Raw genomic sequence first — 56,455 nt, 5'->3', positions numbered from 1 at the left:
TTCCAAGATGCACGAGATGGTCGAGATCGCGATGCAGGAGGACTGGGACGTCTGCGTCGCCCATATGGAGTGTATCGCCTCCATTATCGGCGAGGTGATCGCGCAAGGAGCCGCGTCGGGGGAGTTCGAGATCACGGACCTGCAGCTCGCCTCGCTCTGCGCCTGCACGGCGATGATGCGGTTCTTCCACCCACAGATGATCGCCCAATGTGCCACCAAGCCGGGCCCGACCATCGACCAGATGATCGATTTCGTGATCGCCGGCCTATCGCCGCGCGGCCGCGCCAATTGAGCGCCAGGGCTGACATTTTCGTCAGTTGACTTCCTTGTCATTCCGGGGCGATGCGTAAGCATCGAACCCCAATGCGCAATCGCGCATTGTGGAATCTCGAGATTCCGGGTCTGGTCCTTACGGACCATCCCGGAATGACGAGGACGCAATCGTGACCGCCAAAGACCTGCATTTCTACGAGCCGAAGAACGGCCACGGCCTGAAGCACGACCCGTTCAACGCCATCGTCGCGCCGCGGCCGATCGGCTGGATCTCCTCGCGCGACAAGGGCGGCAACGTCAACCTCGCGCCCTACAGCTTCTTCAACGCGTTCTGCTATGTGCCGCCGATCATCGGCTTCTCCTCCACCAACTGGAAGGATAGCGTCGCCAACATCCAGGACACCGGCGAGTTCGTCTGGAATCTGGCGACGATGGATCTCGCCAGACACATGAACGCGACGGCGGCGCATGTCGCGCGCGATGTCGACGAGTTCAGGCTCGCGGGCCTCACGCAGGTCGCCGGCAAGCTCGTCAACGTGCCGCGGGTCGCCGAAAGCCCGGTGTCGTTCGAATGCAAGGTGAGCCAGATCGTCCAGCTCCAGGGCGCCGACGGCAAGAAGGCCGAGGCCTGGCTGACGCTCGGCGAGGTCGTCGCCGTCCACATCGACAAGGCCTTCATCAAGGACGGCGTCTACCAGACCGGCCTCGCGCACCCGATCGTCCGCGCCGGCCGCCGCGGCGACTACTTCGAGATCAAGCCGGAAAACATGTTCGAGATGATCCGGCCGGATTGAGTGCTGCTCTATCCTCCCTCTCGCCGTTCTTCACGGGGGCGAGACGAGCGAAGCTCGCTCTTAGAGGGTAGGGTGAGGGGCTGCTTCCACCAGCTGTGATGGTCGTGAGACCTGTACCCCCTCACCCGAAATTCAAGCTGCGCTTGAATTTCGACCTCTCCCCGCAAGCGGGGCGAGGTACGGGACGTTGCTCCGCTGCGGATTCGTGCGCTCCGCAACGACGGCCCGCACCACAACAATGTGAAATTTTCGCGCGCGGGGATGAAAAACCGTCACTCGCAACCTCTCCGAGAGCAGTCTAACCTCCACTCGCCAGGCCGGATCAACGGCCGGCCAACAGAGTGGGAGGATGCGATGACACGCCACGAGCGGAGCGATCCGAACGAAGAACAACGCGATCCGAATGTTTCACGGCGCACGCTGGTTCAGGGACTGGCGGTTTCCGCCGCTGCCGTAGCCAGCATCGGCAGCGCGCTGGCCCAGAACGCGCCCGCGCCGGTCGGGCCGCCGACGACGATCACCAGCCCGCCGCGCGACTTCAGTCCGCGCGGTGCGCCGACCACCTATTTCTGGGACCCCGACATCATCGCGGTCGATCCGTCCTTCAACGACCTTGCCCAGCCCAACACCTCGATCAAGCGCCTCTATACCGGCCTGTTGTGGGCGGAAGGCCCGGCCTGGAGCTCGCAGGGCCGCTATCTGCTGTGGAGCGACATCCCGAACAACCGGCAGATGCGCTGGTCGGAAGATGACGGCCATGTCAGCGTCTTCCGCATGCCGTCGAACTACTCGAACGGCAATTCGTTCGACTTCCAGGGCCGCCAGCTGTCCTGCGAGCATCTCACCCGCCGCGTGACGCGCTACGAGAATGACGGCACCGCGACCATGCTCGCCGACAACTATCAGGGCAAGCGGCTGAACTCGCCGAACGACGTCGTCGCGCATCCGGACGGCAGCTACTGGTTCACCGATCCGCCCTATGGCGGCCAGCTCTATGAGGGCGAGCCTGATGCCGCGGGCGGCCCGAGCAATCCGGCCGGCAAGCTCAATCCCCGGATCGGCCAGCCGGCGGGCTTCGTGCCGGCCAAGCGCGAGCTGCCGACCAATTGCTACCGCATCGACCCGTCCGGCCGCGTCGATCTCGTAGTGAGCGAGGACCAGGTGCCGGACCCGAACGGCCTCTGCTTCTCGCCGGACTACAAGAAGCTCTACGTGGTCTCGACCGGCAAGGGACCGGGCGATAGCGGACCCGGCGGCAAGGGTGACGTTTTCGTGTTCGATGTCGGCGCCGACAACAAGCTTTCCAACGGCAAGCGGTTCAGCGATTTCACGATCGACGGCGTGAAGTGCGGACCGGACGGTATCCGCTGCGACGTCAACGGCAATGTCTGGTGCTCGAGCAATGCCGGCCGCGCGGTCGGGTACAGCGGCGTGACGGTGTGGTCGCCGGAAGGCAAGCTGCTCGGCCGTATCCGGCTGCCCGAGGTCTGCGGCAACATCACCTTCGGTGGTCCCAAGCGCAACCGTCTGTTCATGGCCGCAAGCCAGTCGCTCTACGCGGTCTATACCGCAACCCAGGGAGCGGGGGCCGCCTAGCTCGTCTTGCATGGGGATGGCGTCTGCGCCATCCCCCGCTACCTGATTGTCGCACCTCAGCTTTCGGAACTGAACCCGCGGCGTGCCGTTAACAAAATGGCGCCTGGGCCGCGTCAATTTCGCTTTATCTGCGAAGCGAAGTGTTCACCGGTGAACGGCACTTTCCGATAAGATCACCCATCCGCGCCGCCGTTTCATGAGGGATCCGCCATGAGCTTCCGCCGCGACTATATGACAAAACCGATCTTCTCCTGGGCGCGTGGCGTGCTGCCGACGATGTCGGACACCGAGCGCGAGGCGCTGGAAGCCGGCGACGTCTGGTGGGACGCCGATCTATTCACCGGCAACCCCGACTGGTCGAAATTGCTGGCGTTCGCGCCGGCCAGATTGACCGAGGAAGAGCAAGCCTTCCTGCACGGTCCGGTCGACGAGCTCTGCAGGATGCTCGACGAGTGGAAGATCAACTGGGAATGGCGCGATCTGCCGCCCGAGGTCTGGGCTTTCATCAAGGCCAAAAAATTCTTCGGCATGATCATCCCGAAGGAATTTGGCGGCCTCGGCTTCTCGCCCTACGCGCATTCCGAGGTGGTGCGCAAGATCTCGTCGCGCTCGCTGACCGCGGCCGTCACCGTGATGGTGCCGAACTCGCTCGGGCCCGGAGAGCTCTTGATGCGCTTCGGCACCAAGGAGCAGCAGGACAAATGGCTGCCGCGCCTCGCCTCCGGACAGGACATTCCCTGCTTCGGCCTGACCAGCCCGGAGGCAGGCTCCGACGCCGCCTCGATGATCGACACCGGCATCATCTGCAAGGGCAATTTCGAAGGCCGTGAGGTGCTCGGCTTGAGGCTCAACTGGCACAAGCGCTACATCACGCTCGGCCCGGTCGCGACGCTGCTCGGCCTTGCCTTCAAGGCCTATGATCCCGATCACCTCGTCGGCAGCGAGGAAGAGCTCGGCATCACCGTCGCGCTGATCCCGACCCATCTGCCGGGCGTGTCGATCGGCCACCGCCACCTGCCGGCGATGCAGGTGTTCCAGAACGGCCCGAACTGGGGCAAGGACGTCTTCATCCCGCTCGACTACATCATCGGCGGCGAGGCACGGCTCGGTCAGGGCTGGAAGATGCTGATGACGGCTCTTGCCGCCGGCCGCGGCATCTCGCTGCCGTCGCTGTCGGCGGCCGGCGCTGCCTATGCCGCGCGTACCACCGGCGCCTATGCCCGCGTCCGCGAGCAGTTCGGCATCTCGATCTCGAAATTCGAAGGCATCGAGGAGCCGCTCGCGCGTATCGCCGGCACGGCCTATCTGCTCGACGCCGCACGGCGGCTGACCTGCGCCGCACTGAACGAGGGGCATCATCCCGCCGTCATCTCCGGGATCATGAAGTTGCACGCCACCGAGCGGATGCGGATCGCGATCGATGACGCCATGGACATCCATGGCGGCAAAGCCGTGATCGACGGGCCGCAGAATTATCTCGGCGGGCTCTACCGCTCGGTGCCGGTCGGCATCACGGTCGAGGGCGCCAACATCCTGACCCGCAATCTGATCGTGTTCGGGCAGGGCGCGATCCGCGCGCATCCCTATCTGTTGCTGGAGATGAACGCGCTCGGCGAGACCGACCGCGACAAGGGTCTGACCGCGTTCGACACCGCGTTCTGGAAACATATCGGCCACAGCTTCGCGACCATGTTCCGCGCCTGGGGCCGCAGCTGGAGTTTTGGGATGTTCGCACCGGCGCCGGATGCCGGCGATGCGACCGAGTTCTATCGCCAGCTGTCGCGCTACTCGTCGGCGTTCGCGCTGTGCGCCGACATGGCGCTGCTCACCCTCGGCGGCGCGCTGAAGCGCAAGGAGATGCTCTCGGCACGCTTCGGCGACATCCTGTCCGAGCTGTATTTGCTCTCCGCTGCCTTGAAACGCTGGCAGGACGAGGGCCGGCAGAAGGCGGATCTTCCCGCGCTCGAATGGTGCATGGCATCCGGCTTCAAGACCATCGAGAACCGCTTTGCGGAAATCTTCGCCAATCTGCCGAACCGCCCGATGGCTTGGCTGCTGAAATTCCTGATCCAGCCGTTCGGCGCCCGCGTCACGGGCCCGACGGACCGCGTCGTGCAGCAATGCGCGCAGCTCGTGCTGTCGCCGTCGGCGGCGCGCGACCGCCTGACGCCGGACCTCGCCTTTGTCGAGGATGACGGCGGCATCGCAAGGCTGGAGAAAGCCTTCCGCCTCGTCACCGAGGCCGAGGATGCCGCTAAGCAGCTGCGCGCGGCGCGTCTGCATGACTGGAAGGAGGCGGTCAAGAAGGGCGTTATCACCGAGGCCGACGGCGAGAAGCTTGCCGCTGCCCACGAGGCCGTCGCCAAAGTCATCGAGGTCGATGATTTTGCGCCGGAGGCGCTGTCCCCGATTTACAAGAAATCCGCCGACGTGCATCAGTTCTTCCAGGAGCTTGGTGAGCAGAGGGCGGCGAGCTGATGGCGCGACCAGTCTTTATCGTCGACGGCAGCCGGACGCCGTTCCTGAAGGCGCGCTCCGGTCCCGGCCCGTTCACCCCGGTCGATCTTGCCGTACAATGCGGTCGGCCGCTGCTGGCACGGCAGCCTTTCGCGCCCACCGCCTTCGACCAGGTCATCCTCGGCTGCGTCAACGTGATCGCCGACGAGATGAACCCGGCACGGGTTGCGGCGCTCAGGCTCGGTATGGGCGAACAGATGGTCGCCTTCACGGTGCAGATCAATTGCGGCTCCGGCATGCAGTCGATCGACACCGGCTATCGCTACATCCGCGAGGGCATCTCCGACCTGATCCTCGCCGGCGGTGCCGAAGCCTTGAGCCACGCGCCGCTGGTCTGGCCCAATTCGGGCGTGCGCTGGTTTGCCGGCTTCGCCGGCGCCAAGGGGCTCGGCGCCAAGATCGCCGCGGCGCTGAAGGTGAAGCCGAGCTACTTCAAGCCGATCATCGGCCTCGAGCGCGGGCTGACCGACCCGATCACCGAGCTCAACATGGGGCAGACCGCCGAGAAGGTCGGTCATCTCTTCGGCATCACCCGCGCCCAGTCCGATGCATATGCTGCCGAGAGCCATCAGCGGCTGGCCAACGCGCAGAAGCAGGGCTTTCTCAAGGGCGAGGTCGAGACCGCGTTCTCCCGCGACGGCAAGTTCTTCGACCATGACGACGGTGTCCGCCCGGACTCGACCCCCGAGACCCTGGCGAAGCTGAAGCCGGTGTTCGAGCGTCCGTGGGGCCAGGTCACCGCCGGCAATTCCTCGCAGATCACCGACGGCGCCTCCTGGGTGATCCTGGCGTCCGAGAAGGCGGTGGCCAAGCACGGGCTGACGCCGAAGGCCGTCATCCTCGACAGCCAATGGTCGGCGCTCGATCCCTCGATCATGGGCCTCGGCCCGGTGCTCTCGGCGAGCGCGCTGCTCAAGCGCAATAGCCTGACCTTGCAGGATGTCGAGACCTGGGAGCTGAACGAGGCCTTCGCCACCCAGGTGCTGGGCTGCCTCGCGGCATGGAACGACGAAAAATTCTGCCGCGAGATCCTTGGCCTCGATGGCGCGGCCGGCGAGATCGACCGCGCGAAGTTGAACGTCGACGGCGGCGCGATCAGCCTCGGCCATCCGGTCGGCACCAGCGGCAACCGCATCGTGCTGCATCTGGTCAATGCGATGAAGCGGCTCGGCACCAGGCGCGGCGTCGCCACCGAATGCATCGGTGGCGGGCAGGGCGGCGCGATGTTGATAGAGACGGTGTGATCATGGATTCACGGATCATGGACGTTCTCTCCGGCCGCGTGCTCGAACTCGGGCCGAAGCCTGCCGCCGACAGTCCCTACAAGAATTTCAAGCTGACGCGCGATGACGACGGTATCGCCTGGCTGCTGTTCGACCGCGCCGGCGCCAGCGCCAACACGCTGTCCGCCGATCTACTCGAGGAGCTCGATGCCATCGTCGCGGCGCTGGAGAACCAGCGGCCGACGGGTCTCGTGGTGCGCTCGGCCAAGCCAAGCGGCTTCATCGCCGGCGCTGACGTCAATGAGTTTCGCGGCGCCAGCGATTCCAGCGCGGTCGAGACCGCGATCGGCCGCGCCCATGCGGTGATCGACCGGCTCGAGGCGCTGCGCGTGCCCTCGGTCGCCGTCATCCACGGCTTCTGCCTCGGCGGCGGCCTCGAGGTCGCGCTGGCCTGCCAGATGCGGATCGCGATCGACGATGCCAGGTTCGGTTTCCCAGAGGTGATGCTCGGCCTGCATCCAGGTCTTGGCGGCACCGTGCGCTTCACCGAGCTGGTCAACCCGATGCAGGCGATGACCTTGATGCTGACCGGCAAGACCATCGACGCGCGCCGCGCCAAGGCGCTCGGCCTGGTCGACGCCGTCACCCAGGAGCGCCATGTCCGCAACGCGGCGAAGGATGCGGTGTTCGGCCGGCTGAAGCGCGCCAGGCCGGGCGCGCTCAACTCGATTCTCAATCTTGGTCCGGTCAGGGGCTTCCTCGCCTCGCGGATGCGCAGCGAGGCCGAGAAGGCCGCGCCGCGCAAGCATTACCCGGCGCCCTATGCGCTGATCGATCTGTGGGAGAAGCACGCCGGCAACCGCTCGGCGATGCTGAATGCGGAGAAGGCCTCGTTCGCCAATCTGATGGTGACGCCGACCGCGCAGAACCTGATCCGTGTGTTCTTCCTGCGAGAGCAGATGAAGAAGCTCGCCGGCAGCGGCAACAAGGTTGCGCACGTCCATGTCATCGGCGCCGGCGCGATGGGCGGCGATATCGCGGCCTGGTGCGCCAACCAGGACATGCTCGTGACCTTGGCCGACATGAAGGCCGAGCCGATCGCGGGCGCCATGAAACGAGCGTCAGAGTTGTTCGGCAAGATCATGCGCAAGCGGATCGACCAGCGCGACGCGCTCGACCGGCTGATCCCCGACATGGACGGCGAGGGCGTCCGCAATGCCGATCTGATCATCGAGGCGGTGCCGGAAAAGCTCGAGCTGAAGCAGAAGGTCTATGCCTCTCTCGAGCCGAAGATGAAGCCCGGCGCGATCCTCGCCACCAATACGTCGAGCATCCCGCTGCAGGATCTGCGCACCACGCTGGCACGGCCGGAGCGGCTGCTCGGCCTGCACTTCTTCAATCCGGTGTCGCGGCTGCAACTCGTCGAGGTCGTCAGCCATGACGGCACCGATGCGGCGATGCTCAAGGAGGCGCTCGCGTTCGTCGGCGCCATCGACCGCCTGCCGCTGCCGGTGAAGAGCTCGCCGGGCTTCCTCGTCAACCGCGCGCTGACGCCCTACATGCTGGAAGCGATGATGATGCTGGACGAGAAGACCGACCAGCGCCTGATCGACGCGGCCGCCGTCGAGTTCGGTATGCCGATGGGGCCGATCGAACTCGCCGACCAGGTCGGCCTCGATATCTGCCTCGATGTCGGCGACATGCTGCGCTCGAAGTTCGGCGACACGCTGCCGCCGACGCCTGCGTGGTTGCGCGAAAAAGTCGCCAAGGGCGAGCTCGGCCGCAAGACCGGCAAGGGCTTCTACACCTGGAAGGACGGCAAGGCGGAAAAGGCGCCGCTGCCGGAGACCGGTCCCCGGGTCACCGATGAGATGATCGACCGCCTGGTGCTGCCGATCTCGAATGTCTGCGTCGCCGCCTTGCGCGAGGGCATCGTCGACAATCCCGATATGGTCGACGGCGCGATGATCTTCGGCACCGGCTATGCCCCGTTCCGCGGCGGCCCGCTCAACTATGCGCGCAGCCGCGGCGTCGACGATGTGGTGTCGGCCATGCAGGCCTTGATGCGCAAGTTCGGCGGACGATTTGCGCCGGATCCCGGCTGGGAGGCATTCAAGTGAGCGATTCGCAAGGGACCGGCTCGCAAGTGACCGCCGCCCACGCTCACGCGCCGCTGAGCAACGACGCCGAGCCGAAGGGCGATCTCTGCATCCGCACGCTGGCGATGCCGGCCGACACCAATGCCAATGGCGACATCTTCGGCGGCTGGCTGCTCAGCCAGATGGATCTCGGTGGCGGCGTGTTCGCCTCCAAGGTGGCGAAGTCGCGCACCGTGACGGTCGCGATCGACGCGATGAACTTCCGCAAGGCGGTCAATGTCGGCGATCTCGTCTCCGTCCACGCCAATCTGGTGCGCATCGGCCGCACCTCGATCACGGTGCATCTCGAGGCCTGGGTGCTGCGCCGCCGCGAGCAGCAGTCGATCCTCGTGACCGACGGCAATTTCACCTATGTCTCGATCGACGAGCAGGGCCATCCGCAACCGATTCAGCGCGACGGCGCGACGATCGAAACCTGACATTTTTCGCGCGCCAGTGCCGCTGATTCGGTGGGAAAGGAAACGCGTCGAAACTGGGTCCGGAGCGTGGTTTGATTGCAAAAACCCGGAGTTTTTGGCGCTTCGCCGCGCAAAATAATCGAGGAACAAACAGCCAGCGACTCCGTTGTCGGGCCGAAGTCAAACCGAGGCTGACAATGTCCGACAGTTACGTGATCGAAGTGAGTTCGCAGACGGCGGGTATCGTGGTGCGCGATACGCGTGGTTATCAGTTCTTTGCTGCATCGCACCTTTTTGACCGCCTTGAAGGCCAGATCTTCCGCAATGCGCGCGAGGCCGAGCGCGCGGCGCGCCGGCTGCTCGCCGGTCAATCCATGCAGATGGCATCGTAGAACGCCTTCGCGTCATTGCGCATGGCCCGGGCGAAGCGTCCACCTTCGCCCAGGCCTTCCCTGACCCGGCACTGCACGTTGACCTCCGTGCCGAACGGTCGCACCATGGGCGACTCGCCGTTTCAAGGGGGCCGCCGTGGCCGGACTCTCCCATCGCCAGACTGAAATCCTCAACATCGCGCGCGCGTTCGGCCGGGTCATGGTCGAAGACCTCGCCAAGCGGTTCGAGGTGTCGGCGCAGACCATCCGCAAGGACCTCAACGATCTCTGCGACCAGCGCTCGCTGACCCGCATCCATGGCGGCGCGATCATCGCCTCGGGCGTCGAGAACCTCGCCTACGAGGCGCGCCGCTTCGTCGCCGCCGAGGAGAAGAAGGCGATCGGCGCTGCCGCGGCGGCACGGATTCCGAACGGCTGCTCGCTGTTCATCAATATCGGCACCACCACAGAAGAGGTCGCGAGCGCGCTGACCTCGCATGAGGACCTGCTGGTCATCACCAACAACCTCAACGTCGCGATGCTGCTGTACCGCCATCCGCGCATCGAGGTGGTGGTGGCCGGCGGCACGGTGCGCCGCGCCGACGGCGCCGTGGTCGGCTCCACCGCGACCCAGCTGATCGGCCAGTTCAAGGTCGACTACGCCATCATCGGCGCATCCGCCATCGACGAGGAGGGCGCGCTGCTCGACTTCGACTATCGCGAGGTGCAGGTCGCGCAGGCGATCATCGCCAATGCGCGCAACGTGATGCTGGTCTCGGACTCGACCAAGCTCCGCCGCAGCGCGCCGGTGCGGATCGCCCATATGAGCCAGATCCAGACCTTCGTGACCGATTCACCGCTTCCTGCGGGCCTCGCCAATATCTGCCATAGCCGCGGTATCGAGGTGGTCGTCGCGATGGACAAGCCGCAAGTCGATCTCGACGACAACGCCGCCGACGCGGCACCCGCGGCGCTGCGCAGCGCGTAGTTTGCGATCTCGCTGCTGAGGCATCATCCTCGCACAGCTTTTTCCCCGTCATCCTGAGGAGCGCGCTCTTGCGCGCGTCTCGAAGGGTGAACGGCCACATTTGGGCCGCGCCCCCTTCGAGGCTTGCCCAGCGGCGCAATTGCGCCGCAAGGCTCGCACCTCAGGGTGACGGTCTAGTACCGGATGCGTCGAACGTAACCTGCCCCCAGCCGCAATCACCCGCCCAAAGAATCCCCAGCCCGAGTTCCCCATTTTCACTTTGCTTTCGTTTTTGGTTGTGATTTACTCCAATACGAAAGTAAAACCGTCAAAGCGAAGGCGGTTGCCGGGGGAAGCGTTCTTTGGACCAGATTTACGACCTCGCCATCATTGGAGGCGGCGTTAATGGCTGCGGCATCGCACGCGATGCGGCGGGCCGGGGTAACTCTGTTTTCCTCTGTGAAATGAATGACTTGGCTAGCGGGACGTCGTCCTGGTCGACCAAGCTCGTGCATGGCGGTCTGCGCTATCTCGAATATTACGAGTTTCGTTTGGTGCGCGAGGCGCTGATCGAACGCGAAATCCTCTGGCAGATCGCGCCCCACATCATTCGGCCGCTACGTTTCGTTTTGCCGCACCACGCCGGCCTGCGTCCGGCCTGGCTGCTGCGGCTCGGCCTCTTCCTCTACGACCATATCGGCGGCCGGCATTTGCTGCCGGCGACGCGCTCGGTCGATCTGACGCGCGACGCGGTCGGCAAGCCGCTGATCCCGGGCCGCTACACCAAGGGCTTCGAATATTCCGACTGCTTCGTCGACGATGCCCGGCTGGTTGCGCTGACCGCGCGCGATGCCGCCGATCGCGGCGCCGAGATCCGCACCCGCACCCGCGCGGTCGAGATCAGGCAAGTCGACGGCGTCTGGCACGTCACGGTCGAGGACAGCGTCACGGGTACCCGCGACACGATCCAGTCACGCGTGCTGGTCAATGCCGGCGGTCCCTGGGTCGAACAGGTTCTCGCCTCGGGCGCCGGCGTCAACGCGCGCGCCAAGGTGCGCCTGGTGCAGGGCTCGCACATCGTGGTGCCGAAGCTCTACGACCACGACCGCGCCTACATCTTCCAGAACGCCGACGGCCGCATCATCTTCGTCATTCCCTATCAGGGCGACTTCTCGCTGATCGGTACCACCGATCGCGACTATGACGGCGATCCGGCCAAGGTGAAGGCGACGCAGGAGGAGATCGAATATCTCTGCGCGTCCGCCAGCGCGTATCTCGCCAAGCCGGTGAAGCCCGAGGACGTGGTCTGGAATTACTCCGGCGTGCGTCCGCTCTATGACGACGGCGCCAGCGAAGCCAAGGCCGCGACTCGCGACTATGTGTTCGAGCTCGATACGCCCGGCGGTGCGCCGCTACTGTCGATCTATGGCGGCAAGATCACGACCTATCGCCGCCTCTCCGAAGAGGCGCTGGAGCGGCTGTCGCCTTATCTCCGCGGCACAAAGGCGCAGGAGGGCTGGACCGGCAAGGCGCCGCTGCCCGGCGGCGACATGGATGTATCCGCGGTCGCGGCGCTGAGCGCCGAATTGATCCGCACCTATCCGTTTCTCGCGCAATCGCACGCCAATCGTCTCGCGCATGCCTATGGCACGCGCGCCAGCAAAGTCTTGGGCAATGCAACATCGACGGCCGATCTCGGCCGCTCCTTCGGCGCCACCTTGACGGAAAGCGAAGTCAGGTACCTGATGGCGAACGAATGGGCTCGGACTGCGGACGATGTCGTCTGGCGACGATCCAAGCTGGGCTTGCGGATGACGGCGGGTGAAATCGCCGCGCTCGACGAGTGGATGCTCGCCAACCGCGTGTCCGGTGAACGTCCCCTCCGCGAAGCGGGAGGACGGGCATGAGTGTCACATTGCAGAATGTCACGCGAACCGTGGATGGCATTCCGACCATCCGCGACGTGTCGCTGACGCTGGAGCGTGGCACGCTCAGCGTGCTGCTCGGGCCGACGCTGTCGGGCAAGACCTCGATCATGCGGCTGCTCGCCGGCCTCGACAAGCCGACCACCGGCCGCGTGTTGGTCGACGGCAAGGACGTCACCGGCGCCGACGTGCGGCAGCGTTCGGTCGCGATGGTCTATCAGCAGTTCATCAACTATCCCTCGCTGACGGTCTACGAGAACATCGCCTCGCCGCTGCGCGTGCAGGGCAAGCCGCGCGCCGAGATCGAGCGGCGGGTGGCGGAAGCGGCCGGCCTGTTGCGGCTCGAGCCGTTCCTGAAGCGCACGCCGCTGCAACTCTCCGGCGGCCAGCAGCAGCGCACCGCGATCGCGCGGGCGCTGGTCAAGGGCGCCGACCTCGTGCTGCTCGACGAGCCGCTCGCCAATCTCGACTACAAGCTGCGCGAGGAGCTGCGCGCCGAGCTGCCGCGCATCTTCGAGGCCTCCGGCGCGATCTTCGTCTATGCCACCACCGAACCGTCGGAAGCGCTGCTGCTCGGCGGCGACACGGTGTGCATGTGGCAAGGCCAGGCGCTGCAAACCGGCGCGACGCCGAAGGTCTACCGCCATCCCGACACGCTGCGCGTTGCCCAGGTGTTTTCCGATCCGCCGCTCAACATCATCGGCATCGAGAAGAAGGGCGCGCAAGTGATCTATGCCGGCGGCGAGCAGGCGCCCGCGGTCGGCCTCTATGCCAATCTGCCCGATGGCCGCTACCGGACCGGCTTCCGCGCGCACCAGCTCGAGGTCGGGAACGTCGCGGCCGGCCGCCACAAATTTTCCGCCGCGGTGACGGTGACCGAAATCACCGGGTCGGAGAGCTTTGTGCACGTCCATGTCCACGGCTCGAACTGGGTCGCGGTTCTCCACGGCGTGCACGAATATGAACCCGGGCAGGTGCTCGATGCCGCGCTCGATCCCGACAACATCTTCGTGTTCGACGCCGCCGACCGCCTCGTCGCATCGCCCGCGACCTCGTTTTCGGGCAACGTGCATCGCAGTGCTCGCGCTGCAAACGCGTCAGCCGGCAACGGCACGTGAGGGAGATGCTTCATGGCCCGCATTGACCTCGTCGATCTCGCGCACTCCTACGGCGGCAACGACGCGCCGCAGGAATCCTTTGCGCTGAAGCCGGTTACCATGACCTGGCGGCAGGGCGGCGCCTATGCGCTGCTCGGGCCGTCCGGCTGCGGCAAGACCACGCTGCTCAACCTGATCTCCGGCATCGTGACGCCGTCGCGCGGAAAGATCCTGTTCGACGGCCGTGACATCACGCCGCTGTCGACGCAGAAGCGCAACATCGCGCAGGTGTTCCAGTTCCCGGTGATCTACGACACCATGACGGTCGGCCAGAACCTGGCCTTCCCGCTGAAGAATCGCGGCGTCGCGAAGGCCGAGGTCGACGCGCGCGTCAGGCAGATCGCCGATCTGCTCGACCTCACGCCCTATCTCAAACGCAAGGCGACACGGCTCACCGCCGACGCCAAGCAGAAGATCTCGCTCGGCCGCGGTCTGGTGCGCTCCGACGTCGCGGCCGTCCTGTTCGACGAACCGCTAACGGTGATCGATCCCGAGCTGAAGTGGCAGCTGCGCTCCAAGCTGAAGGCGCTGCATCGCGAGCTCGACCTCACGATGATCTACGTCACCCACGACCAGACCGAGGCGCTGACCTTCGCCGACACCGTCGTCGTGATGCATGACGGCCGCGTGGTGCAGAGCGGCACGCCGGCCGAATTGTTCGACAAGCCGGCGCATACGTTCGTCGGCTACTTCATCGGCTCGCCCGGCATGAACATCGTGCCCGCCGAAGTCAGTGGTCACGAGGCGCGGGTCGACGGCCATGTCATCGGCCTGCATCGAAACTATGGTGTGCTGCCTGCGGGCAAGAAGATCGAGATCGGCGTGCGGCCGGAATTCGTCGATGTCGCGGCGCCGGCGTCAGGGCTGCTGTCGGCCAGCATCGAGCGGATCGACGATCTCGGCCGCATCCAGTTCGCCCGCGTGCGGGTCGGCGATACCAAATTCGCCGCGCGTGTGCCGCCGGGCTTCTCGGTCTCCGGCAACACCGCCGGGCTGATCTTCAATCCCGCGCACGTCCACGTCTATGCCGACAGCCATTTGGTGGAGGGGGTCGCCTGATGGACAAGACGATCAACCAAAAAGCCTGGTTCCTGGTGCTGCCGGTGTTCCTGGTGGTGGCGTTCTCGGCGGTGCTGCCGCTGATGACCGTCGTGAACTATTCGATGCAGGACACCTTCGGCAACAACCAGTTCTTCTGGAACGGGGTCGGCTGGTTCAAGGAGCTGCTCGATCCATCGACCGATCTCGGCGGGCGCTTCCTGGCCTCGCTCGGCCGCAACCTGTTCTTCTCTGCGGTGATCCTCGCGATCGAGGTGCCGCTCGGCATCATCGTCGCGCTGTCGATGCCGCGCGAAGGCTGGAGCGTCGCGGCCTGCCTCGTCATCCTCGCCTTGCCGCTGCTGATTCCGTGGAACGTGGTCGGCACCATCTGGCAGATCTTCGGCCGGCCCGATATCGGCCTGCTCGGCTATGTGCTGAACCACCTCGGCCTCAACTACAATTACGTGTCCAATGAGGTCGACGCCTGGGTCACGGTCATCGTGATGGACGTCTGGCACTGGACCAGCCTCGTCGCGCTGCTCTGCTACGCCGGGCTGAAGTCGATCCCCGACGCCTATTACCAGGCGGCGCAGATCGACGGCGCCTCGCGCTGGGCGGTGTTCAAGGCGATCCAGCTGCCGAAGATGAACCGCGTGCTGCTGATCGCGGTGCTGCTGCGCTTCATGGACAGTTTCATGATCTACACCGAGCCGTTCGTGGTCACCGGCGGTGGCCCCGGCAATTCGACGACCTTCGTCTCGATCGAGCTCGTCAAGATTGCGCTCGGCCAGTTCGACCTCGGCAAGGCCGCGGCGCTGTCGCTGGTCTACAATCTGATCATCCTGATCGTGTGCTGGGTATTCTACACCGTGATGGTCAATGCCGGCTCCGAGCGTCCGGCCAAGGAAGGAGCGGCGTGATGCATTCGATCCCCGGCCGCCGCCTGATCATGGCGCTGTTTTTGATCTTCCTGCTGTTGCCGATCTACTGGCTCGTCAACATGAGCTTCAAGACCAACGCCGAGATCGTCTCGACGATGACGCTGTGGCCGCACACGCCGACGCTGCAGCACTACAAGCGCATCTTCACCGACGAGAGCTGGTATTCGGGCTACATCAATTCGCTCGAATACGTGGTGCTCAACACAATCATCTCGATCGCGGTGGCGTTGCCGGCGGCCTATGCGTTCTCGCGCTACCGCTTCCTCGGCGACAAGCATCTGTTCTTCTGGCTGCTGTCAAACCGCATGGCGCCGGCGGCGGTCTACGCGCTGCCGTTCTTTAACCTGTATTCGGCGATCGGCCTGTTCGATACGCCGTGGGCGGTCGCGCTCGCGCACTGCATCTTCAACGTGCCGCTGGCGGTGTGGATCCTCGAAGGCTTCGTCTCCGGCGTGCCGCGCGAGATCGACGAGACCGCGTTCCTCGACGGCTATTCGTTCCCGCGCTTCTTCATCAAGATCCTGGTGCCGCTCATCGCAAGCGGCATCGGCGTCGCCGCCTTCTTCTGCTTCATGTTCTCCTGGGTCGAGCTGCTGCTCGCGCGCACGCTGACCTCGGTGCAGGCCAAGCCGATCGCGGCGATCATGACGCGCACGGTCTCGGCGGCCGGCATGGACTGGGGCCTGCTCGCCGCCGCCGGCGTGCTCACCATCATTCCGGGCGCGCTGGTGATCTGGTTCGTCCGCAACTACATCGCGCGCGGCTTCGCGCTCGGCCGGGTCTAGGAGGCGATCATGGAATCCATCGCATGGATGGCCTGGACGCTGCCGACCGCGATCTTCTTCGTGCTGCTGGCCTCGACGCTCGGCGTGATGACCTGGCTCGCGGCGGTTTATCCCGAGGCCGAGCGGGTCGGCGTGCTGCGCATCCCGACCACGCGCGGCGATCGTTTGTTCATTTCGCTGGTGCTGGCGGCGGTGATCCACCTGTTGTGGATCGGCCTCGTCGGCACCGATCCGATCCTCACCCTGCCAATCGGCGAGGGCGTGGAAATTTCGAGCCTGTGGCTCGCAACGCTGATTTCGCTTCTTTCAGCCGTGGCGATCTTTCGCACCGTCTGACGAAAGCGAAGAAGAGCAGATCCGGGGTCAACCCGGGCCTGGGGTTTTGTTTGTCGCTGCAACCGGAGGAATCATAATGCGACATTTGAGAACGACAAAGGATAGTCTTTTGACTATGACCAGCGCCGCCGCGCTGATCGCGGCTTCGCTCGCGGTCGCCACGCCGGCCCGCGCCGCCGACGATGCCGTGATCCAGAAGTGGATCGCGGAATTCCAGCCCTCGACGCTGTCGAAGGAAGACCAGAAGAAGGAGCTCGAGTGGTTCGCCAAGGCCGCCGAACCCTTCAAGGGCATGGAGATCAACGTCGTCTCGGAAACGATCACGACGCACGAATATGAATCGCAGACGCTGGCCAAGGCGTTCTCCGAACTGACCGGCATCAAGCTCAAGCACGACATCATCCAGGAAGGTGACGTCGTCGAGAAGCTGCAAACCCAGATGCAGTCGGGCAAGAACGTCTATGACGGCTGGATCAACGATTCCGACCTGATCGGCACCCACTTCCGCTACGGCCAGACCATCATCCTGTCGGACTACATGAAGGGTGAGGGCAAGGAGGTCACCGACCCGATGCTCGACGTCGACGACTTCATCGGCAAGTCGTTCACCACGGCGCCGGACGGCAAGCTGTATCAGCTGCCCGACCAGCAGTTCGCGAACCTCTACTGGTTCCGCTACGACTGGTTCACCAACCCCGAGTACAAGGCCAAGTTCAAGGCCAAGTATGGCTACGAGCTCGGCGTGCCCGTGAACTGGTCGGCCTATGAAGACATCGCCGAGTTCTTCACCAACGACATCAAGGAGATCAACGGCGTCAAGGTCTACGGCCATATGGACTATGGCAAGAAGGATCCCTCGCTCGGCTGGCGGTTCACCGACGCCTGGCTGTCGATGGCCGGCAACGGCGACAAGGGTATCCCGAACGGCCTGCCGGTCGACGAGTGGGGTATCCGCATGGAAGGCTGCCGTCCGGTCGGCTCCTCGGTCGAGCGTGGTGGCGACACCAACGGCCCGGCCGCGGTCTACTCGATCACCAAATATCTCGACTGGCTGAAGAAGTATGCCCCGCCGCAGGCCCAGGGCATGACCTTCTCGGAAGCAGGTCCTGTGCCGGCGCAGGGCAACATCGCCCAGCAGATGTTCTGGTACACCGCCTTCACCGCCGACATGGTGAAGCCGGGCATCGCCGTGATGAACGCGGACGGTACGCCGAAGTGGCGTATGGCTCCGTCGCCGCACGGCGCTTACTGGAAGGAAGGCATGAAGCTCGGCTATCAGGACGCCGGCTCCGTGACGCTTCTGAAGTCGACCCCGCCGGATCGCCGCAAGGCAGCCTGGCTCTATCTGCAGTTCATCATCTCCAAGTCGGTGTCGCTGAAGAAGAGCCATGTCGGTCTCACCTTCATCCGTGAGTCCGATATCTGGGACAAGTCGTTCACCGAGCGTGCGCCGAAGCTCGGCGGCCTGATCGAGTTCTACCGCTCGCCCGCGCGCGTGCAGTGGACCCCGACCGGCAACAACGTGCCCGATTATCCGAAGCTCGCGCAGCTGTGGTGGCAGAACATCGGCGATGCGTCGTCCGGTACCAAGACGCCGCAGCAGGCGATGGACGCGCTGGCCGCGGCCCAGGATTCGGTGATGGAGCGTCTTGAGAAGTCCGGTGTGCAGGGCGCCTGCGGACCGAAGCTGAACAAGAAGGAATCCGCCGAGTTCTGGTACAAGAAGGCCGAGAAGGACGGCACCATCGCTCCGCAGCGCAAGCTCGCGAACGAGAAGCCGAAGGGCGAGACGATCGACTACGACACGCTGATCAAGTCGTGGCCGGCCAACCCGCCGAAGCGCGCCGAAGCGAAGTAAGGCGCAAGAAGGCGTACCAGCCCACGCCATCCGAAGACGACGAAAGGCCGGGAGCGATCCCGGCCTTTTTGCTGATTGCCAGGTCATTCCGGGATGGTGCGCAAGCACCAGACCTCAGGTGCGCAACTGCGCACCGGGGAATCTCGAGAATCCGGGTTCGATGCGTCGCATCGCCCCGGAATGACGATGTGGAGAGAGGAGCGCTCCCTACTCCGCCGCCTCGGTCGCCTTCAGCGTCGGATAATCCGTGTAGCCCTTGGCGCCGCCGCCATAGAAGGTCGCCTTGTCCCATTCGTTGAGCGGCGCGCCGGTCTTGAGCCGCTCCACCAGATCGGGGTTGGAGATGAACGGCTTGCCGAACGCGATCAGGTCAGCCGCGCCGGCTTCCAGCACCTTCTCCGCCAGCGCGAAGTCGTAACCGTTGTTGGCGACATAGGCCTGCTTGAAGCGCTTGCGCAGCGAGGCGTAGTCGAACGGCGCGATATCGCGCGGGCCGCCGGTTGCGCCCTCGACGACGTGGAGATAGGTCAGCTTCAGCGCACTGAGCTGGTCGACGATGTAGTCGAACAGCGCTTGCGGATTGGAGTCGGTGATGTCGTTGGCCGGCGTCACCGGCGAGATCCGGATGCCGGTGCGATCGGCGCCGGCCTCGGTGGCGACCGCCTTGGACACATCCAGCATCAGCTGGGCGCGGTTCTCGATTCCGCCGCCATAAGCGTCGGTGCGCTTGTTGGTGCCGTCGCGGGCGAACTGGTCGAGCAGATAGCCGTTGGCGCCATGGATCTCGACGCCGTCGAAGCCGGCCGCCAGCGCATTCGCCGTGCCGCGCTTGAAGTCCTCGATGATCCCGGGAATTTCCGACAATTCGAGCGCGCGTGGCTCGGACACGTCGGCAAACGTGCCGTTCACGAAGGTCTTGGTCTTGGCTTTGATCGCGCTCGGCGCCACCGGTGCGCCGCCGTTCGGCTGCAGTGCGACATGCGAGATGCGGCCGACATGCCAGAGCTGGATGAAGATGCGGCCACCGCGCTCATGCACCCGATCGGTGACCCTGCGCCAGCCCTCGACCTGTTCCTTCGAATAGATGCCGGGCGTGTCCTGATAGCCCTGGCCCTGCTGCGAGACCTGGCTCGCCTCGGTGATCAGAAGGCCGGCGGAGGCGCGCTGGCCGTAATAGTCCACCGCGAGCGGGCTCGGCACCATGCCGGGCGGCACCGCGCGGTTGCGCGTCAGTGGCGCCATCACCAGGCGGTTCGGCAGCGTCAGCGCGCCGAGCTTGTAGGGCTCGAGAAGTTTGGTCGATTGGCTCATGTAAATGTTCCAGAGAATGACTGATGAAGGACAATTGTGCATTGCCGCGACGAGCGCAATGCCCGAGGCATTCGCGCTCCGCAGACTAGCCGCGCACAATTCCGCCCATGTGGCCGGCATCGAGGAACAAGGTGTGCGCGTTGACGTAGGAGGATTCATTCGAAATCAGGAACAGCGCAGTATAGGCGACCTCCCAGCCGGTGCCCTGGCGGCCGAAAGGCACTGTCACGGCGCGGTCCGATCGCCTGCGGCTGGCGTCGCGCCCCATCGGCGTGTCCATGAAGCCGGGCGCGATCACATTGCAGCGAATGCCCTTGTCCTCGCCGGCCCGCGCGATCGCCCGCCCCAGCGCGATCTGCGCCGCCTTGGAGGATTCATAGGCCGGGTTGCGGCCGCCGGCGCGCTGGCTCGCCATTGAGGAGATCAGGATGATCGCGCCGCCCGGCGCCATCACCTCCAGCGCCTTCTGCGCGAACAGCATGTGGCTGCGCACATTGACGGCATAGTCGCGGTCCCAGGCTTCGGCCGTCATCTTGGGCAGCGACAGGCCGGAGGAGATGCCGACATTGAGCGCCAGCCCGTCGAGCCCGCCGAGCCGCTGCGCGCAGCGTTCGACCGCGGGCGCGATCGCCGCGACGTCGGCGACATCGACCACGTCGGTGAAGGCCTTGCCGCCTTCGCCTGTGATCTGCGCGACGGTGTCGTCGGCGGCGTCCTTGTTGACGTCGAGGCAGGCGACCGACGCGCCCTCGCGCGCGAACAGCACGCTCATGGCGCGGCCGTTGCCGATCGGCGGGGCTTCATCCACGGTTGTGCGCTGTCCCGCGCCGACCACGATGACGCGCCGCCCGGCGAGGCGGCCGTGGTTCTTCGCCAGTCCGAGCGCTTCGGCATGCAGCGAAGCGGACGGATCGATGGCTTTCGGTGCGTGGGTTGTTGTCGACATGGCGTGCTCCCTGACGTCTTGTTGTTGTCAGGGAGCAGTAGCACGGGCGAGGGCGTGAAGCGAAAATCCCGTCGCGGGGAATATGGATCGCCGAAGCGCGTCAGCTGACGCCGAGGAAATCGCGCTTGCCGATCTCGACGCCGTTGTGGCGCAGGATGTCGTGCGCGGTCACGGCGTGGAAATAGAAGTTCGGGAACGAGAACGCGCTGAGGAATTGCTGACCCTTCAGGGTCATCGTGCGATCGGGGCCGATCGGGAAGGTGACGTCCCTGGCGTCGGCGCCGTCGAACTGCGCCGGCTTGAACGACTTCACATAGTCAATCGTCCTGGCGAGCCGCTGCTTCAGTTCACTGATGCTCTTCTCGGTATCTGGCGTCGACGGCACGTCGCTATGGGTCAGCCGCGCGCAGCCCCGTGCGGCGTGATCGCAGACAAGTTGCACCTGCTTGGTCAGCGGCAGCATGTCGGGATAGAGCCGCGATCCCAGCAGCACCTCGGGCGCGATCTTCTTCGCTTCGCAATGCGCCTCGGCCTTGGTCAGCTCGCCGGTGAGGCTGTTGAGGATCTGCAGGTAGGCGGGGACGACGGCGTCATGAAAGGACATGTGATGCTCCCTGTTCTGATGAAATCCGGATGTTACCGAACGGCGATGCTGCAAGTGGGGCGGCAAGGGGAAGAATACAACTGCGGGCGGCTGTAACACTTGGTCAAATATTTCGCGCGGGCGGCATTCTTGATCCCGTCATCCTGAGGAGCGCGAAGCGCGTCTTGAAGGATGCACGGCCCCAGTGTGGCCGATTCATCCTTCGAGGCTCGCTCCGCTCGCACCTCAGGATGACGGATCGCCAGAGTCTGCGTAGCCCGGATGGAGCGCAGCGCAATCCGGGGAGGCGCATCGGGGCTTGTCCCGGATTTCGCTGCGCTGCATCCGGGCTACGGAAAATGGGCGTTTGCTCTACCGCGTCCCCAGTGCCGCGGCATCGGCGGCCGGCTGGGTGCGGGGCCCGCCGCGCATCCGCGCCAGGAGCTCCGCGGTCGGCCAGGAATCCGCCGGCAGGCCGTATTTCATCTGCATCGCCTTCACCGCGCTGCGGCTTGCCTGTCCGAGCACGCCGTCGATCTTGCCGACGTCGTAGCCGGCGCGCGCGAGCAGTCCCTGCAGCTCCTTGATCTCATTGAACGGCAATTGCGCGACCGGACCGTGCGGCCGCTGCATCGGCGGTGCGCCCGCGATGCGGCCGGCGAGATAGCCGGCGGTGGTCGAATAGATCAGCGAGTTGTTCCACTCGGTGTAGGCGGCGAAGTTCGCATAGGCGAGGAACGCCGGACCCATCCGGCCCATCGGCAGCAGCAGCGAGGCCGGCATCTCGTCATTCGGCAATGCCTTGCCGTCGGTCAAGCTGACGCCAAGCGATACCCATTTCGATCGCGGCAGCTTGATGGTGAGGTCGGCCTGGTCCCACGGGAAATTTGCCGCCTGCGGCACGCGCACCTCCTGCAGCCACGGCTCGCCGCGCCGCCATTTCAATCCGGTGGCGATGTAGTTCGCGGTCGAGCCGATCACGTCGGGGCCGCTTTGCAGGAGATTGCGATGGCCGTCGCCGTCATAGTCGACCGCGTAGTTGAAATAATGCGTCGGCAAGAATTGCGTCTGACCGAGCTCGCCGGCCCATGAGCCGATCATCTCGTCGGGCGTCAGGTCGCCGCGCTCGATGATCTTCAGCGCGGCGATGGTCTCGCCCTGGAACATCTCGGAGCGGCGGCAATCATAGGCCAGCGACACCAGCGATTTCAGCGTCGGCAAATTGCCCATCTGGACGCCGAAATCGCTCTCCAGTCCCCAGAACGCGGCGATCACCGCCGGCGGCACGCCATACTCCTTCTCGGCGCGCGCGAACGCGGCGGCATAGGTCCGGAGGTATTGTTGGCCCTGCTGCATGCGATAGTTCGCGGCCATGCGGCCGGCGAACTGGGTGAAGATCTGCCCGAACACGCGCTGGCCGCGGTCGCGGTTGACGATACCCTGGTCGTAGATCAGGTAGGGCGCGGCCTCCGCGATCGTGCGCTGCGAGACGCCGGCGGCGACCGCCTTCTGCTTCAGCTCGGCGAGGAAGCGATCGAAGTTTTGCCCGTTGTGGCAGGACGCAGCCCGCGGCGAGGCGACGGCGGCCGGGCGCGGCCTGACCGGCGCGGGATTTAAGGGGCTGGGCAACGGCTGCTGCGCCGAGGCGAGGGTGGAGAGCGCCAGCGCCCCCGCGATCGCTGCGATCATGATCGGGGCGCGGAGGGGAGAGGCTGGCATCGATGTCACCGGCTGGAAAAAGGGGAATTGAAGCCCAATCTGCATACACCAGGGCGACACCGGGCAACAACGGGGGTAGCGCCGTTAGACCAATTGGGCTGAGGTAGGTTGAGCCGCCACCGCTATGATCGGCCGGTGATTCGCGGGCAGGGGTGTCGGCGGATCGATCACGCCGGGAGGGACCCATGTGGAGTTTTCTCGAGCGTCTTTTGGATTCGTCGACGTTTTCGCCGCGCGGCATCTGCCTGTTGTGGGAACCGGAGCTGATCTGGCTCCACGTGATTTCAGACGCGATCATTGCCGCTTCGTATTTCTCGATCCCGTTCGCGCTGGCGATCCTCGTCTCCAAGCGGCGCGATTTCCAGTTCGGCTGGATGGCCTGGCCGTTCGCCACGTTTATCCTCGCCTGCGGCCTCACCCATGTGTTCTCGATCTACACGCTGTGGGTGCCGATCTACGGTCTCGAGGGCCTGCTCAAGGCGCTAACCGCTGTCGCCTCGATCTTCACCGCAGTGCTGCTCTGGCCGCTGATCCCGCGGATCCTCGCGATCCCGACCGAAGAGCAGTTGCGCGAGGCCCATGTCGCGCTCGCCGAGGAGGGACGCCAGCGCCAGCGATCGGAATTCCTGCTCGAGCGCCTTCGCGAGGCCGAGGCCAATGAGAGCAAGATCCGCCAGGCGCAGAAGATGGAAGCGGTCGGCCAGCTCACCGGCGGCATTGCGCACGACTTCAACAACATCCTCACCGTCATCACCGGCACGATCGACATCCTGGCCGAGGCGGTCACTCACAACCGCCAGCTCACGGAGATCACCGCGCTGATCCGCGACGCCGCCGAGCGCGGCGCATCGCTGACGCGGCATCTGCTCGCCTTCGCGCGCAAGCAGCCGCTGCAGCCGACCACGCTGTCGGCCAATAATGGGAGCGAAGCCCTTGCCGTGCTCGACAGCGGCGCGCCGATCGATCTGTGTTCACCGACGTCATCATGCCGGGCGCGATGAACGGACGCGACCTCGCCACCGAGGCGCGGAAGCGCCGCCCGGGCCTGCGCGTCCTCTTCACTCGGGCTATACCGATGACGCCATCGATCAGGACGGCAAGCTCGAGCAGGGCATCCTGTTCCTGGCAAAACCCTACAGCCGCGCCGAGCTCGCCCGCATGTTGCGCGTCGCGCTGCGCGAGGAGGGGGCGGTGATTGCACAGGAGCCGGCGGCGTAGCGAGAGATCGTAGCCCGCATGAGCGAAGCGACATGCGGGACCGGTCTTACCCCGCATGTCGCTTCGCTCATGCGGGCTACGGACGGCGCCGCACATGACCAATCATTAACCCGCGCCGCGTCGCTGCGACGCACTGGTTCCCCTTGCGGCTTCTGCGGCAAAATCCCTACCTCAGCGGCGTCAGTTGTGGCAGCATTCCGCTCGCCGTGAGGGAACAACGATGAACTATTTCCGCACCGCGCTCCTGCTTGCCGGCCTCACCGCCCTGTTCATGGGGGTCGGCTATCTGATCGGCGGCGGCACCGGCGCCGTGATCGCGCTGATGGTCGCGGCTGCGACAAATCTGTTCACCTACTGGAATTCCGATCGCATGGTGCTGTCGATGTACGGCGCCCATCAGGTCGATGCGGGCTCGGCGCCCGAACTCTACAATCTCGTCGCCGAGCTCGCACAGCGCGCCGCTCTCCCGATGCCGCGCGTATTCCTGATGGACGAGGCGCAGCCCAATGCGTTCGCGACCGGCCGCAACCCGGAGAACGCGGCGGTCGCCGTCACCACGGGCCTGATGCAGCAACTCAGCCGCGAGGAGCTTGCCGGCGTGATCGCGCATGAGCTTGCGCATATCAAGCATCACGACACGCTCACCATGACGATCACGGCGACGATCGCCGGCGCGATCTCGATGCTGGCGCAGTTCGGTATGTTCTTCGGCGGCAACCGCAACAACAACGGCCCCGGCATTGTCGGCTCGATCGCGATGATGGTCCTGGCGCCGCTCGGCGCCATGCTGGTGCAGATGGCGATCAGCCGCACCCGCGAATACGCCGCCGATAATTATGGCGCGCGCATCGTCGGTCAGCCGATGTGGCTTGCCTCCGCGCTCGCGAAGATCGAGAACGCCGCGCATCAGGTGCCGAACATGGAGGCCGAGCGCAATCCGGCCACCGCGCACATGTTCATCATCAACCCGCTGTCGGGCCACGGCGTCGACAACCTGTTCGCGACCCACCCCTCGACCGCGAACCGCATCGCCGCGCTGCAGCAGCTCGCCGCCGAGCTCGGCACCCAGACCGCGCCGCGCCCGGCCGGTGGAAGCTATCCGCCGCGCAGCCCGTGGGGCGGATCCGGCCAGCGCGGCCCGTGGGGGTAGGGTGAGACCAAGCCGTAGCCGCGAAGGCGGTGTGCTCCCTCGCCCCGTTCTTAGCAGGGGTGTCCGGGGAATGATTCACTGTGTCGCGGTGCATGCTCGGCAGGACCGAGGCAAATCGGTCTTTTCTGGTTGTCGAGACACAGAGGGCCGAGCATGCGATATCGCGGTAGCATTTTTGGAAGGCTGCTTGAACCGATCAATCGACGGCAGTTTCAGACGGTTGTGGATCGTCTGGACGGGGATGCCTACGACAAGTCGTTCAGGAGCTGGGATCATCTGGTGGCGCTGATCTATGCCCAGCTTAGCGGCAACAGCAGTCTGCGCGGGGTAGTGACTGGCTTCAACGCCAATTCGCAGCATCACTATCACTTGGGAACCGGCAAGCTGTCGCGCTCGACGTTGTCCGATGCCAATGCCCGCCGTCCGATCGGCATTTTCGCGCAAACCTTTGCGGCGCTGTCGGCGATGGCGCGTCGCCAGCTGCGGAGTGAAGGCATGGAGATGGTGCGTCTGATCGACGCCAGTCCGATCCCGCTCGGCAAGGTCTGCAGTTGGGCGACGTGGAACGGCCGCATCCGCGGCATGAAGCTGCATGTCGTCTACGACCCAAGGAGCGATGTCCCGACCTGCGTCGAGATGACGGCCGCGAACGTCAATGACATCGAGATCGGCCGACAGACCCCAATCCAGCCCGCCACCACCTATGTGTTTGACAAGGGCTATTGCCGTTTCGACTGGTGGCAGAAGATCAATGATAGCAAGGCTTTCTTCGTTACCCGGGCGAAGACGAGCATCCGTCTTCGCTCGCTCAGGCATCGCGCCATCCGCAAGCGTAACGGGGATGGCTTCGAAATCCTTGCCGATGACGAGGTGAAGCTCACCAGCAAGGGCGATTCGCGCCTTCCAATCCCGCTCCGCCGCATCAAGATCAGACGCGAGAAAGGCGGCAAGATCACACTCCTGACCAACGACCTTGCCCGTAGCGCCGTCGAGATCGCCGCCCTCTACAAGAGCAGATGGCAAATCGAGCTGCTGTTCCGCTGGATCAAGCAGCATCTCGATATTCGCAAGTTCCTCGGCGCCAACGACAACGCGATCCGCCTTCAGGTGCTCGCTGCGATGATTGCCTACCTGCTGCTGCGCATCGCCGCTCACACCAACTGCATCAAAATGCTCCCGCTCAGGTTCGCCGAACTCGTCGGCCAGCTCCTGCTCACGCGTCGATCCCTCGCTGCCATCGACAAACCTCCGCCCATCAACCCCAGCCGTCGGAAATCAACCATCTCACCTGACCAGATGGAGCTCCGCTATGCCTGAATTTCCCCGGACACCCCTGCGTTCTTAGGGGAGAGGGTTGGGGTGAGGGGCTGTCTCCGCAAATACGGCGATAGCTGCACTCGCGGAAGCTCCCCCTCACCCGGAACGCATCTAGCGATGCGTTCCGACCTCTCCCCGCACGCGGGGCGAGGTGAAGTGAAGGCAGCTGCTACGCGCTCGCGGCGTCCAGCCGTTCGACCTGATCCTTGCTCAGCTCAAGTTCGGTCGCCGCGACCAGCGTTGCGACCTGCTCGGGCCTGGTAGCGCTGGCAATCGGCGCGGTGACGGAGGGTTTTGCCATCAGCCAGGCGAGCGCGACCGCGGCCGGCTCGGCGCGGGTTTCCGCGGCGACCTCGTCAAGACCGGCCAGGATGCGCATGCCGCGCGGGTTCATGTATTTTGGGATGCTGCGTGCACCGCGGGGGCTCTTGGCGAAGTCGCTCTCCGAGCGATATTTGCCGGTCAAAAATCCTGCGGCGAGCGAGAAGAACGTGATCACGCCGACGTCGTTCGCCTCGCAGACGCGTTGCAGCGCGCCTTCGTAGCTCGAGCGCTCGGCGAGGCTGTATTCGGGCTGCATGCTCTCATAGCGCGGCAACCCGTTCGCCTTGGCAATGTCGAGCGCACTCTGGAGCCGCTCCGCCGAGAAGTTCGAGGCGCCGATGGCCCTGACCTTGCCGGCCTTGATCAGCTTGTTGTAGGCCGCGAGCGTCTCTTCCTGCGGTGTCGTCTCATCGTCCTTGTGGGACTGGTAGAGATCGATGAAATCGGTCTGTAGCCGCCGCAGCGAATCCTCGACGGCGCGCGCGATGTAGTCCGGCTTCAGCCCGACATTGCCGCCTCCCATGTCCATGCCGACCTTGGTGGCGAGGATGACGCGGTTGCGGTTGCCGCGCGCCTTCATCCATTTGCCGATGATGGTCTCGGATTCGCCGCCGCTGTGGCCCGGCACCCAGCGTGAATAGACATCCGCCGTATCCAGGAATGTCAGCCCCTGATCGAGCACGGTGTCGAGCAGGCGAAACGACGACGTCTCGTCCACGGTCCAGCCGAATACATTGCAGCCGAAGCACAGGGGAGGGACAGTGAGGCCGGAGCGGCCGAGCGCGCGATGCTTCATGAGTTTTCTTTCGCTTGTTCTTGATGGCGGGCGCCGGACACTGAGGCAGATCGCCCTCGTTTGCAAGGCGTTGTCCCGCCACCGCCTAGCGGGCGCCGACGCGTCACTCGGCGGGCTCGGATGGATCGCGTTCGTCGGTCGGGTCAGGCGCGCTGCCCTTCAGTGCCGCATCGACCAAGGAGAGATTTCGTCGCAGAGCAGAAACGCGATTTTATTTGCCGCGGGTCTGATGTAGATTGCGCGGCGAGCTGCCACCGGTTGCGCCGAAATCCGGAGAATGAGCGGCAGCGCGACTGGCCATCGGCAGGCCATTTCTTCTCATTTTTCAGTACGAAATGCTCTGCCCGGGCCGCGCGCCTGGGTGAATGTTTTTTTCATTCCAACCAAACGGAGCGATTGCCATGCATTTCTGCTTCTCTGGTGAATACACCCCGCGTTCCCTGAACAACATCATGGAAAACCCGACGACGAATCGATACGAGGCCGCGAAGAAGTTGATTGAGGCCGCCGGCGGGAAACTGATTTCGATGTACAGCACGGCGACCGATGGCCCCGGCGTGATGGTGATCTTCGACGTGCCGGATCCGAGCTTCGCGCCTGCGGTCAGCGGCGTGGTGGTTGCGGCCGGCGCCATGCAGAACGTGCGGCTGGTCCGGCTCTTTACCCAGGACGAGATCAAGGTGGTGCGTCAGCACGCGACCAAGCTCAAGGCCGCCTACACGCCGCCCGGTGGCTAGCAGGCCGAGCGATCCAAAACGGCGCAGATTGATCTGATGGCCGGTGTCACTCTCGCGCGGCGGCGCTTGCTGGCGTCCCGCGCGGAGGCGAGGGCCGTTGCGCGCCGCTGATCCGGGGCGTCAACGGATGGGCACTAGCTCAGGCGGATGTCCTGGCTACGTGCATGCCGGCCACAGCCCCGGCCGGTTGTGCCGTCGCATGACGTCCGCCGCCTCGCTCGGCCTCCGCTTCAGCAAGACGAGCGCAGTACGCGCTAAGGCGCGATGAGATCAGGGCGTGTACTCATGAATTCTTCGCGTCCGCTTTGATCTCGGAAGCTGACGTTGAGGCCGACATCGCCGTATGTCGGCCTTGGGCCAATAAGCAACATCCAAAGAAGTTCAGTTGACTACGGGCGGGCCTCAAAGTTCATGTTGAACGGCGTCTCGGTCGCGCGACCGAACTACTTAGAGCCCGCCCCTATAACGCATGCTCGCATGTCCAGCTCTTCTTAGCGGACGACTAGCAAATGCGACAGGGGATGCGAAGTATCGCCTTGGCCGACCAGCGCCGCTTGGGGATGGAAAAATCACACCCCCCGCTTCTTCAGACCGAGCCCCTCGAACTGCGTCTTCTGCTCGTCACTCAGGTTCCAACGGAAATCGTCGACCGCGTCGTTCACGCTGATGATCGCCTCTCTCATCGCTTCCAACCGCGCCTTCGCGGCCTTAAGGCGGGCCGGCGGGGTGAGCGCGTCCTTTGGCGGGCATGGGTTTAAGGCTTCCATGGTGCCCATCGTGGTATCCTGCACCACTTCGAGCGCGGCGCGTTGCGTACCGTTCAGTTTCAGGCTGGCGACGATGTCGTCGAGGGGCCATTGCTGGGCGACGAGCTGGCGGTATTGCTTTTCGGCCTGTTGCTCGTCTTGCGGTTCACGGCTCGCCTGGCAGGCGGCGTCCTGCATCTCCTTCAGCTTCGCGGCCGCAGCGTTAGCGCGGCGGTCGCGTTCGGGCGTGTTGAGCTGGGCCTTCTGTTCATCGCTTAGGAGATCGTAGAATTTTTGAAATGGCGGCATAACGGTCGCAACTGCGCTCAGCATCGCGTTGACGCGGCTCTGCATGGCCGCGAATCGCTCCAGCGCGGTGGTTGCGGTCTGTGCTGTACAGGAAGCGCGGATGGTGTTGCCGGCGGAAATCCAGGCGCTCGCGAGCTCGTCGAAGGCTGCGCGCTGCGCCTCGTTCGCCGCGACCGCCAGGCCGATCCGCTCGAGGGGAAGGCCGGTCGTCTCGGCGGTGTCGCCGCCACAGAATTCCTGCACCGAGGGCGCTTTGCGATGCCGCCTCCCGGCGGGGCGCTCGGCCGCAAACGCTGAGAGATCGCTCGCAGCGTAAGGCGAGAAGATCGCGGCGTAGAGATCGCCGTAGCCATAGGCCCAGAAGCCGCTGCCATCATTGAGAAGCGCGTAGTCATAGAGATCGCTGTAGGCAAACGGCCAGAAGAGCGGACCGACCCAGCCGTATGAACCGTCGGAGTGCTGCCACCAGCCTTGCGCAGCTCGGCCGCCCTGCCAGCCGGCCAGCGCGGCGACGGCAGTGAGCTGCGCGCGCTCACTCGGGCCGATCGACTCGGCGGCGGGGCGAAGATCTTGCGGTCTTAGAGCAGCCATGCGGACGCGGCTGTGGCGCGCCGCCATGCGTGCGTGGCGGAGACCCGCGACCGACAGCACGCCGGCCATCGCGAAGCGCGCGACACTCACGGGGCCGCCAACGCGCAGGCGGAAACCCGCCTCGGCCGCGCTCGGCAGCGCTCCCAGAACGCCAATTGCAACGCCGGCCGCAGCCATTCCAAGGCGGGACTTTGACATGATCTCTCCCTCGGTCTCTCCGTTGGCGGTCCAGGCCACATCGCGTCACAAATATGACTCGCAGCGGAACCGAAAGTTCCTCCCGCCGTTTTCATTGGGTGAACCTGCGGTCAGGTCACGACGTCAACGGATTAGTCGCGTCGAGTACACGCGCTGGGTCGAATCGTCATCGCGCTTTAGTTTGGTGTGTGATTCGCGCAAACGCGTTGTCGCGAGGGAAAGCCGCTTCGCACTTTTCCGGATCATGCTTTAGCCCACGTCGTCCTCGGTCGAATCCTCCTCCGTTTTCGGCGGCCCCCGCGCCGGACCAGCGCCTCGTGCAGGAGATGTGCACGCCGTTCGTCGCACCCGATGGCTGCAAGGTGGTCGAAGGTGCGATCAGCAAGGACGGCTGGTGCAAGGCCTTTGCCGCGGTGGATTGATCGGTGGATTGATCCTTGGCTCACAACTCCCGCGCATTCGAGAACGCGAACGAGGACACGCGCCGCGTGGTCTCGTCCAGGATCAGGGTGCGTGTGATCGGTGGCTCGGCGCGCTGGCTGCAATTCTCGCGCTCGCAAAGCCGGCAGTTGACGCCGATCGGGGTACCCTCGACCTTTTCCAGATCCATGCCGGTGGCATAGACGAGCTTGGCCGCATGCCGGATCTCGCAGCCGAGCCCGATCGCAAAGCGCGGCTGCGGCTGCGGGTAGGGCGCCACCGGCCGGCGCACCATCTGCGCGATCGAGAAGTAGCGCGTGCCGTCCGGCAATTCGATCACCTGGCTGAGCAGGCGGTCCGGCATGTCGAAGGTCGAGTGCACGTTCCAGAGCGGGCAGGTGCCGCCGAACTTGGAGAACGGAAAGGTGCCCGAGGAGAACCGCTTCGACACGTTGCCGGCATTGTCGACGCGGAGCAGGAAGAACGGCACGCCGCGCGCGTTCGGCCGTTGCAGCGTGGTGAGGCGGTGGCAGACCTGCTCGAAGCCGGCGTTGAAGCGCTGCGCCAGCACATGGACGTCGTAGCTCAAGGCTTCGGCTGCGGAATGAAACGCCTGATAAGGCATCATCGCGGCGGCTGCGAAGTAATTGGCGAGCGTGATGCGGTAGAGCCGGCGCGCGGTGTCGTCGAGCGGGCCGGCGCGGTTGACGATGGTGTCGATCGCGGCGCCGCACTCGACAAAGCCGATCTGCAGCGCAAGCTGGAAGCTGCGGCCGGAGCTGTCGACGAGTTCGGAGATCAAGAGCTGCCGGCGGTGCCGATCGAAACGGCGCAGCGTCTCGCGCATCACGTCGACCGGCATCATGCGGGTCAGAATCGAATGTTTTTCGCGGAGGCGCGTGGTCAGCGCCGTGAACAGGCCTTCGGTCGGCACGTTGAGCTCGTCGCGCAAATTCTCCGCGGCGGTCTCGAGCTCCGGAAAATAGTTGCGGTTGGCCTCGATCAGGTCACGCACCCGCTCGATCGGATTGGCGTCGAATTGCGAGCCTTCGCGGTCGGCCATCTGCGCCGCCACCAGAGTCTCCCCGCGGCGCGCCTCGGTGTAGGCGGCGTAGAGCCGCTGCAGCGCGTGCGTCACGCCGGGGCAGAGCTCGGCGAGGTCGCGCAGCTCCTGCTTCGGCAGGTCGATCTGGCGGAACAGGGGATCGGAGAAGATCTCGTTGAGTTCCGCGAAGAAGCGGTCCTCGTCGGCGGTGGCGAGGTCGCGCAAGTCGAGGTCGTAGGTCTCGGCCAGCCGCAGCAGGATCTGCGCCGTCACCGGGCGCTGGTTGCGCTCGATCAGGTTGATGTAGGAGGGCGAGATGCCGAGCCCCTCGGCGATCTGGGTCTGCGACAGCCCCAATTGCTGGCGGATCCGCCGGAAGCGCGGACCGACGAACAGCTTCTTTCCGGATTCACCGGGCACGGGTTGGTCTCGCTTGCCGCAGCAAATTCTGACCGCCTCGCCCCGCGCGCGGGGAGAGGCCGGATCGCATCGCTAGATGCGATCCGGGTGAGGGGGACCCTCCGCGAGTCTCGCTGCGGAGACAGCCCCTCACCCCAATCCTCTCCCCGTAAGAACGGGGAGAGGGAGAAGAAAAACCGGCGGGCATGGCAGGCTTCCTGACCTATTTTGTGACAAAATTTACAAATCGACATTTATTACAAGTTCAGATGTTACATGACATCACCAATAAAAAACAAGGCATCTGTACGACCTTCGCGTTTTCGCGTTTATCTCCTGACACGCAATTCGCAATACTCTGTCAAGAATGTCGATATGAGCAGATTGCGGAGATCAAGGTGCAGGCGGCTGGGCAAAGGCAGCCCGATTTTTTGAAGGAGACTGACGATGAGCAAGGGCAGCAATTTCTGGGTGATCGGCGGAGAGTTCGGGTCGATGAACTTCCACAAGCTCGTCGAAGGCTCGGCCCAGGTCCGCGGTCCGTTCAAGACCCGCAAGGAAGCCGAAGAGTGCTGGAAGGAAGTTTCGGAAGAGAGTCGCCACAAGGCCGGCGTGCGCTTCTCCATCGTCGAGGAGCCGTCGCGGGTTTCGGCCTGAGCGCCAGAATTTCAGAGCTAAGAAAACGTCCAAGGACGGCGGCCCCATCCGGTTCATCCGGGTGGGGTCGACCGCTTTTGGGACAGCGTCAGGTCTTTGATCTGGGGATAAGTGGCGGCCTAAGTGCTTGGGAACCAACGCCCTTTGCGGACATCTTGGTTGCTGATAGGTTAATGCGCAGGAAACCCGTCACCACGAGACCGCAAGGCATGTCCGATCCGCAGAACACCGGCAGCGAGGCGCGCGAGATGCGGCCGACGCTGCGAGAGGCGTTGCGACGGGCGCGGATCGAGGCGGCCGATCGCACCGGTGTCGTCGTCGAGTTGCGCGACGCCGAGGTGGCGCGGCTCGAGATCCTCAACGATGCGCTCGATCCGCTGTTCGCGCAGGTGCCGGACAAGGTCGATCTGTTCGACCGCGGCATCAGCCAGGGCGAGACGCCGCGGCTGTGGATCGACGTCGTCGCGCATGTGCTGATGGGGCGCGACAAGCGGATCTACCGCTTCGTGCAGGACACGAGGTTCGGCCGCATCGTGCTCGCCGAATCGCATGACGTGGCCGCGATCGTCGATGCCGTCACCGATTATGTCGCGCGCCGCCTGATCGAGCGCGAGCATGCGATGGTGGCAACGCCGCTTCCGGTTGCCGAGCCGCCGGCGCCGCCGCCCGTGCCGGTGACGCCGCCGAGGCGCCGCGGCGGGATCGGCATGTTCGTGTTCGGCTTCGTGATGGGCGCGCTCGCGCTGTTCGGTCTCGCGCTGTATGCGAGCTTGCAAAACTTCTAGCCGCTCAAGGGGCGGGGCATCGTGGTCATAACACCCGCCTCGGCATTTTTCGGCGTCCTGGCGGCGGCCGCGGTGGTCGGCAGCGCCGTGCTGTTCGGCAAGTGGCAAACGTTGCGGCGTGCCGAATACATCCGCACCTTTCACTGGCCGGCGGGCCTGTTGGCGCGGCTCGAGAAGCGTCACCCCGGCTTCACCCGCAAGGACAGCGCGCTGGTCTCGCGCGGCCTGCGGCAGTTCTTCCTCGCCTATCTGATGAGCGGCAAGCGTTACGTCTCGATGCCCTCGCAAGCGGCCGACGACCTCTGGCACGAATTCATCCTCTACACCCGCGAATACGACGCGTTCTGCCGCCGCGCCTTCGGCGGCTTCCTGCATCACACCCCCGTGGTCGTCCTGGTGAAGGAGCGGCGCAGGAGCAATGAGGGGCTGCGCCGGGTCTGGTGGTACTGCTGCAAATACGAGAACATCGATCCGGTCAGGCCGACCCGGCTGCCGCTGCTGTTCGCGCTCGACGCCAAGCTGAACATCGCGAACGGCTTCATCTATCACACCGACTGCGAGGCGCTGCGCCGCAGCGGCATCGGTGGCAGCAGTCCCTATTGCTGCGGCGATTTCTCCGACTCCTCGATCGACGGATCGTCAGCCGGCTTTGGCGATGCCGGCAGCGACGGGAGTGGCGGCGGCGATGGCGGTGACGGCGGTGGTGGTGGCGGCGACAGCGGAGGCGGCTGCGGCGGTGGGTGTGGCGGCGGCGCGGGCGGCGATTAGGAAAGTCGTGCTTGCTTCAATTCGCGAATGCCGACGTGCTCGCCGAGCCCGCGCACGGTCTGCTCGCAGCGCCACGCATTGCCGTCACGCTCGATCGTGAACAAATTGTAGGCCGCCGCCGGATAGTGCTTGCGCGCCAGCGCCGATGCCGACGGCACGCCGATCGCCGGGATCTTCCGCTCCGGGCCGTCGAACCACATCGTCGAATGGATGTGGTCGTGGCCATGCAGCACCAGCTCGACGCCGTGGCGCCTGAGCAGCGCCAGCAGTTGATGCGAATCGGTCAGCCGCTTGGCGCGGCCGTCGGAGTGCAGCGGGTGATGCACCAGGAGGACGCGGAAGGCGTCCTCCCGCGACAGCTGCGCGAGAATCGCATCGAGCGCATCGAGCTGAGGATGGCCGAGCCAGCCGGTCGCCATCAGCGGCGGGGTCGGCACCGCCGAGGAGACGCCGATCAGCGCCAGCGGCCCGCGGCGGCGCACGAACGGAAAATGCGTTGCCGCGCCGTCGGCGTCGCCGCGCAGATAGTCGCCGAAGTGACTGACGAAGCGATGCCGGGTCGCGCGCACATAGGCGTCGTGGTTGCCGGGGACCACGGTGACGTCGGCAGGCGAACCTACCCCCTCCAGCCATTGCCGGGCCGGATTGAACTCGGCATCCAGTGCCAGATTGACCAGGTCGCCGGTCACGGCAATGTGGTCCGGCTGCTGCGCCTGCATGTCCGACACCAGCGCGTCGAGCACGTCGCGGCGGTGATATTTGTGACGGTTGCGCGTCCAGTTCAGATAGCCGAAGGCGCGCTTGCCGGCGAGATCGCGCAGCCGCGCCACCGGCAGCGGCGGCAGATGCGGGTCCGACAGATGCGCGAGGCGGAACGCCGCCATCATGCGATTCCCTTCGGATTGTCCGCGAAAAGTGGCCGGCAGCGGGTCATGTCGTGCTATCCCGAACGTCCTGCCCTGTATTGGCAAGAGCTGCGCAGGCGCGCAAGGATCAAAGCACGGATCAAACACCATGATGTCGAGGGTTCAGTGACGGTCCTGCTCGATTTACGCAAGCGCTACGAGCCGCAGATCAGATGGGTGTTTCATTTCTACTGGCGGCTCGTCCGCAGCATGACGCTCGGGGTCCGTGCCGTCGTGCTCGATGCCGACAACAGGGTGTTCCTGGTCAAGCACAGCTACGTCCATGGCTGGTATCTGCCTGGCGGCGGGGTCGAGGTCGGCGAAAGTTTTATCGAGTCGCTGCGGCGCGAATTGGAGGAGGAGGGGCGGATCGAGCTCAAGGGCGAGCCGGTGCTGCACGGCATCTTCCACAACAGCCACGTCTCGCCGCGCGATCATGTCGCGGTCTACGTCGTCAGGAACTACCGGCAGGACCGCCTGCCGGAGCCGAATCGCGAGATCGTGGCCTGCGGCTTCTTCGATCCGGCTGATCTGCCTGACGAGACCACCCCGGGCACGAGGCTGCGGATCGCGGAGGTGCTCGAGGGCAAGCCGCCGACGGCGACATGGCGGTGATGGACCGCGCCCGCGCCAGATGCTATCCCGCGCCCCACAATGACCGAATTGTCCCTGACCATCCTGCCCGAGACCCCGAAAGACGCCCAGGCGATCGAGCGTCTGCACGAGCGCACCTTCGGGCCTGGCCGCTTCGTGCTCAGTGCCTACCGGCTGCGCGAGCATGTCGATCATTTGCTCGATGTCTCCTTCACGGCGCGGATCGGCACGCTGCTGGTCGGCTCGGTGCGCCAGCTGCCGGTCACGATCGGCGATACGCCGGCCCTGATGCTTGGGCCGTTGACGGTCGAGCCGCCGTTCCGCAGCCGCGGCGTCGGCCGTGCGCTGCTCGAGCGTGCGATCAACGACGCCCGCGCCAAGGGCCATCGGCTGATCGTGCTGGTCGGCGACGAGCCGTACTACGCGCGGGTCGGCTTCAAGCCGGTCCCGAAGGGGCGGATGACCATGCCCGGCCCGGTCGATTACAGTCGCCTGCTTGTCATGGAACTGGTCGACGGCGCGGCCGAGGGCGTGTCCGGGCCAATCCTGCCGGACTGGAGCAAGGCGATCTGACATCCGCGCGAGCGGTGCCGGAACGGTTGCGCACCATCGGAAACTGAAGCACAGTTGAGGCAAGCGCCGGGACAAGACCGGCGCATGTCATATCAACAGGGAGAGTGCGCGCCATGATCAAAGTCAGTGTGATGTATCCGAACAATCCAGGCGCACGCTTTGATCACGACTATTATCGCGACAAGCACATGCCGCTGGTGAAGGCGCGCCTCGGCGACGCGTGCAAATACTACACCGTCGACAAGGGTCTCGCCGGCGGCGCACCGGGGCAACCCGCAACCTATGTCGGAATGTGCCACATCTTCTGCGACTCGGTTGAGGCCTTCGCGGCCGGCATGGGCAAGCACGCCCAGGAGATCATGGGCGATATCCCGAACTACACCGATCTGCAGCCGGTGATCCAGATCAGCGAAGTCGTCGTCGGCCACTGATCGTCCAGACCGAGCAGGTTACGCGGCTCCCCTCAGAGACGCTCGTAGCCCCGATGAAGCGAAGCGAAATCCGGGATCAGTCTCACCGCGGGAGCAGTCTCCCGGATTGCGCTGCGCTCCATCCGGGCTACGCGATAAATCCCTCTGCCGCTGGCGGCAGAGGGATGACCTTGGCTCAGAACTTCAGATTGGCGAACGCCCGTATGCCGAGGCCCGGCATCAGCACCTCGTCCTTGGTATAAGAAACGGAGTTGCGGATGTTCTGGTTGAGCAGGTTGTTGCCGACCAGACCAAGCGTCATCTCGCGTGCGCCGATCCATGACGAAGCGAGCTTGGTGTTGTAGGTGATCTCCGCGTTGAGGAGATTGTAGCCCGCGGTCGGGGTCTCGCCGATGACAGCGATGTCGTTCTGCGCGAAGGCGTGCACCAGATTGATGCGGGTCAGCCAGTTGCTGTCGCGCCAATAGAAGCCGCCGCCAAGCCGCACCGGTGGAATCCGCGGCACGTTGGTGCCGTCGGTGAAGGTCGCGCGCACCACGTCGAACTGGTTCTCGATGCCCCAGATGCCGCCGTTGAGCGGGCCGATGTCGAGCTGGCTCTGGAACTCGGCGCCGCGGAAGATCGCGTCGCGCTGCGAGTAGCGCGCCTGGTTCAGTTCGAGGCCGGGGCCGAGCTGGCACGCGCTCTCGTCACACGTGTTGCCCGTCAGCCGGCGGAATATGAAGCCGTCGAACCTGGTGTAGTAGCCGGTGAGTTCGAACCGCAGCGGTCCGGTCGCCCGCCGTAGTCCGATCTCGATCGATTTTGCGGTTTCGATGCCGAGATTGGGATTGCCGATGTCGAACGTGGCGGTCGCATCGTGTGGGCCGCGCGAGAAGAGCTCGGCCGGTTTCGGCGCGCGTTCGACGTATTGGGCGGTCGCGCTTGCTACCAGATCCCACGGCAGATTCTGGATCAAGCCGATGCTGCCGCTCTTGGGTGTGAAACTGGGATTTTGCGGTGTCGCTGGACCGATGCTTGCGGGGTCGGTGGCCACGTCGAACACGGGGGGAATGAAGGCCGGCGTTGTGCCGGAAAGATCGACGTGTTCGATCCGCCCGGCAATCTGTGCTTTGGTGGTGTCGGTGAACTTCAGCTCGTTGAACACGTAACCGGCGACCCTGTTGTTCTTGTTGGGGTCCCATAATCCGTTGAGCGGGCTGGTCGGATCGTCCGGACTCGGGGCGGTCAGCTCCTGGTGCCCACCCTGCAGGCCGAATGCCGTGGTCACGGTGGCGAAGCGCGCGTTGAACGGCATCATCTGCACCTCGACGCGCGCCTCCTGCTCCTTGCTGGTGAAGGTCTGTCTCACGCCGTCGCTCAATGGATCGGCCGGATCGGCAAGGCCAATCTCGTTGTGGCGATAGTCGGTCGCGCCGACCCAGAACCGCACGGCGTCGATCGCCGCGGCATCGGGCCGGTACTCGCCCTTGACCGCGATCTTGGTCTGGTGCGCGTCGATCCGGGTCTGGTGATCGGCGCCGTCGATACCGGGGATGTGGTAGAGCGAATCGTTCTGGGTGATCGCCGCGCCGATAAAGCCGCCCTGGAAGAAATAGGAGGCGCCGACTGACGCGCCGTCCGACTGCGTCGCGGAGTTCGGCTGGCGTCCATTGAACGGCTGGCCCGGGACGAACAGATAAGGGTAGCTCGGAATGCTGTAGTCGCTGGTGGTGCGGCCATAGACGTCGGCATGCACGGCGACATTGTTGCCGCCGGCGTCCAGCAGCATGCCGCCGTCGACGCCGCGATTGACCGAGCTCACCGACGTGCGGGTCTCGACATTGAGGCAACCCGGGCCGCCGGCATCGGCCAGCGGCGCCTTCACCGGCAGCCCGTAGGATCGGAACGGCGCCGCCGTGCAGGTCGGCATCGCATCGGGGATGCGGTTGTTGGTGGCGCTCACTACGCCGCCGATCGAGGTCGAGCCGTAACGCAGCGCGGCCGGGCCGCGCACCACCTCGATCTGATTGGTCGAGAGCGGATCGATCGGCACGAAATGATCTTCGCCAAGATCCGAGGCGCCGCCACCGCCGAGACCATTCTCGACAATGCCGACGCGGTTGACGTCGAGGCCGCGGATGATCGGCCGGCTGGATGCGCCGGGGGCGAAGCTCGAACCGGTGATGCCGGGCTTCGAGAACAGCAGATCGCCGAGCGTGGCGGCGCCGGAGCGCCGCAGTTCCTCGTTCGGGATCACGGTGACAGTGGCGAACTGATCGGTGACGACGGGCAGCACGCCCTGCTGCGGTGCTGGCGCCGCCGCTGCGGGCGCCGGTTGTACCGCGGCGGCGCGTTCGCGGCTGCGGCTCGGCGCAGCCCGAGCAACACGGGTCGGCGTGCGCGTCGGCGCAGTCCGGTGCCGCTGGATCGGGCTCGGCGCCGTCACGGTGACGTCAGGCAGTTGCGTCGGCGTCTCCTGGGCCAGCGGGCCGCTACTCATTGCGCCCAGCAATAGCCAGCTCGCGCTCCCGATGTGGAATGCTCGTTTCTTCTGAAGTGTCATTGTCCCGATCCAAGTCCCGATCCAGGGCCCGTCGAAATGACGGATCGATCCCGATTTGCCCCGCTGGAGCAGGCCGCATGTGACGCGGCCGTCCGCTCAGGGCGTGCAGCAACCAGTCGATGTCAGGACAGGGGAGGGGCGCGGGAATGAAAGGCCGCAGGCGCCGACTTCAGATGGAGGAATTCGGCATTGGTGGTTCGGAACAGAAGCTCGACGGCTTCCGGCAGCAACAGCACCGGCGGCGCCGTGAACAGCATGCTGCTCGCGAGCGAGATGACGGCGCAGATTGCGCAATTGTCGGCCGGATGCCGGTCGTTGTCTTGCTTGGCGGGCGGCTCGGTCCCGGTCACCTGGACCGCGAGGTCCGGCGTCGCCGAGGTCCCGATATAGGCGAGATCGATCAGCGACAGCCCGGTCTGAACTGCGGGCGCCGCTTGCGCGGCCGCGATCGGATGGAAATGCCCGAACGACAGCATGAACTGGACGGCGAGCGCGAACAGCGCCAGCCGCGAGCCAGTCTTGATGTGTCGCCGGAACCACTGCATGCCGATAACGCCCGCCCAATCGGGAGCGCGTCAACACCCCAGCGCCCCGATGTTACATTATAACATCGGATGGCATCCGCGATGTCAACCGGCGTTCAGACAATCCGTGTCGATGCATTGCCTCTGTGTGCTTGATGCAACGCAGACGTGAGCCCGGCCGGACTCAGCGTCCCTCGCGCAGCCATGTTGCCGCGAATGCGCCGAGCAACAGCAGCAGGCCAACCAGGCCGGCGAACATCGGCAGCACGCCGACACCCTTCACGACGCTGGCGTCGCGCATCTTGACGCCGAGCCAGCCGTCGCCGCGGAAGATCGAGGAGGAGCGTACCGGCACGACGCGCGGCATGTCGACGCTCGAACCGTCGACGATGCGCCGGGCGTCGCCGCCGGTTGCCTGCGCCAGCGGCTTCAGCATGTCGGTGGTCGAGGTGACCTCCGAGAATTCCTTCGGGTTGGTCGGCCCGACATTGATCAGCGCCTTCAGCGTGCCGTCGGTGGCCTGCCACAGGCCGAGCTCGTTGGCGGGCAGCGTCGCGCGCCACTCGCCGGGATCGCCGGCGGTGAGCGTCAGTTCATGCGTGGTGCCGCTCGGCGACGTCACGGTGACCGGCGATACGGTGTCGGCCATGGTCTGGCGCACCACCATGAGATCCTTGCCCTGCACCTGCATGCGCAGCGCCTCTTCGTCGAGGTCGGGCTGCTTCATCAGCCAGTGCGACACCCGCCGCAACAAATCGAGATGCGGGCCGCCGCCCTCGTAGCCGCGCGCCCACAGCCAGATGTGGTCCGAGAGCAGCAGCGCGACGCGGCCTTCGCCGAAGCGCGACAGCAGCAGCAGCGGCTTGCCGTCGGCGCCGGTCATGACCGGCGGATTGATCGCGTTGCGGGTATCGACGGTGCGGAAGAACCGGCTCCAATGCGGCGGCTCGGCATTCGAGCCTTCCAGCCCGCGCGTCACCGGATGGCGCTTACCGGCATCGCTCAGATGCGCGTAGAACGGCTTCTCGGTCACGCCGACCGGTTCGGCCGGCAGCACGGAGTCCAGCGGCGTGCGCCAGATGCTGGTGGTCGAGGCGTAGTCGGGACCGGCGGACACCAGCACCGCGCCGCCGGCGCGGACATAGCGCGCGATGTTGTCGAAATAGGCGATCGGCAGCACGCCCTGGCGGGCGTAGCGGTCGAAGATGATCAGCTGGAATTCGTTGATCTTCTGCTGGAACAGCTCGCGGGTCGGAAACGCGATCAGCGACAGCTCGTTGATCGGCGTGCCGTCCTGCTTCTCCGGCGGACGCAGAATGGTGAAGTGCACGAGATCGACGCTGGGGTCGGACTTCAAGAGGTTGCGCCAGGTGCGTTCACCGGAATGTGGCTCGCCGGAAACCAGCAGCACGCGCAGCTTGTCGCGCACGCCGTCGATCGCGACCACGGCGCGGTTGTTGACCGGCGTCAGCTCGTTCTCGAGCGGTGAGGCCTCGATCTCGACGATGTTGGGCCCGGCGTGCTTGATGTCGATGTCGACGCTCGAGGTCTGGCCGCTGGTCAGCGTGCGCTCGTTGATCACTTCGCCGTCGCGGCGGATCGTGACCTTGGCGCGCTCGCCGGTGACGCCCTGGTCGTCGAGCCGGAAGGTGATGGTCTGGGTCTGGCCGACGATGCCGAAGCGCGGCGCGGCGGTGATCGCGATGCGGCGGTCGCGCTCGTCCTTGCGGCCGGTGATCAGCGCGTGCACCGGCGCCTGGAAGCCGAGCGCCTGGGCGTTGGCGGGAATGTCGTGCACGCGGCCATCGGTGATCATGAAGGCGCCGGCGACGCGCTCGACCGGAACGTCCGACAGCGCCGACGTCAGCGCGCCGAACAGCTTCGTTCCGTCGGTCTCGCCATCGGCCTGACCGGCCTCGACGACGCGGACCTCGAGGCCCTTGATCTGCTTCAGGCTGTCGACCAGCGCCTGCCGCGCCTTGTCGGTCTCCTGGTTGCGCGTGCCGAAATTCTGGCTCGGGCTCTTGTCGACCACGACGGCAGCGACCGAGGACAGCGGCTCGCGGTCCTCGCGGGTGAAGGAGGGATTGGCCAGTGCCAGCAGGATCAGCGCCAGCGCCGCGACCCGCACCGCGGCGCCCCGCGCGCGCGACACAAGCAGCAGCACGGCAATGACGACGATCGCGCCGAGCGCGAGCCACAGCACGAGCGAAGGAACCAGCGGTGTGAACGCGATGCCGTAGTTCATGACGTCACTCCGTCATTCCGGGGCGATGCGAAAGCATCGAACCCGGAATCTCGAGATTCCGGGTCTGGTCCTTCGGACCATCCCGGAATGACGGTGTTGGCAGCTGAAGCACTTGCATCTCTATTGTCCCAGCCGCTCGATCAAGGCAGGCGCGTGCACCTGGTCGGCCTTGTAGTTGCCGGTCAGCGTGTACATCACGATGTTGACGCCGGCGCGGAAGGCAAATTCGCGCTGGCGCGGCTCGCCCGGCGTCAGCGGCAGCATCGGCTGGCCGTCGGGTCGGATCGCCCAGGCGCCGGCGAGGTCGTTCGACGTGATGATGATCGGCGAGACGCCGTCGCCGCCGCGCGCCGGGCGCTGCGCAGCCTCGTCGTCGTCCTCGCGCGGCAGCGCCTCGACCCAGGTCTGACCGGAGTTGAAGCGGCCGGGGAAGTCGCGCAGCAGATAGAACGTCTTGGTCAGCACGTGCTCGCGCGGCACCGGCTCGAGCTCGGGCACGTCGAGGGTCGACAGCAATTCGCGCAGCGTCTGCATGCCGGGCGTTTGCGATGAGCCGCTGTCCCCCGGCGGCGCTTCGACGGCGTCACGGGTATCGAAGATGACCGTGCCGCCCTGCTTCATGTAGGCGTCGATCTTGTTGATGGCGTCCTGCGGCGGCTTCGGCGCGCCCGGCACGATCGGCCAGTAGATCAGGGGGAAGAACGTCAGCTCGTCGCGCGCGGGATCGATGCCGACGGGATCGCCGGCTTCCAGCGCGGTGCGCTGTCCGAGGAACAGCGTCAGTCCGGACATCCCCGCCTTGACGATGGAATCGACGTCGGCATTGCCGGTCACGACGTAGGCCAGCCGCGTCTGCGACACCGCCTTGATGGCGAAGTCGTCGCTGCTGGCGTTCTGCGCGCGGCTCGGCGAGGGCACCATCGTGGTCGCAAGGATGAAGGCCAACGCGAGCGCGGCCGGTGCCGCGCGCCGCCGGATCAGCGCTGCAAGGCCGCCGCCGAGCATGGCCACCACGATCGCATCGAGCAGGAACAGCGCCAGCGCCGTCGACAGCATGATGCCGCGCAAATCGCGCGGCTCGGCGTTGGTGTAGCTCGCACGCGTCGCGCGCAGGGCCGAGGTGTCGAGCGGCGCGATGCGATCGGCGGAGGCGAGCGTGTTGACCGCGATCGGGCTCTCGGCAGTGCCGTAGAAGCCGGGCGGATGGTCGGCCGTGCCGCGATCGCGATAGTCCGCCGACATTGGCTTGGCGCTCGAGGGCGGCGGGCCGAAGACGCCGAAGCCGTCGAGCGTGCGCAGCGGCGCAACCGTCTCGGCATTGGGATCGCTGGCGACGCCCGGGCCGGGCTTCGAGGTATAGCCGGACATGTCGATCAGCCGGCGCAGCATCTCGACGAAGGTGCCGGACATCGGCAGATCCGACCAGCGCATGTCAGCGCCGACATGGAACAGGCTGACAACGCCCTTGCCGCGACGCTCGCCGGTGACCAGCGGCGTGCCGTCCTCCAGCGAGGCCCAGCTCTTGGTCGAGAGCACGGCGTCGGGCTCGGCCAGCACCTGGCGGTTGACGGTGATGTCCTTCGGCACGGTGAGGCCCGAGAACGGGCCATCGGCGGCGAACGAGGCCATGTGCTGCGGCTTCTCCCAGGTCAGGCTGCCGCCGAGCGTGCGTCCGCCGCGGCGGAGCTTGACGGGAACGAGGTCGTCATCGGCCTGGGCGAGGCGCGGACCTGCGAAGCGCACCAGCACGCCGCCTTGCTCGATCCAGGCATTGAGCCGGTCGCGAATCTCTGGCGATAGCGTGCCGACGTCGGCCATCACGATCATCGGCAGCCGCTGGTCGAGGAATTGCCCGATCACCTGCTGCGGCGCGCCGCGATCGCCGAGCCTGACATCGGCGAATGGCGACAGCGCCCGGGAGAGATAGAAGGTCGACGCCAACAGCGGCTGCGCGGTGTCGTTGCTCGCACCCGAGACCACGCCGATGGCGCGGCGGCGCCAGCGCCGGTCGAGCAGCTGCACGGCGCCGGCCGAATGCTCGCCGGAGATTTCGAGCCGTGCGATGTCGTTGCGCAATTCGACCGGAAGATCGAAGGCGGCTTCGGTCTCGCGATCCTGCGGTCCGAATGTGTAGCGCGCCTCGCCGATCGGCGATCCCTTGGCGTCGACCGCGCGTACCGTTCCCGCCGCGATGCCGCTCTCGGTGCGCAGCACCTTCACCGTCATCTTGGCGGCGGCGTTCTCGGCCGCGACCAGCGCCTGCGCCGACTGCGCACCGCCCGCATAGATCGTCAGATTGCGGCTCTCGATCACCTTGCCGAGCCCCTCGGTGAATTCGCTGCCGCGTCCGGTGTCGACGCCGTCGGACAGCCAGGCGATGTCGCAGTCGCCGGTCGACTTGAGGAAACGTCCAAGCGCGCCGAGAGTTTCAACCCGATCGACCGAGTAGGGCTTCGGCGCGAGCTGGCGCAGCGCGACGCGCGCGGCGCCGGCCGGCATCAGTGTGATGTCGCGCGCGGGCTCGGACAGCGGCACCAGCGCGACGCCGCGGCGGTCGCTGTCGGCGTTGGCGATCAGTTCGTCCGCGGCCCTTATCCGCGCATCCCAGCTCGAGGCCGCGCTCCAGCCGTCGTCGAGCAGGATCACCAGCGGCAATTTGCCGGCGGCAACGCCGGTCTGTGGATTCCAGATCGGGCCGGCGGCTGCGAAGATGACGAGCGCGGCGGCGGCGAGCCGCAGCAGCGTCAGCCACCATGGCGTGCGCGACGGTGTCTCCTCCCTCGGCGCGATGTCGAACAATAGCCGCGTCGGCGGGAATTCGATCCGGCGCGGCCGCGGCGGCATCACGCGCAACAGCCACCACAGCACCGGCAGGCTGACCAGCCCCAGCAGCAGCAGCGGTTCGGCAAAGGAGAGGGGGAGGCCTGCGATCATGCGCTGCGTCCCGCCTTGACTATTGAGCGGCCGCCGCCCTTGCTCACCATCATGCCGGCATGCAGGAACAACAGCAGCTCGGCAGCGGAGCGGCTGGTGGTATGGGTCGAGAACAGCCAGTCGAGCCGATTGGTCTCGCCGCGGATCTGGTCGCGATGCAGCGCGACCCGGGCGACATAATCGCTCGCCCAGCTCTCGGCGCGGCCCGCGGTGATGACGCTGCCGATCTCCGGTTCGACGAATTCGACGCGCCCGGAATAGGGGAAGGTCTCTTCGGCGGGATCGACGACCTGGATCATGGTGCCGTGCGCGCCGGAGGAGGAAAGCCCGGCCAGCATCGTCGTGATCTCTGTGATTGGCGACCAGAAATCCGACAACACGACGACTTCGGCCAGCGACGACGGCACGAAGGACGGCGGCAGGCTCGCGCGCGTCTTCTCGTCGTGCAACATCGCTTCCGCCATCTTGTCGATCACGTTGAGGCTTGCCGTCGGATTCAGCAGGCCGGGAATGCCGACGCGTTCTCCGCCCGCAACGAGCAACTCGGCGAGCGCGAAGGCTACGATCAGTCCGCGCTCCAGCTTGCTGTCGCGCGCCTCGCGCGAGGCAAAGGCCATCGACGGCGAGCGGTCGGGCCAGATCCACACCGTGTGCGCGGCTTCCCACTCCTGCTCGCGGACATAGAGATGGTCGTCGCGTGCCGAGCGGCGCCAGTCGACGCGCTGCGACGGCTCGCCGGAGACGAAGCGGCGGTATTGCCAGAAATTCTCGCCCGAGCCGGCGCGGCGGCGGCCGTGCAGGCCATGGATGACGTTGGCAGCGACACGGCGGGCCTCAAGCACCAGACGCGGCAGCGATGCGGCGAGCGTTCGGCTTTCGCCATCGGCACGTCGAACCGCAAGGATCTCCTCGTTGTGGTGCCTGTTGTCTGCGGCCATCAACCGATCCGGGTCTTCAGTTGCTTGATCACGTCGGGAATGGTGCGACCCTCGGCGCGCGCCGAGAACGTCAGCGCCATGCGGTGCTTGAGCACGGGCTCGGCGAGATCGAGCACGTCGTCGATCGACGGCGCGAGTCTCCCGTCGAGCAATGCACGGGCGCGCACCGCGAGCATCAAGGCCTGGCTGGCGCGCGGACCCGGGCCCCATGCGATCAGCTTGCCGGCCTCGCCGCCCTCGGTGCCGGGACGCGCGGCGCGGACCAGCGTCAGGATCGCCTCGACCACGGAATCACCGACCGGCAGCCGCCGCACCAGGCGTTGCGCGGTGAGCAACGTCTCGGCGTCCATCGACGGCTTGGCCGCGGCCTCTTCGGCGCCGGTGGTTTCGAACAGGATGCGCCGCTCGGCGTCGCGATCGGGATAGTCGACGTCGATTTCCATCAGGAAGCGGTCGAGCTGCGCCTCGGGCAGCGGATAGGTGCCTTCCTGCTCCAGCGGGTTCTGTGTCGCGAGCACGTGGAACGGCTTTGGCAAATCATGCCGCGCGCCGGCAATGGTGATGTGCTGCTCCTGCATGGCTTGCAGCAGCGCCGACTGGGTGCGCGGGCTGGCGCGGTTGATCTCGTCGGCCATCAGCAGTTGCGCGAACACGGGACCTGCGATGAAGCGGAACGAACGCTTGCCGGCCGAGCTCTCGTCGAGCACTTCGGCGCCGAGAATGTCCGACGGCATCAGGTCGGGGGTGAACTGAATGCGCTTGGCATCGAGGCCGAGCGTGACGCCGAGGGTCTCGACCAGCTTGGTCTTGGCGAGGCCGGGCACGCCGATCAACAGCGCGTGGCCGCCCGACAGAATCGTCACCAGGGTGTTTTCGATCACCTGCTCCTGGCCGAAGATCACGGTGGAGACCGCTTCCTTGGCGGCCTTGATCTGGCCCGCGACCTGCTCGGCCGAACGGACGATCACATCCTCCAGTTTCTCGACGCTGTCTGCACCAGCCATTCGATCCGCTCCTTCTTGACGATGCGCGCACATCGGCGCGTCGTCATCATCTGTCGTCATCTCGGCCCTCATGCTAAACCTGAGCGAAGGCCATGTATTCGTTGAATTAAACTATCCCCACCTTATCGGTGTTTCAGGGTATGAACGGCATCACGATGTGGCGAGAATGACATCCCGACCACATCTCAGGATATGTGCACCAAACGTGCCAGATTGAAGGTAGGAAACTTTAAGGCAAACAATGGCGAAGCAAGGGCAGAGCGATTCCGGCAGGGAAACTACGGGCCTCGGGAGCAAGGGTCTCGAAGGGCTCACCACGGCCGCCAATCAAGCTGCGACATCGGGTTCGGCCGGACGCAAGGGTCTGCCGCCGGTTCACCTGTGGAATCCGCCATTCTGCGGCGATCTCGACATGCGAATCGCGCCTGACGGCACCTGGTTCTACATGGGAACGCCGATCGGCCGCCCCGCGCTGGTGCGGTTGTTCTCCACGATCCTGAAGCGCGAGGACGGCAAGCACTTTCTCGTGACACCGGTGGAGAAGGTCGGCATCCGCGTCGATGACGCGCCGTTCCTTGCCGTGGAAATGCAGGCCGGGGAAGACGCGCGCGGCCGCCTGCTCAGGTTCCGCACCAATGTCGACGATTGGGTCGATTGCGAGAAGGGCCACGGCCTCAGATTCGAGGCGGCCGAGGACGGCGGATTGACGCCCTATCTGCACGTCCGCGCCGATTTGTGGGCCAAGGTCACCCGCGCGCTCTATTACGATCTGGTTGACATGGGCGAGCAGCGGATGGTCGATGGTCAGGAGATGTTCGGCATCGAGTCCGGCGGCGAGTTCTTCGCGATGGCCGATGCCAGTCAGGTGAGGGACGCACTTTGAACGAGCCGTTGCTGAAGGTGGAGCCGGCGACGATCAGCTCGACGGAATTTTTCGCGCGGGCCCGCACGCGGCTCACTTTCGATGTGCCGCCGGGCCTGGTCGATCCGCATATCATTCCGCGCACCGGAGATTCCGGCAACGACCGCATGCTCGAGATCGTGGCGCAGGAGCAGCCGGTGCGGCCGGCCGCGGTGCTGATCCCGGTGGTCGATCACCCCGAGCCGACCGTGCTGTTGACGCAGCGCTCGCCCAATCTGTCGAGCCATGCCGGCCAGATCTCGTTTCCCGGCGGCAAGATCGACGCCACCGACGCCTCGCCGCTCGATGCCGCGCTGCGCGAGGCCTGCGAGGAAGTCGGACTGAAGCGGGAATTCATCGACCCGGTCGGCTATCTCGACCTTTATGGCACCGCGTTCGGCTTCCGCATCCTGCCGACGGTCGCCAAGGTGAAGCCGGGATTCACGCTTGCGATCAACGAGGCGGAGGTGGTCGATGCGTTCGAGGTGCCGCTCGCCTTCCTGATGAATCCCGAGAATCATCAGATCCACACCAAGGAATTCCGCGGCATGGACCGGTCCTATTACGCGATGCCGTTCGCCGAGCGCTACATCTGGGGCGCGACCGCGGGCATCCTGCGCGTGCTGTATGAGCGGATCTATCTGTCATGATCCGCACGGTATTGACCGAGATCGGAATCTTTCTGGTCCCCTTCGCGGTCTATGCCATCTTCCTCATCGCGACGCGGTCCGGCGTGACGCTGCCGGCGTCATGGCCGCTCGACATGATCGCAAAGCTGACGCTGGTGGCGCTGGTGATGGTCATCGTGAGCTTCGTGCTGCTGGCCGAATTGACTGGCGCGCCGCCGAATTCGATCTACGTTCCAGCCCATATCGAGAACGGCAAGCTGGTGCCGGGAGTTGAGAAATGAGCGAGGTGCGCCTGTTGTCCGACGCGCCATGGCTCGCTTCCGGGCCCGCGGCGCGCGTGCTCGACCTGCTCAATGCCGACGGCGAGGAAGCGCGGGTGATCGGCGGGGCCGTGCGCAACGCCTTGATGCAGATTCCGCTCGCCGACATCGACATCGCCACCACGGCGCTACCGGAGGAGGTGATCCGCCGCGCCAAGCGGGCGGGCATCAAGAGCGTGCCGACCGGCATCGAGCACGGCACGGTGACCTTGGTCGTCGACAGCCAGCCCTTCGAGGTGACGACGCTGCGCGAGGATACCGAGACCTATGGCCGCAAGGCCAGGGTGGCGTTCGGTCGCGACTGGGTGCGTGACGCCGAGCGGCGCGACTTCACCATCAACGGCCTGTCGGTCGACGCTTCGGGCGTCGTGCACGATCACGTCGGCGGCCTCGCCGACATCGAGGCGAGGCGCGTGCGCTTCATCGGCGATCCCGCGCAGCGGATTGCCGAGGACTATCTGCGCATCCTGCGCTTCTTCCGTTTCCACGCCGCCTACGGCGCGGGCGAGGTCGATCGCGCCGGCTATCTCGCCTGCATCGGCGGGCGCGCCGGTTTGAGCGGCCTGTCGGCCGAGCGGATCCGCATGGAGATGCTCAAGCTCGTGGTCGCGAACGGCGCCGCAAGTGCAATGGTCGCGATGGGTGACGGTGGTTTGCTGCAGCCGCTGTTCGGCGGCATCGCCTATACTGGACCGTTCGCGGCGATGATCGAGATCGAGCGGCTGATGAAGCTCGCGCCGAGCGCGATGCGAAGGCTCGCCGCGCTGACGGTCGCCGTGACCGAGGACGCGCGGCGTATCGCCAGCCGGCTGCGGCTCTCCAACGCCGAGGCCAAGGCGCTCGATTCGATGGGCCATCGCTGGTGGCGCTTGCCCGGCATGGACGAGGCGCATGCCAAGCGCAGGCTGTACCGGCTCGACGAGGAGCCGTATCGCGACCGGGTGCTATTGGCCTGGGCGCGCACCGGCGCGGGCCAGGATGTCGATCAATGGCGCGCGCTCGCCACGCTGCCGGAGCGCTGGCGCGCGCCGCACTTTCCGTTGCGGGCGTCGGATTTCATCGCGCGCGGCATTGCCGAGGGACCGGCACTCGGACATGTCCTGACCCTGGCGGAGGATGCCTGGTTGGCCGCGGACTTTCCGCTGGAGCCGAAGATACTGTCTGATATCGCCGACCAGACCGCGGCCCGTTTCACCCGCGACCATCGGCTTTGAATTTCCTCTGAGTTTTCTCTGAGTTTTCTTGCCGACGTCTCGATGCCGCCGTGGTCAGCGGCGGCACGGTGACGATTGGCTGAACGACGATCGGTCGAACGTCGCATGGAGGCGATGCTGCCGGCATCTGCCAGTCAGCATCGCGCCAACTGATCTCACGCCGCCTTGCGCTTCTTCTTGCGGTCGTCTTCGTCCTCGTCGTCCTCTTCTTCCGCGTCGTCCTCGTCTTCGTCGTCTTCCTCTTCATCGTCCTCCGGATCGAGCTCGGTCGATTCGAGTGCGACAAGCGGCAAGGTTTCGCGAAACAAGTCGCCGTCCGTACCCATCCACAGGCACTCGACCTTGTCCTCGTCGATTTCGACGACCGTGACCGGATGGCCGCCGGACTTCAGCATGACAACATCGCCTGGTTTCAGTTCCATGATTTTCCCTCCGCGCTGGATGACGCGGGCGGCAGGCTAGCGACCGGTGATGACAGCCAAATCACGGCCGGCGCCAGCTTCAATGGAATTGACGTGGAAAACGGCCGCGATGCGCTATTTGCGCGCGGCAGGAACCAGTTCGCTCAGCGAGCGGATGATGCGGTCGGGCTTGATGGTCGATCCCGGCGGCAGCCCGACACCGTGCACGTCCATCCAGATCGCATAGATGCCAAGCCGCTGTGGCGCCACGACTTCCCACTCGAGATTGTCGCCGATCATCCAGGTGTCGGATGCGGTGACGCCGAGCGCTTCCATCGCGTGCAGGTAGGCGCGCTCCTCCGGCTTGCCGAAGCCGTGCTCGCCCTCGATCTGGATGTGATCGAAGCGATGGCCGAGCGCGAAGCGTTCGACCTTGGCGCGCTGCATGTCGGCGGCGCCGTTGGTGACCAGCGCGAGCTTGATGCCGAGCGCCTTCAACGCATCGATCGCTTCATGCGCGCCGGGGAAGACGAACATCTCTTCCTCGCGATAGGCGGTGAAGCGATCGGCGATGCGGTCCGCAAGATCGTCCGGCAGCGCGCGGTGACCGGCTGCCGCGAGCGCCGCGAAGCCGCCCTTCACGGTGAGCCGCCGAGCCTCGCCGAGCTTGATCCGCCAGATCGGCTCGGCGGTCGACCAGAATTGCCGTGCATAGGCCAAGAGCGCGGTCGCGACCTGATCCGGGGGGAGGGGCGCCAGTTCCGCGGCGAACTCCGTGGTGATCGTGTTCCAGGCGATCTCGGGGCGTCCATAGGCCGACAGGATGGTGTCATCCATGTCGATCAGCATCGCGCGCGGCAGGTTCATCACGGCCATTTCACCTCCGGCGGCAGCGACGACAATATCGAATCCACATTGCCGCCGGTCTTCAGGCCGAAGATCGTGCCGCGATCATAGAGCAGGTTGAACTCCACATAGCGTCCGCGGCGGACCAGCTGCTCGTCGCGATCCTCCGCGCTCCAGGCGGCCGCGAAATTGCGCCGCACCAGGTCGGGATAGATCTTCAGGAAGCTGCGCCCGACGTCCTGGGTGAAGGCGAGATCTGCCTCCCAGTCGCCGCTGTCGTGCCAGTCATAGAAGATGCCGCCGATGCCGCGGGCTTCCTTGCGGTGTGGCAGATAGAAATACTCGTCGCACCATTTCTTGTACTTGTCGTAGTCGGCAACGCCGTTCGGCCCGCTGCACGCTTCCTTCATCGCGGCATGGAAGGCGACCGTATCGGGGTCCTCCTGAGTGCGTCGCCGGTTCAGCACCGGCGTCAGGTCGGCGCCGCCGCCGAACCACGCCTTGGTGGTGACGACGAAGCGGGTGTTCATGTGCACGGCGGGTACATTCGGATTGCGCAGATGCGCGATCAGTGAAATGCCCGATGCCCAAAATCGCGGATCGTCGGCGGCACCTGGAATTTGCGCGCGGAATTCGGGGGCGAATTCGCCGTGCACGGTCGAGCAGTGCACGCCGACCTTTTCGAACAGCCGGCCCTTCATGATCGACATCACACCGCCGCCGCCCGGCTTGCCGGTGTGGTCGGTGCGGTCCCAGGGGGTCCGCGCGAACCGGCCGGCGGCGCCGGGATAAAGCGTGGACGGGGCGTCGTCCTCGAGCTTCTCGAAGGCGGCGCAGATGTCGTTGCGTAGCGCCTCGAACCAGCCGCGCGCACGCGCCTTGCGGTCCTCGATGATGGCGGGATCTGTTGGCAGCATGACTAACCTTGCGGGCCGAAATAGGTGCAGCTTTCGTTGCAGCTGTCGCGATGGACGCTGACGCGGGTCAGCTTGCCTGCGTGTTGCAAGCGCTCCCAGATGAAGCGCGACAGATTCTCCAGCGTCGGCACGCCGATCGCCTCAATCTTGTTCAGGAACTTATGGTCGAGCGTCTTCTGCACCTCGGCCATGGCGCGTTCGAGGAGGCCGAGATCGACCACCATACCGGTCGCGGGGTCGGGCGTGCCGCGGACGGTAACTTCGGCTCGAAAGGAGTGGCCGTGAATCTCCTCGCTGGCGGCGCCAAAGGTCGTTCCGGACAGCGCATGCGCAGCCTCGAACCGAAACGCTTTCGTCAATTCCCACATCTCGTTCAACAATCCGATTCTGTTAGTTCATCTAATGCCGAGCGACTTGTGCGTCTGCACGCTAAGGCGCCATTGCGGGTGCTTCAGGCAATAGGCGATCGCCCGCTCGGTATTCTCGATCACGTCGGGGCCGTCCATCGGCTGCAGCGAGAAGCGCTCGAAGGCGAGGCCGGCGAAATCCTCCGGTGCGTTCTCCATTTGCGGATAAACCAGTTTGAGCTCGTGCCCCTTGCGGATCACGAGCTCGGCCGCGGCCTTGGGACTGACGCAGATCCAGTCGAGCCCGTCGGGCGGGACGATGGTGCCGTTGGTCTCGATCGCGATCGCAAAGCCGTGGCCGTGCAGGGCATCGATCAAGGCCGCGTCGACCTGCAGCAGCGGTTCGCCCCCGGTCAGGACGACGTAGCGGTCGGCCTCGCCTCCTGTCCATTGCGCGGCAATGGTGCCGGCAAGCTCTTCTGCGGTCGCATAGCGGCCGCCCAGCGTGCCGTCGGTGCCGACGAAATCGGTGTCGCAGAACTTGCAGACCGCGCCGGCGCGGTCCTGCTCGCGGCCGCTCCAGAGGTTGCAGCCGGCGAAGCGGCAGAACACGGAGGCCCGGCCCGCATGGGCGCCTTCGCCCTGCAGGGTGAGAAAGATCTCCTTGACCGCGTAGCTCACCAAAAATCCCTTAAGTTGCCGAACCGGCAATTCCCGAACCGGCGCTTCCTGAACCGGTCTGCCGCAGCGCCTCGCCGACGGCCATGGCCGCCGTGACGGCCACATTGAGCGAACGCATGGTCGGCCGGATCGGAATCACCAGCCGCGCATCTGCGGCGGCCACCACCGCGTCGGTCACCCCCGCCGTCTCGCGCCCGAACAGCAGGACATCGGAGGCCGTATACGCGAAATCAAGATAGGATTTCGCCGCCTTGGTCGTGAACAGCACCAGCCGGCATCCGGCCTCGGCCCGCCATTCCTCGAATTTCGACCATGAGTCGTGACGCTTCAACCGCACATGGTCGAGATAGTCCATACCCGCCCGGCGGAAATTCCGATCCGAGGTGTCGAATCCCGCCGGTTCGATGATATGGGCTGACACGTCCAGGCAAGCGCAGAGGCGCAGAATCGTCCCTGTATTCTGGGGGATGTCGGGCTGGAACAGCGCGATCTGCATGGTGCGGGCGGCCTGTGAAATCCGGATGAAATTGTCTCAATAAAACATCGCTCGGCGCGGATTTCGTGCATTGCACGTGTGCGAGCCGATAGCGGGCTTGCGCTCGTCCGGCAAGGGTGCCAATAGAACGATTCTGGACTGCTGTTCCGCCATTTGGGGTGGGGAATAGCGGTTTTCTGCCGCCGCGGGGGCCGCGGGCGCCGGCAGCCTTTCTTGGGGCGCGTCCTGCGTCTCCAGGGCGGTTCCACCGGCTGCAGAAAAGAAAGGGCTAGGAATCGTGACGACAGCGTCTTCGGCGGACCATCCGACACGCCGTGATTTTCTCTTTGTTGCAACCGGAGCTGCCGCCGCGGTCGGCGCAGCCGCCACCGTCTGGCCGCTGGTTGCGCAGATGAACCCGGATGCCGCGACGATCGCGGCCGGCGCGCCGATCGAGGTCGATCTGACACCGATCGCCGAGGGCCAGGACATCAAGGTCTTCTGGCGCGGCAAGCCGATCTACATCAGCCATCGCACCAAGAAGCAGATCCAGGAGGCCCAGAGCGTGGCGCTCTCAAGCCTGCCCGATCCGCAGCCCGACTCGGCCCGCGTCAAGGCCGGCCACGACCAGTGGCTGGTTGTGATCGGTATCTGCACCCATCTCGGCTGCATCCCGATCGCCCATGAAGGCAATTACGACGGCTTCTTCTGCCCCTGCCACGGCTCGCAGTACGACTCCTCCGGTCGTATCCGCCAGGGGCCGGCGCCCGCCAACCTGGCGGTGCCGCCTTACGCCTTCCTTTCCGACACCAAAATCCAGATCGGCTAAGTCCCGGCCCCTCGGGATTTCAGCTTCCACTTGGACCCATCGCGTCGTTTTTCTTCTTCAGGATCGCATCAATGAGCGGACCATCTGATTTCCAACCGAGCAACCCCGCCTTGAAGTGGATCGAACGGCGCCTTCCGATCTTCGGCCTGATCCACTCCTCGTTCGTGGCCTATCCGACGCCGCGCAACCTGAACTACTGGTGGACCTTCGGCGCCATCCTTTCGATGATGCTGGCGCTGCAGATCCTGACCGGCGTGATCCTGGCGATGCACTACACGCCGCACGCCGACCTCGCCTTCAAGTCGGTCGAGCTGATCGTCCGCGACGTCAATTACGGCTGGCTGCTGCGCAACATGCATGCGTGCGGCGCGTCGATGTTCTTCTTCGCCGTCTACATCCATATGTTCCGCGGCCTCTATTACGGGTCGTACAAGGAGCCGCGTGAGGTGCTGTGGATTCTCGGCGTCATCATCTATCTCCTGATGATGGCGACGGGCTTCATGGGCTACGTGCTGCCGTGGGGCCAGATGAGCTTCTGGGGCGCCACCGTCATCACCAATCTGTTCTCGGCCGTGCCCTATTTCGGCGAGAGCATCGTGACCCTGCTGTGGGGCGGCTATTCGGTCGGCAACCCGACGCTGAACCGCTTCTTCTCGCTGCACTATCTGCTTCCGTTCGTGATCGCCGGCGTGGTCGTGCTGCACGTCTGGGCGCTGCACGTCGCGGGTCAGAACAACCCGGCCGGCGTCGAGGCTAAGACCGAGAAGGACACCGTTGCGTTCACGCCGTATGCGACGATCAAGGACATGTTCGGCGTGTCCTGCTTCCTGATCTTCTTCGCCTGGTTCATCTTCTACATGCCGAACTATCTCGGCGACGCCGACAACTACATCCCGGCGAACCCGGGCGTGACGCCGGCGCACATCGTGCCTGAATGGTACTACCTGCCATTCTACGCGATCCTGCGTTCGATCCCGAACAAGCTCGCCGGCGTCGTGGCGATGTTCTCGGCGATCATCATCCTGTGCTTCCTGCCCTGGCTCGACAGCGCACGGACCCGTTCGTCGAAGTATCGCCCGCTGGCCAAGCAGTTCTTCTGGATCTTCGTGGTGGTCTGCATCCTGCTCGGTTACCTCGGCTCGCAGCCGCCGGAAGGCATCTATGTGATCGCCGGCCGCATCCTGACGGTCTGCTACTTCGCCTACTTCCTGATTGTGCTGCCGCTGCTCGCCCGCATCGAGACGCCGCGTCCGGTGCCGAACTCGATCGCCGACGACGTGCTGGCGAAGAGCAAGGGAAGGGCCGCGACCGCGGCCTCTGTGATGCTCGCGATGGTCGTGGCCGGCAGCCTGCTCGTCGGCGGCACCCAGAACGCCAAGGCCGAGGAGGGTGGCAACGCGCCGCCGGCCCAGAAGTGGTCGTTCTCCGGTCCTTTCGGCACCTATGACCGTGGCTCGCTGCAGCGCGGCTTGAAGGTCTACAAGGAAGTCTGTGCGGCCTGTCACGGCCTGTCCTATGTCGCGTTCCGCAACCTCGCCGATCCCGGCGGTCCCGGCTATTCGCCGGCGCAGGCGGCGGCCTTCGCGTCCGAGTACAAGATCAAGGACGGTCCGAACGACCAGGGCGAGATGTTCGAGCGTCCGGGCCGCCCGGCGGATTACTTCCCGTCGCCGTTCCCGAACGAGCAGGCCGCGCGCGCGGCTAATGGCGGCGCGGCGCCGCCCGACCTCTCGCTGATCACCAAGGCGCGGTCCTACAAGCGCGGCTTCCCGCAGTTCGCGATCGACTTCTTCACCCAGTACCAGGAGCAGGGACCCGACTACGTCGACGCCATCCTGC

General features: G+C 65.3%; 52 protein-coding genes and 2 pseudogenes (2 of these 54 only partly in view). 33 read left to right on the top strand and 21 right to left on the bottom strand.

Annotated elements, in window-relative coordinates:
- The 8 genes from ACVI1L_RS05335 to ACVI1L_RS05300 form a co-directional block, all read left to right on the top strand.
- On the top strand, positions 1 to 292 hold the 3' end of the coding sequence (locus tag ACVI1L_RS05335; RefSeq protein WP_456782441.1) for a TetR/AcrR family transcriptional regulator. Its footprint begins 317 nt before the window's first position; 292 of the gene's 609 nt are visible here — the last part of the coding sequence; its start codon lies beyond the left edge, outside the window; it ends in the stop codon at positions 290 to 292.
- Between the two features lie 151 nt (positions 293 to 443).
- The gene (locus tag ACVI1L_RS05330) at positions 444 to 1,067 is read left to right on the top strand and encodes a flavin reductase family protein (RefSeq protein WP_057016949.1); all 624 of its coding nucleotides are present in this window, start codon (positions 444 to 446) and stop codon (positions 1,065 to 1,067) included.
- Between the two features lie 354 nt (positions 1,068 to 1,421).
- Positions 1,422 to 2,663 (top strand): SMP-30/gluconolactonase/LRE family protein, encoded by a 1,242-nt coding sequence (locus tag ACVI1L_RS05325; protein ID WP_456782440.1) that lies wholly within the window; start codon positions 1,422 to 1,424, stop codon positions 2,661 to 2,663.
- Positions 2,664 to 2,873: 210 nt separating this feature from the next.
- Positions 2,874 to 5,141 (top strand): acyl-CoA dehydrogenase, encoded by a 2,268-nt coding sequence (locus tag ACVI1L_RS05320; RefSeq protein ID WP_076826116.1) that lies wholly within the window; start codon positions 2,874 to 2,876, stop codon positions 5,139 to 5,141.
- Positions 5,141 to 6,424: an acetyl-CoA C-acetyltransferase gene (locus ACVI1L_RS05315; protein WP_076826118.1), complete on the top strand. Its 1,284-nt coding sequence runs from the start codon at positions 5,141 to 5,143 to the stop codon at positions 6,422 to 6,424. The genes ACVI1L_RS05320 and ACVI1L_RS05315 overlap by 1 nt, the downstream gene beginning before the upstream one ends.
- A gap of 2 nt (positions 6,425 to 6,426) precedes the next feature.
- Complete coding sequence (locus ACVI1L_RS05310; protein ID WP_456782439.1) at positions 6,427 to 8,523, top strand: 3-hydroxyacyl-CoA dehydrogenase NAD-binding domain-containing protein; 2,097 nt, start codon at positions 6,427 to 6,429, stop codon at positions 8,521 to 8,523.
- Positions 8,524 to 8,549: 26 nt separating this feature from the next.
- Positions 8,550 to 8,981 (top strand): acyl-CoA thioesterase, encoded by a 432-nt coding sequence (locus tag ACVI1L_RS05305; protein WP_143270769.1) that lies wholly within the window; start codon positions 8,550 to 8,552, stop codon positions 8,979 to 8,981.
- A gap of 176 nt (positions 8,982 to 9,157) precedes the next feature.
- The gene (locus ACVI1L_RS05300) at positions 9,158 to 9,352 is read left to right on the top strand and encodes a hypothetical protein (protein WP_057016955.1); all 195 of its coding nucleotides are present in this window, start codon (positions 9,158 to 9,160) and stop codon (positions 9,350 to 9,352) included.
- Here the strand turns inward: ACVI1L_RS05300 and ACVI1L_RS05295 are convergent.
- Positions 9,328 to 9,459 carry a hypothetical protein gene (locus tag ACVI1L_RS05295; protein ID WP_256521284.1) on the bottom strand — a complete coding sequence of 44 codons (132 nt, stop codon included), beginning with the start codon at positions 9,457 to 9,459 and terminating at the stop codon, positions 9,328 to 9,330. The two genes, ACVI1L_RS05300 and ACVI1L_RS05295, sit on opposite strands and share 25 nt — an antisense overlap.
- Before the next feature lie 29 nt (positions 9,460 to 9,488).
- Between ACVI1L_RS05295 and ACVI1L_RS05290 the strand changes: the two genes are divergently transcribed.
- The 8 genes from ACVI1L_RS05290 to ACVI1L_RS05255 all read left to right on the top strand — a co-directional run bounded on the left by ACVI1L_RS05290 (position 9,489) and on the right by ACVI1L_RS05255 (position 18,341).
- On the top strand, positions 9,489 to 10,319 hold the full coding sequence (locus tag ACVI1L_RS05290) for a DeoR/GlpR family DNA-binding transcription regulator (RefSeq protein WP_168857237.1): 831 nt from the start codon (positions 9,489 to 9,491) through the stop codon (positions 10,317 to 10,319).
- Between the two features lie 341 nt (positions 10,320 to 10,660).
- Positions 10,661 to 12,205, top strand: a complete 1,545-nt coding sequence (gene glpD / locus ACVI1L_RS05285; RefSeq protein WP_229189533.1) for a glycerol-3-phosphate dehydrogenase — start codon at positions 10,661 to 10,663, stop codon at positions 12,203 to 12,205.
- Complete coding sequence (locus tag ACVI1L_RS05280; protein WP_456782438.1) at positions 12,202 to 13,341, top strand: ABC transporter ATP-binding protein; 1,140 nt, start codon at positions 12,202 to 12,204, stop codon at positions 13,339 to 13,341. The genes glpD and ACVI1L_RS05280 overlap by 4 nt, the downstream gene beginning before the upstream one ends.
- 12 nt (positions 13,342 to 13,353) lie before the next feature.
- Positions 13,354 to 14,439, top strand: a complete 1,086-nt coding sequence (locus ACVI1L_RS05275; RefSeq protein WP_141340516.1) for an ABC transporter ATP-binding protein — start codon at positions 13,354 to 13,356, stop codon at positions 14,437 to 14,439.
- Positions 14,439 to 15,341 (top strand): carbohydrate ABC transporter permease, encoded by a 903-nt coding sequence (locus tag ACVI1L_RS05270; RefSeq protein ID WP_028338609.1) that lies wholly within the window; start codon positions 14,439 to 14,441, stop codon positions 15,339 to 15,341. Before ACVI1L_RS05275 ends, ACVI1L_RS05270 begins: the two co-directional genes overlap by 1 nt.
- The gene (locus ACVI1L_RS05265) at positions 15,341 to 16,147 is read left to right on the top strand and encodes a carbohydrate ABC transporter permease (protein WP_028333212.1); all 807 of its coding nucleotides are present in this window, start codon (positions 15,341 to 15,343) and stop codon (positions 16,145 to 16,147) included. Before ACVI1L_RS05270 ends, ACVI1L_RS05265 begins: the two co-directional genes overlap by 1 nt.
- Positions 16,148 to 16,156: 9 nt before the next feature.
- Positions 16,157 to 16,483, top strand: a complete 327-nt coding sequence (locus tag ACVI1L_RS05260; protein WP_057016960.1) for a DUF2160 domain-containing protein — start codon at positions 16,157 to 16,159, stop codon at positions 16,481 to 16,483.
- Positions 16,484 to 16,598: 115 nt separating this feature from the next.
- Positions 16,599 to 18,341 carry an ABC transporter substrate-binding protein gene (locus tag ACVI1L_RS05255; RefSeq protein WP_038382516.1) on the top strand — a complete coding sequence of 581 codons (1,743 nt, stop codon included), beginning with the start codon at positions 16,599 to 16,601 and terminating at the stop codon, positions 18,339 to 18,341.
- A 207-nt stretch (positions 18,342 to 18,548) separates the two neighbouring features.
- Here ACVI1L_RS05255 and ACVI1L_RS05250 read toward each other — a convergent pair whose 3' ends face one another.
- The 4 genes from ACVI1L_RS05250 to ACVI1L_RS05235 all read right to left on the bottom strand — a co-directional run bounded on the left by ACVI1L_RS05250 (position 18,549) and on the right by ACVI1L_RS05235 (position 22,900).
- The gene (locus ACVI1L_RS05250; RefSeq protein WP_057016961.1) at positions 18,549 to 19,652 is read right to left on the bottom strand and encodes an alkene reductase; all 1,104 of its coding nucleotides are present in this window, start codon (positions 19,650 to 19,652) and stop codon (positions 18,549 to 18,551) included.
- Positions 19,653 to 19,737: 85 nt separating this feature from the next.
- Entirely contained in the window at positions 19,738 to 20,598 is an 861-nt protein-coding gene (locus ACVI1L_RS05245) for an SDR family NAD(P)-dependent oxidoreductase (protein ID WP_229189532.1), read from the bottom strand.
- Positions 20,599 to 20,698: 100 nt separating this feature from the next.
- Entirely contained in the window at positions 20,699 to 21,202 is a 504-nt protein-coding gene (locus ACVI1L_RS05240) for a DUF1993 domain-containing protein (protein WP_253625565.1), read from the bottom strand.
- A gap of 351 nt (positions 21,203 to 21,553) precedes the next feature.
- Positions 21,554 to 22,900, bottom strand: coding sequence for a lytic murein transglycosylase (locus ACVI1L_RS05235; protein ID WP_253625566.1), 1,347 nt, complete (start codon positions 22,898 to 22,900; stop codon positions 21,554 to 21,556).
- A gap of 185 nt (positions 22,901 to 23,085) precedes the next feature.
- Between ACVI1L_RS05235 and ACVI1L_RS05230 the strand changes: the two are divergent.
- From ACVI1L_RS05230 to ACVI1L_RS05215, 4 genes and pseudogenes are all read left to right on the top strand, one after another.
- Positions 23,086 to 23,391 (top strand): annotated as a pseudogene (locus ACVI1L_RS05230) (hybrid sensor histidine kinase/response regulator); the annotation flags it as partial.
- Positions 23,392 to 23,511: 120 nt separating this feature from the next.
- Positions 23,512 to 23,817: pseudogene (locus ACVI1L_RS05225) on the top strand (histidine kinase dimerization/phospho-acceptor domain-containing protein); the annotation flags it as partial.
- 521 nt (positions 23,818 to 24,338) lie between these two features.
- Entirely contained in the window at positions 24,339 to 25,268 is a 930-nt protein-coding gene (htpX, locus tag ACVI1L_RS05220) for a zinc metalloprotease HtpX (protein WP_028333206.1), read from the top strand.
- 153 nt (positions 25,269 to 25,421) lie between these two features.
- Positions 25,422 to 26,585, top strand: coding sequence for an IS4 family transposase (locus ACVI1L_RS05215; protein ID WP_057015126.1), 1,164 nt, complete (start codon positions 25,422 to 25,424; stop codon positions 26,583 to 26,585).
- A gap of 169 nt (positions 26,586 to 26,754) precedes the next feature.
- Here ACVI1L_RS05215 and ACVI1L_RS05210 read toward each other — a convergent pair whose 3' ends face one another.
- Entirely contained in the window at positions 26,755 to 27,705 is a 951-nt protein-coding gene (locus tag ACVI1L_RS05210) for an aldo/keto reductase (RefSeq protein ID WP_057016967.1), read from the bottom strand.
- 401 nt (positions 27,706 to 28,106) lie between these two features.
- Here ACVI1L_RS05210 and ACVI1L_RS05205 point away from each other — a divergent pair, with 401 nt between their 5' ends.
- Positions 28,107 to 28,442 (top strand): GYD domain-containing protein, encoded by a 336-nt coding sequence (locus ACVI1L_RS05205; RefSeq protein WP_057016969.1) that lies wholly within the window; start codon positions 28,107 to 28,109, stop codon positions 28,440 to 28,442.
- A 569-nt stretch (positions 28,443 to 29,011) separates the two neighbouring features.
- Here ACVI1L_RS05205 and ACVI1L_RS05200 read toward each other — a convergent pair.
- Both ACVI1L_RS05200 and ACVI1L_RS05195 read right to left on the bottom strand, forming a co-directional pair.
- Complete coding sequence (locus ACVI1L_RS05200; protein ID WP_456785510.1) at positions 29,012 to 30,265, bottom strand: Spy/CpxP family protein refolding chaperone; 1,254 nt, start codon at positions 30,263 to 30,265, stop codon at positions 29,012 to 29,014.
- A gap of 463 nt (positions 30,266 to 30,728) precedes the next feature.
- Positions 30,729 to 32,171 carry a helix-turn-helix domain-containing protein gene (locus ACVI1L_RS05195; protein ID WP_456782437.1) on the bottom strand — a complete coding sequence of 481 codons (1,443 nt, stop codon included), beginning with the start codon at positions 32,169 to 32,171 and terminating at the stop codon, positions 30,729 to 30,731.
- A 426-nt stretch (positions 32,172 to 32,597) separates the two neighbouring features.
- Between ACVI1L_RS05195 and ACVI1L_RS05190 the strand changes: the two genes are divergently transcribed.
- From ACVI1L_RS05190 to ACVI1L_RS05180, 3 genes are all read left to right on the top strand, one after another.
- Positions 32,598 to 32,807, top strand: a complete 210-nt coding sequence (locus ACVI1L_RS05190) for a DUF4170 domain-containing protein (RefSeq protein WP_016839740.1) — start codon at positions 32,598 to 32,600, stop codon at positions 32,805 to 32,807.
- A 209-nt stretch (positions 32,808 to 33,016) separates the two neighbouring features.
- Positions 33,017 to 33,592, top strand: coding sequence for a hypothetical protein (locus tag ACVI1L_RS05185; RefSeq protein ID WP_076826141.1), 576 nt, complete (start codon positions 33,017 to 33,019; stop codon positions 33,590 to 33,592).
- Between the two features lie 21 nt (positions 33,593 to 33,613).
- Positions 33,614 to 34,360, top strand: a complete 747-nt coding sequence (locus ACVI1L_RS05180; protein WP_456782436.1) for a glycine-rich domain-containing protein — start codon at positions 33,614 to 33,616, stop codon at positions 34,358 to 34,360.
- Here ACVI1L_RS05180 and ACVI1L_RS05175 read toward each other — a convergent pair.
- The gene (locus ACVI1L_RS05175; protein WP_456782435.1) at positions 34,357 to 35,244 is read right to left on the bottom strand and encodes a metallophosphoesterase family protein; all 888 of its coding nucleotides are present in this window, start codon (positions 35,242 to 35,244) and stop codon (positions 34,357 to 34,359) included. The two genes, ACVI1L_RS05180 and ACVI1L_RS05175, sit on opposite strands and share 4 nt — an antisense overlap.
- A 147-nt stretch (positions 35,245 to 35,391) precedes the next feature.
- On the opposite strand from ACVI1L_RS05175, the gene ACVI1L_RS05170 reads away from it, so the two are divergent.
- From ACVI1L_RS05170 to ACVI1L_RS05160, 3 genes are all read left to right on the top strand, one after another.
- Positions 35,392 to 35,880 carry an NUDIX domain-containing protein gene (locus ACVI1L_RS05170; protein WP_016839736.1) on the top strand — a complete coding sequence of 163 codons (489 nt, stop codon included), beginning with the start codon at positions 35,392 to 35,394 and terminating at the stop codon, positions 35,878 to 35,880.
- A 39-nt stretch (positions 35,881 to 35,919) separates the two neighbouring features.
- The gene (locus ACVI1L_RS05165) at positions 35,920 to 36,432 is read left to right on the top strand and encodes a GNAT family N-acetyltransferase (RefSeq protein WP_057016974.1); all 513 of its coding nucleotides are present in this window, start codon (positions 35,920 to 35,922) and stop codon (positions 36,430 to 36,432) included.
- 113 nt (positions 36,433 to 36,545) lie between these two features.
- On the top strand, positions 36,546 to 36,863 hold the full coding sequence (locus tag ACVI1L_RS05160) for an EthD family reductase (RefSeq protein WP_016839733.1): 318 nt from the start codon (positions 36,546 to 36,548) through the stop codon (positions 36,861 to 36,863).
- A 175-nt stretch (positions 36,864 to 37,038) separates the two neighbouring features.
- Here ACVI1L_RS05160 and ACVI1L_RS05155 read toward each other — a convergent pair whose 3' ends face one another.
- The 6 genes from ACVI1L_RS05155 to ACVI1L_RS05130 all read right to left on the bottom strand — a co-directional run bounded on the left by ACVI1L_RS05155 (position 37,039) and on the right by ACVI1L_RS05130 (position 47,056).
- The gene (locus tag ACVI1L_RS05155) at positions 37,039 to 39,408 is read right to left on the bottom strand and encodes a TonB-dependent receptor (RefSeq protein WP_456782434.1); all 2,370 of its coding nucleotides are present in this window, start codon (positions 39,406 to 39,408) and stop codon (positions 37,039 to 37,041) included.
- A gap of 122 nt (positions 39,409 to 39,530) precedes the next feature.
- A complete protein-coding gene (locus tag ACVI1L_RS05150; RefSeq protein ID WP_168855849.1) occupies positions 39,531 to 39,953 on the bottom strand; it encodes a DUF2946 family protein in 423 nt (140 codons plus the stop codon).
- 163 nt (positions 39,954 to 40,116) lie between these two features.
- Entirely contained in the window at positions 40,117 to 42,180 is a 2,064-nt protein-coding gene (locus ACVI1L_RS05145) for a hypothetical protein (protein ID WP_057016977.1), read from the bottom strand.
- 120 nt (positions 42,181 to 42,300) lie between these two features.
- Positions 42,301 to 45,111 (bottom strand): DUF4159 domain-containing protein, encoded by a 2,811-nt coding sequence (locus ACVI1L_RS05140; protein ID WP_456785509.1) that lies wholly within the window; start codon positions 45,109 to 45,111, stop codon positions 42,301 to 42,303.
- The gene (locus tag ACVI1L_RS05135; protein WP_076830268.1) at positions 45,111 to 46,052 is read right to left on the bottom strand and encodes a DUF58 domain-containing protein; all 942 of its coding nucleotides are present in this window, start codon (positions 46,050 to 46,052) and stop codon (positions 45,111 to 45,113) included. The genes ACVI1L_RS05140 and ACVI1L_RS05135 overlap by 1 nt, the downstream gene beginning before the upstream one ends.
- Positions 46,052 to 47,056 (bottom strand): AAA family ATPase, encoded by a 1,005-nt coding sequence (locus tag ACVI1L_RS05130; RefSeq protein WP_038386028.1) that lies wholly within the window; start codon positions 47,054 to 47,056, stop codon positions 46,052 to 46,054. The genes ACVI1L_RS05135 and ACVI1L_RS05130 overlap by 1 nt, the downstream gene beginning before the upstream one ends.
- A 241-nt stretch (positions 47,057 to 47,297) precedes the next feature.
- Between ACVI1L_RS05130 and ACVI1L_RS05125 the strand changes: the two genes are divergently transcribed.
- From ACVI1L_RS05125 to ACVI1L_RS05110, 4 genes are read left to right on the top strand one after another with little or no spacing between them, the layout of a single operon-like run.
- Entirely contained in the window at positions 47,298 to 47,939 is a 642-nt protein-coding gene (locus tag ACVI1L_RS05125; RefSeq protein ID WP_057016979.1) for a DUF1285 domain-containing protein, read from the top strand.
- A gap of 32 nt (positions 47,940 to 47,971) precedes the next feature.
- The gene (locus ACVI1L_RS05120; protein WP_371852161.1) at positions 47,972 to 48,607 is read left to right on the top strand and encodes a CoA pyrophosphatase; all 636 of its coding nucleotides are present in this window, start codon (positions 47,972 to 47,974) and stop codon (positions 48,605 to 48,607) included.
- Complete coding sequence (locus ACVI1L_RS05115) at positions 48,604 to 48,867, top strand: DUF6111 family protein (protein ID WP_057016980.1); 264 nt, start codon at positions 48,604 to 48,606, stop codon at positions 48,865 to 48,867. Before ACVI1L_RS05120 ends, ACVI1L_RS05115 begins: the two co-directional genes overlap by 4 nt.
- Positions 48,864 to 50,120 (top strand): CCA tRNA nucleotidyltransferase, encoded by a 1,257-nt coding sequence (locus tag ACVI1L_RS05110; RefSeq protein WP_229191609.1) that lies wholly within the window; start codon positions 48,864 to 48,866, stop codon positions 50,118 to 50,120. The genes ACVI1L_RS05115 and ACVI1L_RS05110 overlap by 4 nt, the downstream gene beginning before the upstream one ends.
- A gap of 155 nt (positions 50,121 to 50,275) precedes the next feature.
- Here ACVI1L_RS05110 and ACVI1L_RS05105 read toward each other — a convergent pair whose 3' ends face one another.
- From ACVI1L_RS05105 to ACVI1L_RS05080, 6 genes are all read right to left on the bottom strand, one after another.
- A complete protein-coding gene (locus ACVI1L_RS05105; protein WP_456782433.1) occupies positions 50,276 to 50,515 on the bottom strand; it encodes a DUF2158 domain-containing protein in 240 nt (79 codons plus the stop codon).
- A gap of 141 nt (positions 50,516 to 50,656) precedes the next feature.
- Entirely contained in the window at positions 50,657 to 51,397 is a 741-nt protein-coding gene (locus tag ACVI1L_RS05100; protein WP_028338635.1) for an HAD family hydrolase, read from the bottom strand.
- Positions 51,388 to 52,284, bottom strand: a complete 897-nt coding sequence (gene hemF, locus ACVI1L_RS05095; protein ID WP_176937031.1) for an oxygen-dependent coproporphyrinogen oxidase — start codon at positions 52,282 to 52,284, stop codon at positions 51,388 to 51,390. Before hemF ends, ACVI1L_RS05100 begins: the two co-directional genes overlap by 10 nt.
- Positions 52,285 to 52,286: 2 nt before the next feature.
- Positions 52,287 to 52,652: a 6-pyruvoyl trahydropterin synthase family protein gene (locus ACVI1L_RS05090; protein ID WP_076830472.1), complete on the bottom strand. Its 366-nt coding sequence runs from the start codon at positions 52,650 to 52,652 to the stop codon at positions 52,287 to 52,289.
- Between the two features lie 27 nt (positions 52,653 to 52,679).
- Complete coding sequence (gene queE / locus ACVI1L_RS05085) at positions 52,680 to 53,312, bottom strand: 7-carboxy-7-deazaguanine synthase (RefSeq protein ID WP_076830475.1); 633 nt, start codon at positions 53,310 to 53,312, stop codon at positions 52,680 to 52,682.
- Between the two features lie 10 nt (positions 53,313 to 53,322).
- Positions 53,323 to 53,808 (bottom strand): tRNA (cytidine(34)-2'-O)-methyltransferase, encoded by a 486-nt coding sequence (locus ACVI1L_RS05080; RefSeq protein WP_229191605.1) that lies wholly within the window; start codon positions 53,806 to 53,808, stop codon positions 53,323 to 53,325.
- 277 nt (positions 53,809 to 54,085) lie between these two features.
- On the opposite strand from ACVI1L_RS05080, the gene petA reads away from it, so the two are divergent.
- Positions 54,086 to 54,616, top strand: coding sequence for a ubiquinol-cytochrome c reductase iron-sulfur subunit (petA, locus tag ACVI1L_RS05075; protein ID WP_016839713.1), 531 nt, complete (start codon positions 54,086 to 54,088; stop codon positions 54,614 to 54,616).
- A 71-nt stretch (positions 54,617 to 54,687) separates the two neighbouring features.
- On the top strand, positions 54,688 to 56,455 hold the 5' portion of the coding sequence (locus ACVI1L_RS05070; protein ID WP_026193258.1) for a cytochrome c1. Its footprint extends 305 nt past the window's final position; 1,768 of the gene's 2,073 nt are visible here — the first part of the coding sequence; the start codon lies at positions 54,688 to 54,690; its stop codon lies off the right edge, out of view.

It is taken from the genome of Bradyrhizobium sp. USDA 4516, assembly GCF_054055915.1.
Note: the sequence above shows the minus strand (reverse complement) of the source record. Positions and strands in the feature narration are given on the sequence as shown.

Coding starts and splice junctions, on each gene's coding strand:
- ACVI1L_RS05325 (WP_456782440.1), top strand. CDS start 1,422: ATGACACGCCACGAGCGGAGCGATCCGAACGAAGAACAACGCGATCCG.
- ACVI1L_RS05320 (WP_076826116.1), top strand. CDS start 2,874: ATGAGCTTCCGCCGCGACTATATGACAAAACCGATCTTCTCCTGGGCG.
- ACVI1L_RS05315 (WP_076826118.1), top strand. CDS start 5,141: ATGGCGCGACCAGTCTTTATCGTCGACGGCAGCCGGACGCCGTTCCTG.
- ACVI1L_RS05310 (WP_456782439.1), top strand. CDS start 6,427: ATGGATTCACGGATCATGGACGTTCTCTCCGGCCGCGTGCTCGAACTC.
- ACVI1L_RS05300 (WP_057016955.1), top strand. CDS start 9,158: ATGTCCGACAGTTACGTGATCGAAGTGAGTTCGCAGACGGCGGGTATC.
- ACVI1L_RS05295 (WP_256521284.1), bottom strand. CDS start 9,459: ATGGTGCGACCGTTCGGCACGGAGGTCAACGTGCAGTGCCGGGTCAGG.
- ACVI1L_RS05280 (WP_456782438.1), top strand. CDS start 12,202: ATGAGTGTCACATTGCAGAATGTCACGCGAACCGTGGATGGCATTCCG.
- ACVI1L_RS05275 (WP_141340516.1), top strand. CDS start 13,354: ATGGCCCGCATTGACCTCGTCGATCTCGCGCACTCCTACGGCGGCAAC.
- ACVI1L_RS05270 (WP_028338609.1), top strand. CDS start 14,439: ATGGACAAGACGATCAACCAAAAAGCCTGGTTCCTGGTGCTGCCGGTG.
- ACVI1L_RS05265 (WP_028333212.1), top strand. CDS start 15,341: ATGCATTCGATCCCCGGCCGCCGCCTGATCATGGCGCTGTTTTTGATC.
- ACVI1L_RS05260 (WP_057016960.1), top strand. CDS start 16,157: ATGGAATCCATCGCATGGATGGCCTGGACGCTGCCGACCGCGATCTTC.
- ACVI1L_RS05255 (WP_038382516.1), top strand. CDS start 16,599: ATGACCAGCGCCGCCGCGCTGATCGCGGCTTCGCTCGCGGTCGCCACG.
- ACVI1L_RS05250 (WP_057016961.1), bottom strand. CDS start 19,652: ATGAGCCAATCGACCAAACTTCTCGAGCCCTACAAGCTCGGCGCGCTG.
- ACVI1L_RS05245 (WP_229189532.1), bottom strand. CDS start 20,598: ATGTCGACAACAACCCACGCACCGAAAGCCATCGATCCGTCCGCTTCG.
- ACVI1L_RS05240 (WP_253625565.1), bottom strand. CDS start 21,202: ATGTCCTTTCATGACGCCGTCGTCCCCGCCTACCTGCAGATCCTCAAC.
- ACVI1L_RS05235 (WP_253625566.1), bottom strand. CDS start 22,900: ATGCCAGCCTCTCCCCTCCGCGCCCCGATCATGATCGCAGCGATCGCG.
- htpX (WP_028333206.1), top strand. CDS start 24,339: ATGAACTATTTCCGCACCGCGCTCCTGCTTGCCGGCCTCACCGCCCTG.
- ACVI1L_RS05215 (WP_057015126.1), top strand. CDS start 25,422: ATGCGATATCGCGGTAGCATTTTTGGAAGGCTGCTTGAACCGATCAAT.
- ACVI1L_RS05210 (WP_057016967.1), bottom strand. CDS start 27,705: ATGAAGCATCGCGCGCTCGGCCGCTCCGGCCTCACTGTCCCTCCCCTG.
- ACVI1L_RS05205 (WP_057016969.1), top strand. CDS start 28,107: ATGCATTTCTGCTTCTCTGGTGAATACACCCCGCGTTCCCTGAACAAC.
- ACVI1L_RS05200 (WP_456785510.1), bottom strand. CDS start 30,265: ATGGCTGCGGCCGGCGTTGCAATTGGCGTTCTGGGAGCGCTGCCGAGC.
- ACVI1L_RS05190 (WP_016839740.1), top strand. CDS start 32,598: ATGAGCAAGGGCAGCAATTTCTGGGTGATCGGCGGAGAGTTCGGGTCG.
- ACVI1L_RS05185 (WP_076826141.1), top strand. CDS start 33,017: ATGTCCGATCCGCAGAACACCGGCAGCGAGGCGCGCGAGATGCGGCCG.
- ACVI1L_RS05175 (WP_456782435.1), bottom strand. CDS start 35,244: ATGGCGGCGTTCCGCCTCGCGCATCTGTCGGACCCGCATCTGCCGCCG.
- ACVI1L_RS05165 (WP_057016974.1), top strand. CDS start 35,920: ATGACCGAATTGTCCCTGACCATCCTGCCCGAGACCCCGAAAGACGCC.
- ACVI1L_RS05160 (WP_016839733.1), top strand. CDS start 36,546: ATGATCAAAGTCAGTGTGATGTATCCGAACAATCCAGGCGCACGCTTT.
- ACVI1L_RS05155 (WP_456782434.1), bottom strand. CDS start 39,408: ATGACACTTCAGAAGAAACGAGCATTCCACATCGGGAGCGCGAGCTGG.
- ACVI1L_RS05150 (WP_168855849.1), bottom strand. CDS start 39,953: ATGCAGTGGTTCCGGCGACACATCAAGACTGGCTCGCGGCTGGCGCTG.
- ACVI1L_RS05145 (WP_057016977.1), bottom strand. CDS start 42,180: ATGAACTACGGCATCGCGTTCACACCGCTGGTTCCTTCGCTCGTGCTG.
- ACVI1L_RS05135 (WP_076830268.1), bottom strand. CDS start 46,052: ATGGCCGCAGACAACAGGCACCACAACGAGGAGATCCTTGCGGTTCGA.
- ACVI1L_RS05130 (WP_038386028.1), bottom strand. CDS start 47,056: ATGGCTGGTGCAGACAGCGTCGAGAAACTGGAGGATGTGATCGTCCGT.
- ACVI1L_RS05125 (WP_057016979.1), top strand. CDS start 47,298: ATGGCGAAGCAAGGGCAGAGCGATTCCGGCAGGGAAACTACGGGCCTC.
- ACVI1L_RS05115 (WP_057016980.1), top strand. CDS start 48,604: ATGATCCGCACGGTATTGACCGAGATCGGAATCTTTCTGGTCCCCTTC.
- ACVI1L_RS05110 (WP_229191609.1), top strand. CDS start 48,864: ATGAGCGAGGTGCGCCTGTTGTCCGACGCGCCATGGCTCGCTTCCGGG.
- ACVI1L_RS05105 (WP_456782433.1), bottom strand. CDS start 50,515: ATGCTGAAGTCCGGCGGCCATCCGGTCACGGTCGTCGAAATCGACGAG.
- ACVI1L_RS05100 (WP_028338635.1), bottom strand. CDS start 51,397: ATGGCCGTGATGAACCTGCCGCGCGCGATGCTGATCGACATGGATGAC.
- hemF (WP_176937031.1), bottom strand. CDS start 52,284: ATGCTGCCAACAGATCCCGCCATCATCGAGGACCGCAAGGCGCGTGCG.
- ACVI1L_RS05090 (WP_076830472.1), bottom strand. CDS start 52,652: ATGTGGGAATTGACGAAAGCGTTTCGGTTCGAGGCTGCGCATGCGCTG.
- ACVI1L_RS05080 (WP_229191605.1), bottom strand. CDS start 53,808: ATGCAGATCGCGCTGTTCCAGCCCGACATCCCCCAGAATACAGGGACG.